Below are 57,671 nucleotides of genomic sequence, written 5' to 3'. Positions count from 1 at the left end.
TCCATCTGGAGGAGTTGGCGTAATTTTCAGAGGATTTTCTACTGGAATAAATGCGCGAAATGGAATGGAAACGGCTTCCGGTCGTTCTTCAGTCGATCTTGGAAACGTAGAGCGAATCGAAATTATGAAAGGACCGTCGGGAACTTTGTTTGGTTCTTCTGTATCTTCATTTGGAGGTGTTGTCAATTTGGTTACCAAAAAACCTTTTGAAACAACCGCTGCCGAAATATCATATACCGCCGGAAGCTACAACCTAAACCGACTTACAGCTGATGTAAATACACCGCTAAACAAAGACAAAACCGTTTTGTTTAGAATCAATATGGCGGTAAACAGAGAAAAAAGCTTCCTGAATTATGGATTCAACAATACATTGCTTTTTGCCCCAAGTTTGACTTACAAAGCATCTGAAAAATTGACTTTCAATTTTGATGCTGAACTTTACAACGTAAACAACACACGTCGTACGTATAATACTTATGCAACAACTTCTGGAATTACAAATCCAAATGATCTGAAAATTGATTACAGAAAATCAATGTTTCACGATGATAATGACGCAAAATCAACAGCAACTAAAGTTTTTGCCCAAGCCGAATATGAAATTTCTGAAAATTGGAAATCGACAACCGTTTTCTCTTTTGTAGGCGAAGATGTAGAACGCAGTTATCAGAGTTATGCCGTTTGGAGTTCTCCAACGCAAGTAGCACGAAGAGTGGGACTTTGGGGGCCTATTTATAACAACTATACCAACATTCAGGAAAACATAAACGGAAAGTTCAATACTGGAAACATCAAACATAAGTTCTTGGCAGGAGTAAACTACAGACTTTACAGCAGTGCATTTTCGGGTGGAACAACTTTTACGCTTGACAACATAGACGTAACAACCAACTTTGCCCCTATTAGAAGAAAAGCCGTTGATGCTGGACTTGTCCTAACAACATCCCCAATTGCAGACCAAAAAACTTTTAGCATTTATGCTTGTGATGTTGTCAATTTTACTGATAGACTTTCGGCTATGCTGAGTTTGCGTTTGGATAATTTTGATCGCGAAAAAGTAGGAACAGTTGAAGGTTATCATCAAACGGCATTAGCACCAAAACTTGGATTAGTTTATGAATTGGTAAAAGATCAAGTTTCAGTATTTGGAAATTATATGAACGGGTTTCAAAATATGCAACCCGTTACACAGCCAGATGCGACACAGTTAGTTTTAGATCCAATTTATGCTGTTCAATATGAAGGGGGAATTAAAGCAGAAGCATTTCATAAAAAATTGACCGGTTCTGTTAGTTACTACAATATCACAATTGATAATGCGACAAGACTCACTTCTGCTGGATTTACAATACAAGATGGAAAACAAGTTAGTAAAGGTTTTGATTTTGAATTAATTGCAAATCCTATAAATGGATTAAATATTGTTGCAGGTTACGGCTATAACGATAATAGAATCGTAAGAGCTTCTGATGCGACTATCGAAGGAAACAAAGCAACAGGATCTCCTGAAAATGTAGTCAATTTTTGGACTTCTTATACTTTTCAAAATAAATTAAAAGGTTTAGGCATTGGCGCAGGCGCAAACTATGTTGACAAAAACTATTTTACAGCCGATAATACTTTTTATATGCCATCATACACCGCTTACAATGCATCTGTTTATTATGATCAAACTTCGTGGAGAATTGGCCTGAAATTCAACAATATTACTAATGAAAGATATTGGGATTTTTGGGGAACATCGCAAGCGCCAACTAACATTCTGGCAAGCTTAACATTGAAATTCTAAAATTAAACAGAGACAGAAAGCACCTCTTTTCCAAAACATTGAGGTGCTTTTTTTTTAAATCTTAATAGCAGTTTTATTTAGATTGCTAGAGCATGAACAAAAATGGCATTTAAAAATTTTATAAAAAAAGTTCATTTATGGCTAGGACTAGCTTCTGGCTTAATTGTGATTATACTAGGCATCACGGGTTGTTTGTATGTTTTCGAAGAAGAATTGCGACCTATAGTCCACCAATATTATTTTGTGGAGCACGTCAAAACTAAAAAACTGCCTGTTAGCCAACTCATCCAAATCGCTGAAGAAGCAAATGCAAAAACACATCCTAATCAAAAACTTTCGGGTGCCCGAATTATAAATGATGATAAACGTACCGTTATTGTTTGGTTTTTTGAAGAATTAGACAAAGATGCCGTTTGGTATTGGAATCGGTATCAAAATACTTATGTTTATATAGATCCGTATACAGGAGCCGTTCAAAAATTGGAAGAATATAATTTTGAATTTTTTGTTTTTATTCGAATGTTGCACCAAACACTTTGTTTTAATAGTGAAATTGGCGACCCAATAGTGGGAACGGCAACTATTATTTTTATCATTTCATTAATTACAGGTTTGATACTTTGGTGGCCAAAAAACAAACAGGCAGCAAAACAACGTTTTTGGTTTAGATGGAAAAACACGACACAATGGAAACGGAAAAATTATGATTTACATAATATTCTAGGATATTATACGATGATTTTCGCCTTAATCATTGCTTTGACAGGATTAGTTTGGGCTTTTGAATGTTACGACAAAGGCGTTCAATGGATTTTTAACGGCGGTAAAACAATTACCAAAGAAAAACTAGTTTCTGATACCGCTGAATACAATATAAACTCAGCAACAGATAAAATATTCACCGCAACAAGAAAAGCAAATCCTAATGCAAAAAGCTATTATTTGTTTGTTCCAAAAGCGGATGATTCATTGGCAACTTTTCAAACATTTGTACGCTACAAAAATCGCTTTGATGATGTATCAATGGAATTTGATCGTTATACCGCCAAAAATCTAAGAACAACGACCTATGAAGATAAAAGCGGAGGCGAAAAATTTCGCTTCATAAATTACGATTTGCATGTGGGCAGTATTTTGGGATTTCCCGGAAAAGTGCTGGCTTTCTTTGCCAGTTTGGTTTCTGCAAGCCTGCCTATAACTGGATTTTTAATTTGGTGGGGACGAAATAACAAAAAGAAAAAAACAGCTGTCAAATCTCAAAATTAGGTTTGTAAAACATTTTTAAAAAATTATCAATATTTATTCTAAATAAGAATTGCTAAACTAATTTAAAACTTTATATTTGCAAGTAATTTCAGCAGGCCAGCAAAGTCAGCTACTCAACGATTTTTTTGCATACAACTGTAGAAGAATTTTCTAAAACAATTAATCTTAATCCTAAATTATTATGAAATCGAAAACTTTAAAAACAATTGCATTTTTATTTTTAATGTTAGTTGCTAGTCCACAAATATTTGCTCACGCTCTTTGGATCGAAACCAAAGCAACTGGAGTAAAAGGAAAAGCACAAGAAATTTCAGTTTATTTTGGAGAATTTTCAGAAAACGATATTACAAAAGCTGACAAATGGTTTTCAGACTTAAAAGATTTTTCTTTAGTATTAGTGAGTCCATCTAAAAAAGAAACCAAACTGACTTCTAAAGCTTTAGATAATAAATACCAAGCTTTTTTTACACCAGATGAAGATGGCGTTTATACCATTGTTATGCACCATAAAGTAAAAGATGTTTATGGAACAATGGTTTTAGATTATAATTCAAGCGCAACAGTAGTAGTTGGAAACAAGACTGCAGGAAACACTGCTACAGCAAATAAAAACCAAATTGGCGTATTTTCTGAAAATGCAGATGTAGCGAAGAAAGATTCAAAAATTGCTGGAATAGCAACTTACGATGGTGCAGTAGCAAAAGAAGCAAAAATTAAGGTAATCGCTCCTAATGGATGGGAAAAAGAATTATGGACCAACGAAAAAGGTGAATTTTCATTTACTCCTATTTGGTCTGGAAATTATATGGTTGAATATGCGCACACTGAAAAAGCATCGGGTGATCACAACGGAAAAAAATATGATGAAATCTGGAAAATGGCAACATACCAGATTACTGTAAAATAATAATACCCCTTCATTTTTAAATTAGTCTTAGTAAAAGCCTTGCTCTTTGAGTAAGGCTTTTCTATTTGAAAACAGCTTCTTTTAATTCAATCTAAATAAGAAAATGATTTAGTAAAAACAAAATCTTAAGCAAATCTTAAGATAATAATAATAAAACTTTAAGCGAGAAAATACCTCTATAAATTTTGTTAAACCCTTTGTGCGACCTTATATTTGTAAAAAATTATTTTTATTAAATCTAAATAAGTCACATGAAACATAGTTTACTACTTGCTTTATCTTTAATAAGTTTTGGAGCTTATAGCCAAGAATTTACAAGTGCAGAAAATACCACAACTGTTAGTGATACTGTAAAAAACAAAAAAGGGGAAATCCTAAACGAAGTAGTTGTAACAAAAGCCAAAGAGCCTAAGCCGGTAACTGCAGTACGTTCTGGTTTAAAGCCAATGGACAATCCGCAATCTATTCAAGTTATTGGTTCAGACGTTATCGAACAACAACAAGCAATTAGATTAAGTGAGGTTTTAAAAAATGCAAATGGGGTTTATGTAGGTTCAGCTCGTGGTGGTGCTCAAGAGTCATTTTTCTCAAGAGGATACGACATGTCTGCTAACAATATGTTTAAAAATGGTTTCCGTTACAATGCGGGTTCTATTCCAGATGTTTCAGGTTTAGATAAAGTAGAATTCCTAAAAGGAAGTTCGGCTTTATTATTCGGAAACGTTGCTCCAGGCGGAATCTTGAACTTAGTAACTAAAACGCCTCAATTTAAAAGCGGTGGTGAAGTTTCAATGCAATTTGGAAGTTATGCTTATTACAAACCAGCTTTCGACTTTTATGGAGGTTTGACAAAATCAATTGCTTTCAGAATCAATGGTTCTTATGAAAATTCAGAAAGCTTTAGAGATGTCGTAAAAAACGAACGTGTATATGTAAATCCGTCTTTGCTGTTTATTGTTAGTTCAAAAACTCAGATTACAGTACAAGGAGATTATTTAACTGCAGATTGGACTCCTGATTTTGGAACAGGAATTATCGGAAAAGAACTTGTTGATGTGCCACGTAACAACTTTTACGGCGCACTTTGGTCAAACGGACAAACTAAATCGGCTAGTGCTTCGGTATTAGTAAACCACGATTTCAACAAAAACTGGAAATTAAATTTCAACAGCTCTTTCCAATCTTATGACAGAGCATCAAAATCTACTGCGCAATTATCAACCGTAACACCAGCTGGAGACTGGACAAGACCATTGGTACAAAATAAAAATTTGGAAACTATATTGGGTGATCAGTTGAGTTTGCAAGGAAACTTCAATACGGGATCTGTAAAACACCAATTATTTACAGGTGTTGATTGGGAAAATTCATTTGCTACTGCAAATACTTATGTTTTCAATCCTGCAAATTACGACACGATCAATCTTTACAATTTCGATCCGTCAACACAAAGAAATGATATTCCGAATTCAACTCTTACAAGAATCACTAAAACAGAAACAAACCGTTTTGGAGTATATGCACAAGATTTGATTTCATTTACTGAAAAAATCAAAGTTTTACTTGGAATGCGTTGGTCATGGCAAGAAGCAACCGTTTACACTTATGATATGACAAAAAATCCAAGTGTAATGACAGAAACCGCTCCACGTAAAGATGATGCGTTTTCACCAAAAGTAGGATTGGTTTACCAACCATTGAAAGACATGTCTGTATTTGCAAGTTACTCGAACTCATTTACGCCAAATTCAGGAACAACAGTTGATTTAAAACCTATTGAAGCTTCAATTATTGATCAGTACGAAGCTGGAATCAAAAAAGAATTCTTCAGTGGCGCTTTAAGCACAAATGTGACAGTTTACCAAATCAAAAACAGCAATTTAGCACAAACTGCAGAATTTAGAGCTGACGGAACTCCAAACACCGATACAACTATCAAAACTTTAGGTGGCGGGACAAAAAGCAAGGGAATTGAAATTGACATTACTGCAAGACCTTTAGAAGGCTTAAGCATCATAGGAGGTTATAGCTATAATGACATGCGCTATGTAAACACATCTGGAACACAAGGAAGTTTTGTTGAAGGAGATCGCGTTGTAAGAACACCGCAAAATACTGCTAACTTAAGCTTTTTCTATACTTTGCCAACAGGAGCCTTGAAAGGTCTTTCTTTTGGAGCAATTGCTAATTACATCGGAGATCGTTTAGCGGGATGGAATGATGATTATGTTTGGACAGAAAACAAACCTTCAACAAACCCAAAAACATACACAATTACAATCAGAGACCGTGATATTCCATTGGAAGGCTATACAACAATTGATGCTTCACTTGGTTACACTTGGAAAAAATTCTCAATTCTTTGTAAATTATCAAACCTTACAAATGAGTTAAACTATACAGTTCACGAAAACTATAGTGTCAACCCTATTGCGCCTCGTCAATTTATGACAAGTCTACGATACAAATTCTAAATTTTTGAATTAGATTTTAATTTGTTAAAATTTTTTCAGTCTTTTTATTCAAAAAAACAGAAAAAAATTTGGTTTAAATTTCACCAAAAACCTCATTTAGCAATAAATGAGGTTTTTATTTTTTACAGCAAAAAGTGCTCTAATTATCTTTATTTTTGTTTTAAATTTCCATTTTCAACAAAACAAAAATCTATGTCAGATTCCAAACAAAACCAATTAAAAAAAACACTTGGATTAAGCTTTAACATAGCCGTATTAATTGGCGGAACAATCGGAGTCGGGATTTTGAGAACACCAGGTTCAATTGCTGGGCTTTTAGACAATTATTGGCTAATTCTTTTCTCTTGGATTTTTGGCGGATTATATGTTTTATTAGGCGCAAATTCGTATTCTGAATTAGCGACGATGCTTCCAAAAGCAGGAGGTTCTTATAATTACATCAAAAGAGCCTTAGGAGATTACGCCGGATTTCTTTCTGGCTGGTATGACTATATAGTCAATGCCATTCCGCCAGCCTTTTACTGCATCGTAATTAGTGAATATACTATTATTTTATTTCCCGAGTTGGCTAATTATTCAACAGTAATTTCTATTTCTTTATTAATTGCGTTTGTTTTACTGCACTTAAGTGGCGTCAAAAACGGAAGCGTAATTCAGCAAATTACTAGTTTTTTGAAAGTAATTTGTTTCGTTGCTTTGGTTGTCGCTTGTTTTATGTATTCTGGCGCTGAAGTTCCAAAGATTGAAACAAACAACTCGGTTTTTCAAATCGGACTAATTTTTGGATTTTTCAAATCACTACAACTTATTATTGGGACTTATAATGGTTGGAATGCGGTTTGCTTTTTTGCCGAAGAAAATGACGACCCAGGCAAAAATATTCCAAAATCATTATACAGCGGAGTTTTGCTGGTTGTAGCCATTTATGTTTTGGTAAATGCAGCATTTTTTCATGTTTTGCCAATTGAGTCTTTAGCAAAATCTAATTTGGCTGCCGCTGATGTTGCCAAAGTTCTTTTTGGAGAAAACGGAGCAATAATTGTAACCGTAATTTCGATATTCTCTCTAATCAGCATTTTGAATGCCTTTATGATGATCCCGCCGAGAATACTTTACGGATTAAGCCGTGACGGTTTTTTTATTGAAAAAGGAACTCAAGTAAATAAAGGTGGAACTCCAATTATAGCACTTTTGGTTTCGTCACTTTTCAGCTTATTTCTAATTTGTATCGGCTCCTTTGAAATATTGTTTTCTTTTGCCGCTTTTATCTCCATAATTGTTTGGGGACTGGCGTATTATTCGCTTTTAAAACTAAGAACTACTGAACCAGACTTACCAAGACCTTATCGTTCTTTTTGGTATCCTTGGACAACTATAATCGCTATTATATTTTCAATCGCATTGCTTGGAGGGTTTATTTACAGCGATCCTAAAAGCTTTATTATTATTGTTGGAATTACGATTGTTTCTTATCCTTTGTTTTTGGTTTTGAAGAAGAAGAAATAATACCTTGTTTGTATAAAAAAAGACCTAACAGGTTTTAAAAACCTGTTAGGTCTGGTACTTAAAAACAATATTTCTTATTTCAAACCAGCCAAACTCTGCTCGATTGTAGCAATTTTTGCCAAAGCATCTGCTTGTTTTTGTTTTTCTATATTTAAAACTTTTTCCGGAGCTCCGTTTACGAATTTCTCGTTTGAAAGTTTTGCTTCAACAGATTTCAGGAATCCTTTTGTGTAATTCAATTCTTCTGTCAGTTTTGCGATTTCAGCTTCAACATCGATATTTCCAGTAATCGGAATAAAATATTCATTTGATTTTACACGGAAAGACAATGCGCCATCTACTTTTTCAGAAACATATTCGAAAGCCGAAACGTTTCCTAATTTCGTTACAACTGAATCAAAATACGTTGAAACATTTTCGCTGTTGATTCCTTTTAATTCAATCGCGTCTTTAAACGGAATATTTTTATCTTTCCTGATCGTTCTAATTCCAGAAATTACTTCAATTGAGTTTTCAAAATCAGCAATTAATTTAGCATCAAATGATTTTAATTCCGGCCATGTCGAAACAATTAAAGCTTCTTCTGGAGTTCTCTCTGTAATTAACTGCCAAATTTCTTCTGTCAAGAAAGGCATGAAAGGATGTAATAATTTCAAGTTGCTTTCTAACATTTCGATCGCTTTCGCGAAAGTTACGCTGTCAATTGGTTGTTGGTAAGCTGGTTTAATCATTTCTAAGAACCAAGAACAGAAATCATCCCAAACCAATTTGTAAATTGCCATTAATGAATCTGAGATTCTGTATTTCTCAAAATTATCTTCAATGTCAACTAAAGTCTGCTGTAATTTTGCTTCGTACCATTCGATCGCTACTTTTGATGATTCTGGCTGTGGAATAGTTTCTGAAACTTCCCATCCTTTAATCAATTTGAAAGCATTCCAGATTTTGTTTGAGAACGCTTTTCCTTGAAGACATAATTCCTCATCAAACATAATATCATTTCCTGCAGAAGCGCTTAAAAGCAATCCTACACGAACACCATCGGCTCCAAATTTCTCAATTAAATCTAAAGGATCAGGAGAGTTTCCTAATGATTTAGACATTTTACGGCGTTGTTTATCACGAACTAAACCAGTCAAATATACGTTTGTAAATGGTTTTTCACCCGCATATTCGTAACCAGCGATGATCATTCTCGCTACCCAGAAAAATAAAATATCCGGACCAGTTACCAAGTCGTTTGTTGGATAATAATATTTAAAATCTGGACTTTCTGGATCCATAATTCCGCCAAAAACAGACATTGGCCATAACCAAGATGAAAACCACGTATCTAACGCATCAACGTCTTGTTTTAAGTTGTCGGTTGTTAGTTGTTGGTTGTTGGTTTTTTCTTTAGCTAAAGCTAATGCATCTTCAATGTTTTCTGCAACTACAAAATCTTCTTTTCCGTCTCCGTAATAGTAAGCCGGAATTTGTTGTCCCCACCATAATTGGCGAGAAATATTCCAATCACGAATGTTGTTTAACCAATGCGCATAAGTATTTTCGAAACGTTTTGGATGTAATTTAATATCTCCTGTTTCTAAAACCGATTTAATGGCTGGTTTTACCAAATCTTCCATTTTCAGGAACCATTGGTCTGATAATCTTGGTTCGATTACCGCTTTTGTTCTTTCAGAAGTTCCAACTTTATTTAAATGGATTTCGGTCTTCGCCAAAGCCCCAATTTCTTCTAATTCTTTTGCAATTTCAGTACGAACTACAAAACGATCTTTTCCTTGATAATGTAATCCGAAGCTGTTTAATGTTGCATCTTCATTAAAAATATCAACGATTTCAAGGTTGTGTTTTTCTCCTAAGGTTTTATCGTTCATGTCGTGCGCAGGCGTTACTTTCAAACATCCTGTTCCGAATTCAACATCTACATATTCGTCTTCAATAATTGGAATAACTCTTCCGCAAATTGGAACGATCGCCTTCTTACCTTTTAAGTGTGTAAAACGCTCATCATTCGGATTGATACAAATCGCAGTATCTCCAAAAATAGTTTCAGGACGAGTTGTGGCAATGGTCAAAAATTCCTCAGTTCCTTCAATTTTATATTTTAAGAAAAACAATTTTCCTTGTTGCTCTTCGTAAATTACTTCTTCATCAGAAAGAGTTGTTTTTGCTTCTGGATCCCAGTTTACCATTCGGTATCCACGGTAAATTAATCCTTTGTTATATAAATCTACAAACGATTTAATTACAGATGCAGACATATCTGGATCCATAGTAAATTTAGTGCGTTCCCAATCGCAAGAAGCTCCTAATTTCTTAAGCTGTTCTAAGATTGTTCCGCCGTATTTATCGGTCCATTCCCAAGCGTGTTTTAGGAATTCTTCACGGGTTAAGTCGTTTTTATTGATTCCTTCTGCTTTTAATTTTGCTACTACTTTTGCCTCAGTAGCAATCGATGCGTGATCCGTTCCCGGAACCCAACAAGCGTTGAATCCTTTAAGACGCGCTCTACGAATTAAAACATCCTGAATCGTATTGTTCAACATATGTCCCATGTGAAGGACTCCAGTGACGTTTGGCGGCGGGATTACAATGGTGTACGGTGTTCTATGATCTGGCTCTGAATGAAAATAGTTGTTTTTCATCCAGTAATCATACCATTTACTCTCAATCGTCTTAGCGTCAAATTGTGCTGGAATTGTCATTTATATATGTTTAATCGTTTATTTGTTTAACCGTTCAATCGGCTTTGATCATTGAAATTAAATTGACTAATTAAATGTTTTTCTGTTTAAATAAAATCATTTACAACTCAATCAAAACGATCAAACAAATAAACGATTAAACAGTTAAACAAAAAATTGGTTCAATTTTTGTAATTATAACTGACAGCAAAAGTAAATAATTAAAGACACTATAAAAAGCGAATTATTAATTTGTGTGTTAATTAAAAGAATGTATATTTACTTACAATTAAAAATAATTTCAAATGAAAAATGTTGCCTCTTTTATTGCAATCGTATTGTTTAGTGCAATCGGTTATGCGCAAAATGGCCCGAAAATTGAATTTTCGGCTCAGGACAATACAATTGATTATGGAAAAATTTCGAAAAGTGATAACGGAGTCCGCTCTTTTGAATTCACAAATACTGGAGATGCTCCGTTATTAATTATTGGTGCGGAATCTACTGTGAGTTCTATTGTGGTGACTAAACCCACAGCAGCGATTCAACCTGGAAAAAAAGGGAAAATTGATGTAAAATACAATATGGTTTCTGGCCCAATTCGTAAAACAATTACTGTTGAAACCAACGCAGTCAATTATCCTGACGGACGTGTTGCCTTAAAAATTAAAGGTGAAGTTTTATAAAATTTTTTAAATCTAAAAATAACAAAAGCCGTTTCTTTATCTAGAAACGGCTTTTTATTTTTTAGAGCAATATCTTGCTTTCTAAATCTTACTTCTTACTTGCTTTCAACACATTCAACTGAATCAAATTTATATTTTACACGCTCAAAATCAATTGGTTTATCTTTTACTAAATATGTTACTCCCATTGTTGTCTGCATTGTTCCGTTTCCTAAAATTAGCTGTTTATCACGTTTTAAAAGAGCCATCGGGTTTTTATATTTTGCATTATTATTTGTTCCGTCAACAAAAGTGTAATCAACAAACAAAGTATCACCGTGAAATTCCCCCAGAATTTCGCCTTTTTTTAGGGGTGAGGAAGCAACTTTCATTATCATATCGCCACTCAGTTTTCCGTTTTTCAGTGTATTCAACTTTAGATCTAAAGTATCGTTTTCATAAATTGCTTTATAACATTCCGTACTTACTACTTTTTCACCTTCAGCTTTAGCTGCCGCTTCTGCTTTTTGTTTTTCCTCATTTTTACAGCTTTGAAGTCCAATAAAAGACAAAAGCATACAACACAATACAATTTTTTTCATAACTGAATTTTTTAATTTCATATAAAAATAAATAAAAAAGAAGCCAAAAAAAAGGCTTCTTGATTAAAAAATATTTTTTCATAACGAGTGTCACCCCATGAATTAGACGCACAGCAGTGCGCCTCTACAGAATATTCTAATGACAATACTATCTATTACAACTTCTTGATTATAAACTCAGATCTTCTGTTCAACTCGTGATCTTCTTCTGAACAAGCATCGTCTGTTTTACATTTTATAATTGGAACAGATTCGCCATAACCTTTTGCAGAAACTCTACTTGCATTAATTCCCGACTGAATTATAAATTCTCTAGTTGAATTTGCTCTTTTTTGAGAAAGTTCTTCATTGAATTTTGCATTTCCTCGCGAATCTGTATGTGAGCCAATCTCTATAACCATTCCTGGATATTTGTTCATTAAGGCAACCACTCGTCCTAAAACAACTTTTGATTCTTTACGAATGTACCACATATTGTAGTCAAAATAAATAGGATCAGTTTTAATAATTAATCGATCTTTATCATCTTTTACAACATCTTTTTCTTGTTTTAAAATCTCGTTTACTTTTTCCTTTTTCTTTGCTTCTTCTGCTTTTATTTCATCTGCTTTTGCTTTTTTAGCTGCTTCATTTAATGCAATAATAGCCAAAGCTTCTTTTTCTTTTTTCTCAGTTTCGAGCTGAATTTCTTGTTTTCTTCTTTTCTCTGCAATTTGTTGTTCTTCCAACTTAATTGCCTCTAAAGATTTTAGTGCCAATGAACCATCATTTGTAGCATTTCTGGTTTTTCCAATTTCTAATGATTTTGATTCGTTGGTATATTTTTCTTTAAAAGCAACAATTGTGTATGAACTTTCGCAAGCAACTGTAAAACTGAATTTTCCATCGGCTGCGACTGTAATTGTATTTAGTGTTTTTTTCGACGCATCCTGAAGCATTACGGTTGCATTTTCAAGAGGCAAATTGGTGTCAACGTCTGTAATTGTTCCAGCAATAAACTGTTTGCAGTCTTCAACAATCAAATCTTTTGTCTCTTTGAATTGATAAATATCATCGCTCCCTTTACCTCCATCTCTGTTGGAAGCAAAATAACCTTCTTTTGTATCGGAATTAATAGTAAATGAAAAATCATCCAAATTAGAGTTCAAAGGCAATCCAATATTTACAGGTTCTGAATAGTCATTTCCTTTAATTTCAGAAACAAAAACATCTAACGAACCGTAACCCAAATGTCCATCTGAGGAAAAATAAAGTTTGTTATCTGCAGAAACAAAAGGGAATTGCTCTCTTTTATCGGTATTAATAATTGGACCTAAATTCTTCGGTGTATCAAATGCGCCTTTATTGATGTTTACCGAATAAATATCAAAAGAACCCACAGACCCCGGCATATCCGAAGCAAAATACAACACTTTCTCATCAACGCTAAGCGCTGGATGTTCGACTGAATAATTTGGGCTATTGAACGGAAGTGGCACAATATTAGTCCATTTTCCATCCACTAATTCGGCCTTGAAAATTTGAAGATTCGAAACTTTTTGATCGTCTGTTTTTCTAGTTTTATTCTTCGAATTATTACGCGTAAAATAAACTGTTTTGCCATCTTTAGTAAAAACAGCATTTGATTCGTGCATTCCAGTTTTCAATTCTGGTGCAAAATAAGCGATATTGGGCTCTTGCGAATTAATGTCAGTTAAGGGAACCGAAACTAAATTCAAATATGTTTCATTGTCCCATTTGAATTTTTTATCAAATATTCCAGGTTTAAGTTTTACAGCTGCAAAAACCAAATTTCCTTTATACTGAACTGCTCCAAACTCAGAATTTGGAGTGTTTATAGCCAGATTTTTAATATCAAATCGGTTTCCAATAGCCGAAACATTTTCTAGCTCTTTCAACTCATTTTTAAAATAAATCGAATCTTTTCCGCTACTTGAAGATGCATAATACTGTTTTAAAGCCATATTGGCATCATCATAACTATTTGTTGCTTTTAAGGTTTGCGCAAATCTGAAATAATAGTCCCGATTCAAATCCTTATTATAGTTTTGGAATAAAAGTCTATAATAGCGTTGGGCTTTTACTAGATTGTTAGTATAATAATACGAGTCAGCCAAGTTTTTTATCACTTCCTGCGAAGGTTTTTCTTCGGCTAATTTTTCATATAAAATGATAGCTTCGCTATAATATGTCTTATCAAAGAAACGTTTGGCTCTTGCCAATTCTTTATCTTGGGCGCTTATAAATTGTATTGAAAATACGAATATAATAACGAGTAGTTTTTTCATATTTTTCATTTTAAAAGAATCTAGGTGATTTATCATATCCTTTTCCTAATAAATCCAAATCAAAAAGCAGCATAATTTCATGTGTTCCTGAATTAAACTGACCTAAATTGGAAAGTGTATAATCATAAGCATAACCAACTCTCAATGAAGGAGTAACATTTATATTTGCTAAAACACTAAAAGAATCATTAATTCGGTATGCTCCACCAAATTCAAATTTCTCATTGTACAAAACATTTGCCGTTATATCAACTGCCACGGGAGCGCCTTTCACAAATTTTGCCATTGAAGCAGGTTTGATTTTCCACATATCATTTAATTGAAAAACATAACCTCCAGTTAAATAAGTATGAATTTCTTCAGAACCATATGCGTTCAATCCAGATTTTTCCTCAATTTGTTTTGATTTCAATAAATTTGGAGCAGATAATCCTATGTAAAAATTATCCGTAAAATAATAAGCTCCTACTCCAATATTAGGTTTTGTCACGTTAATGTCTTCTGCGAATGCAGCATCTGTGGCTGCATTTCCACTTTGCAAAACAAACCCATTAAAATTAGTTTGCAATGCTGAAAATCCTGCTTTCAATCCAAGTGAAAGTCTATTTTTACCACCTAAGTTTAACACATAAGCAAAATCAGCATACGCATTAGTTTCTTTTTTTGCTCCGTCTCCAATGTCATCTGAAACCAATGACATTCCGACTTCAACTTTTTCCGACAAAGCAGTATGTCCAAAAAATGTAAACGTTTTTGGCGCACCAACAGCCCCAACCCATTGCGTTCTGTACAATCCTCCAAAATTCATCATAAGAGGAGTTCCAGTCGCATAAGCTGGATTGATCACACTCATATTGTACATATAGTGGGTATACTCAGGATCTTGCTGAGCAGAAATTGTATTTATATAAAAGAGAAAACTTATAAAGAGTATTATTTTTTTCATTTGAAATTATATTAAATAATGTAAAACGGAATTATCGATTTAAATAAAGGCGCCCTTGTATAGGCTTCTTATCGCCTTTATTAAAATGGATAACATAAAAATAAACTCCATTTGGTGCTATTCCGTGGTTAATACCTTGTGTTTCATAGTTTATACCATCCCAACCTGGCTTGTCTTTTCCGCCGCGATACATTCCGTTTCCGTATCTATTGAAAATTTCAATAATATAATCTGGGAATAAAAAGTCGATGTTCGGAATTACAAAAACATCATTTATGCCGTCTCCATTTGGCGAAAATCCGTCAGGAATATAGAAATCAGGTGGTACGGTTTCACAATCTGTTAGCGATACTGTGACTTCAAGATTATCATATGATAGACAGTTTTCAGCTATCGAAAAATCAAATCCATAATATTTCTTTTTATCAACCAACAGCGTTGTAGGAGGCAAAAGAGCCCCACCTTTTGGAGCATCATACCAAACTACTGACAACGGAACATCTGTATTATTTGACAAACTGGCAATTGTTGGCGCATCTAAACCACAGAAATTTTGTCCATCTGCATTTAGTACAGGCGCAGGAGTATCTCTTAAAGTAACCTTGATCATAGTTGCCGCTGAAGTACATGACAAAGTAGTTTCAGCAACATAATAAGTCTCATCTTTAAGAACATAAGTATTAGCAAGGGGTGTTGTCAAAGTTGGTGAATTGTACCATTTAAATTGCGATCCGTTAGGCACCAAATTCGCAATAACAGCTCCTTCGGACTTACAAAAAGTCTGATCTGTTGCTATTGGAGCATTTGGAATTGGATTTATTGAAAACGCTGCAGAAACCGAAGTTACCGGACTGTCACAGCCGGTAATATTGTTTTTTACATTCTCAATTTTAATTGTGGTCGAACCTGTATTTGCAAGTAAAGCAGCAGGAATCACAAAACTAGCATTACCACTTACAGGAGACAATGCAACTGTTTGCACCGGAGCGACATTACTATTTGAAAGAGAATAAGACAATGTAACATCTGTTAAAGTTCCTAATCCCGAAACTGAAGCAGTTACAGCTGATCCGAAACAAACTGTTGCAACTTGAACTCTTAAATTTGTAATATTGGGCAAAGGATTTACAATTATATTGCCTTGTACATCAGCAGAATTTGTACAACCAGAAATATCATGTGTGATCTTCACTATTTTGATTGCACCACTTCCGCTTTGGGAATTCAAAATTGCAGGAATATCAAATGTAGCATTTCCTCCAACAAAAGTTGCAGTAGCTGTTTGAGAAGATGCATTATTGGCTCCAGAAATATTGTAAAGTAAAGTATAAGTTCCATCGACAATTTTTACCGCATCAGAAATTTTCGCTTCTGCAATTGTATTTTGACAAGCACTTATAGGTTCTATTTTTGCGCCTGCTAAATCGGGTATTGGATAGATATTAACAGCCTCCGAAAGATTACCAATAATGTTTTGACATGCTCTTAAACTATTGGCACCATAAATATTTGTAATTCTTACCGTATAACTACCTACTTGTTGGAAATAATCTGATTTTAAAGGAAAAACTAAAATACCATTTATAAAATTTGCCGGCAGCGTTTCGCTTCCGCCATTTGGCCCAGAAACAGTAAACGAAACATAATAATCTCCATTTGGAATCGTCGCTGGTCCTTTTGTGATAGTTGCCGTATAAGTTGCTGTAGGTATTTCTGTTTCACATATATTATTGGCATCAATTTTCACTTTGGCACCTGTAAAATCAAGTTTTTGCTCTAATGCTATTCTAACCGTCGTTTCTTCATCAGAACAAATTGGATTTGTAGATTTTACAGTATATCTATAATAATAGTTACCTGGTCCGCGATTATTATAAACTCTTTGAATATTTACAGAATGATCTCCTGCAAAAGTCAATTCGCCAGTATTACTAACCTCAGACCAAGTTCCTCCTGGATCTTGACCTGAAATTGAGTTGAACAAATCATAATCAGTATAAGCTGACAATCCATCACTAGCGCATAATTTTAAAATTTCGGCAGTCCCAGATTCTGGAGCTTTAAAAATTGTAACAACCGCAGTTGATGACATAGCAGGACAAGTTCCTATTGCAGGCATGGTATAGGTGTACTGATAAGTTCCTTGCATGTCTGTCACATTAACAACTGGTCTTACATTTTGATTTGTAGTATCATTATGCCATTGTCCGTTAGAATGTGGACTTAAGTACAATCCATTAAAAGCAGAAAAAAGATTAAACTCGCCAATTGCACTGCAGACAGATACATTTGGAGAAGTCACCCCTGAATATCCACCAATCGTAACTGTAACAACAGCAGTGTTATCTGGGCAAAGCCCTATTCCGTCAACGGTATAAGTATAACGAAAAATACCACTACGACGAATTTGCTGCGCATTCAAAATTCCGGTATCAGAATCCAACCCTCCAGAACCATCAGTATCTGTCCACGTTCCACCACTAAGAGGAGAACCTGTCAAATAATTATTTAAGTCAATTGCTTGACTACTTACATTAGGAATATCGCAAACTGTTAAAGTTCCATCTTCGCCTGCGCACTGCGAATAAATTGTATTTGGAAAAAAGGATAAAAAAACAAAAATTAAAGTAATTCGTAAGAAATTAATGTATTTTTTTGCCATAAATTTATATTTTGCGTAAACTTACTAAAATTATAGTGGGGGTCGAATAAAAAAAACAATTTAACAATTGTTTTTTCACAAAATATCAATTTCATAAAAACTCTTTAAAAAATGTTAATTCCCACTTTCACAACTCATCTTCGAGTTTAAATCTGAATTTTAAAATAACTGAATCCCTTTCGATTTCTAAAGAAATCCAAACATCATCTTCTGATTTTAAAAGGCTATTTATTTGTTGTAATGAATATTTATAGGGCAATGCATTATTAATACTGACAATAATATCTCCTTTTCTCAAACCGCACTTTTCTGCCGCCGATTTTTTTCTGATATTCACAATTTCGTAAACCGGTTTTAATGAAAACTTATACTTGAAATTATCATTTTTTTTCGCATCATAACCTACGTCAGACATAGAGTTTGCAACCTGAACAGTCTCTAAATGAACAGTCTCCTGAACCCATTGCAAGCCGTTATGCTGCACCGTGATTCCGCTTTTGTTATAGGTGAAAGGTTCTGAAAATTTGTTGTTTTTTTTCAGATACATTTTTTGGTCAGCATAATCCAAAACAAGTGTAAAGCGTTTCAAAACTTCACCTCCAATTGAGCCAATTCTCCCCGGAACCATTTTTACATTCCGTATCGAACTTGAATCAGGAAACGCAACAATTGGGTTTTTAAAATCAAATTCATCTACTGAAAACTTGGCAATTTTTGCGCGATGTCCTTCAATATCACCGCTAAAACCCTTTCCTAAAAAATCTGGAAAATTTTTCTTCGGCAATTTAATTTTGTTATTCTCAAAAATCCAAAAGGCATCACTGTTTCCAATATCAATTAATAATTTTGCAGAAATTTGGATACTGTCAACCACTGCGGTTGTAGTAATATAAGGCTTTGATCTTTCGATCGAAATTGGAACCGATTTGAATTTCTTGTCCAGTTTTTCTTTAATTTCTTCAGTATTTGGATAAATGTAGATTTTCTTCTTTGTATAATTTATTTCAACTAAATTGTTCTTAAAAAACTTATAGCCTATTATGCCGTTTACAGGAATTCCAATGTGTGACGATAAATTAAAATTCTGATCCAATATTATATAAACCAAATGGTTATTTGATTGCAAGCCATGAGTCTCCATTATATTGTTTGTTGATTTTAGGCCTTCGATCTCTTCTTCGCTTCCTAGTCCTCTAAGTTTGATTTTGACAACGTTATTAAAACTGACTTCTTTTTTCTCTTCCATGCTGAATAAAATTGTTTCTTCAACACCCGAGTCTAATAAGAAATTCAATTCCACGCCGTTTACTTTTATCGGAATAAATATGAGATTATTTATCAATTTAAATGGAATGGTAAGCTTACGACTGTGGCTATGAATCAAAAAATCGTCTTGAGGGTAGAGATTGAAAGATGCCAAAAGCCCAAAAAACAACATGAAATATTTTTTCATTGATAATATTTTAATATAAAATTAATAAAAATATTGATAATTGTTACATTTCCATAACACCTCATAATGTTTACGTTAAATTCGAAAAAAAAATGCAAATTTGCACTTCAATAATTTATACTCATGCCAACAATTTCACACAAAGGCAGAAACATGCCTGAATCACCGATACGCAAGCTGGCTCCTTTTGCTGATTTAGCAAAGAAAAAAGGACACAAAGTGTATCATTTAAACATTGGTCAACCGGATATCAAAACACCCGAAGTGGCCATCGAGGCGGTAAAAAATATTGATTTGACACTTATAGAATACAGTCCGTCTGCCGGATATGAAAGCTATAGAAAAAAATTAGCAAACTTTTACCAGCGCCAAAATGTAAACGTTAACACAGAAGACATCATTGTAACAACTGGTGGTTCTGAAGCCTTACTATTTGCGCTGGCCACAATTACAGATCCTGGAGACGAAATCATTATCCCGGAGCCTTTTTATGCTAACTACCATGCATTTGCATCATCTACGAGCGCAACTGTAGTTCCACTTGTTTCTACAATTGAAACTGCTTTTGCTTTGCCCAGTATTGAAGAAGTCGAAAAGTTAATTACACCTAAAACAAAAGCCATTCTGATTTGCAACCCTGGAAATCCGACTGGATATTTATATTCTGAAGCAGAAATTAAACAATTAGCCAGCTTAATCAAAAAGCACGATTTGTATTTAATTGCTGATGAAGTTTATCGCGAATTTTTATATGATGGCGTTGATGTACATTTTTCAGTAATGAATTTAGAAGATGTGCAACAAAACGTGATTATGGTTGATTCTGTTTCAAAACGCTACAGTATGTGTGGCGCTAGAATTGGATGTCTAGTAACCAAGAACAAAGATGTTCTGGCAACAGTAATGAAATTTGCGCAGGCTCGTTTGAGTCCTCCAACTATTGAACAAATTGCTTGTGAAGCCGCAATAGACACACCTCAAAGTTATTTTGACGAAGTAATTGCCGAATACAAAGAACGTCGAGACACTTTGATTGCTGAATTAAACAAAATTGAAGGCGTAATTGTTACTAAACCAAAAGGTGCATTTTATTGCATAGCACAATTGCCAATTGAAAATTCAGATGATTTTGCGCAATGGCTTTTAGAAAGTTATGATTTAAATGGAGAAACTGTAATGGTTGCTCCTGCAAAAGGATTTTATTCAACACCTGGAATGGGATTGAATCAAGTTCGAATTGCTTATGTTTTAAACAAAAAAGACTTGATTACAGCAGTAAATATTTTAAAAGAAGCCCTTTTAGTTTATAATAAACGATAAAAAACATACAAAATATTCAAAAAATCTGTTTTGACTTAAGTTGAAACAGATTTTTTTTTATGTTTAGTTTTCTGAAAATAACCTCAAAAATGATCGCAATATTATACAGTTGTTAGTAATTTAGCTATTGATTTAAAAGCTTTTAACATGAATAAGTTAATAGTAATATCATTTTTCATTCTACTTTTAGCATCATTTGCTCCTAATGTCTCTAGCCCGGAGACAAAAAATGCTATTAAAAACGAAGATTTTCGCAATCTTCAAAAGGAAGGCGTGCAATATTATCGAAAAGAAATCAACCATGCTTTTTCATTATTAAAAAAGCAAAAGAAAATTATAGACATCGAACTCCATAACACCGAAAAAGCGCAAATTCTTTCTATTGCTTTTCCAGAAATCTTAAGATACGACTCTTATTCTGACTATCTTGAAACCTCTTCGAACAGAATTTTATATGCAAATAAAGGAAAAGAAGCATCTGATTTTTCAACGGGTTACTTTCAGATGAAACCTTCATTCTTAGAAAATCTCGAAAATTACGTTGCCAACACTGAAAGCTTGAAGCCTTATCGTTGGATTGTTATTCAAAAGGAAAATGAAAATGAAACTGAAATTCGAAAAGAAAGAATAAACCGTCTGGAAAAATTTCAATGGCAATTGCGATATCTAAAAGTATTTTGGTTTGTTGCTGAATACAAATATCAAAATATTGATTTTAAAAGTACTGATGAAAAAATTCGATTTTACGCAACGGCATACAATTATGGCTTTACAAAACCTGAAAGCGAAATATCAAAATATCAATCTGCAAAAAAATTCCTTCCGGGAGAGAACACAGATTCGCATAAATTTGCTTTTGCCGATTTTTCAATTGATTTCATAAAGACCTACTCCACTTTTTTTAATTAATATAAAAACTCGAATCGAGCATCTGCAATTTAAACCATATCTAAAAAAGGACTAATTAAATAGTAATAACGATAGAAAAGGTTTGCTTTTTATTAATTATCTTTACCGCCTTAAAAAGATATACCCATTATAATAGTAGTTTTTAATGATAAACAACGACGATTTTTTAGACGAAATAGGTGACAGTCATTTCAGCAGTAATGCAAAAAACCCTTTAAGAGCAGATGCATTTGACTTAACTGATGACGAAAAAATAGAAAAAATTAAAAAAGATGTTGAAAACATTCTGCAGACTCTTGGAATGGATTTGACAGATGACAGCATCAAAGGAACTCCAAACCGAGTTGCTAAAATGTTTGTAAAGGAGATTTTTGGTGGTTTAAATCCTTCAAAACAACCTAAAGCCTCAACTTTTGACAATAATTACAAATATGGAGAAATGCTCGTAGAGAAAAACATCACAGTTTATTCTACTTGCGAACACCATTTGCTACCAATTATTGGGCGTGCTCACGTAGCTTACATCTCAAGTGGAAGAGTAATTGGCTTATCAAAAATGAACCGTATTGTTGAATATTATGCTAAAAGACCTCAAGTTCAAGAGCGTTTGACAATGCAGATTGTTCAAGAACTTCAAAAAGCTTTAGGAACAGAAGATGTGGCTTGTGTTATCGATGCAAAACACCTTTGCGTAAACTCACGCGGAATTAAAGATATCGAAAGCAGTACTGTAACTTCTGAATTCGGTGGAAAATTCAAAGACGCTCAAACGAAAAGAGAATTTCTTGATTATATTAAACTAGAAACTCAATTCTAAATATTTGGTTAATCGTTTATTTGTTGAATCGTTTAATCGAAAACAAATAAACGGTTAAACGATTAAACCACAAAAAACATGTATGTTTTCTCGTTTGAAAAATTAGAAGTTTGGCAAAATGCAAGAATGCTTATTTTAGAAATTTATAAATTAACTACTTCATTTCCTTCTAACGAATTGTTCGGAATGACTTCTCAAATAAAAAGAAGTTCTTCCTCAATTGCAACAAACATCGCCGAGGGAACATCAAGAAACTCAAATAAAGATAAGGCTCATTTTTTAACGATGTCATATTCATCAGCAATGGAAACATTAAATCATTTAATCCTTTCAAAAGATTTAAAATATATTTCTGAACAAGAATATGCTCATTGTCGTGAAAAACTTGAAAAAATCTGTAATCAGATTAATAATCTAAAAAAATATTATCTTTCAAAAGAATAAAGCGTTTCACACGATTAAACAAATCAACAGTTAAACGATTAAACAATAAACTTAATATGCCATTATATACAACGCAACCGCTTAAAATATACAATTCACTTTCGGGTGAAAAAGAAGATTTCAAACCAATCCATGAAGGAAATGTTGGAATGTATGTTTGTGGACCTACCGTATATAGTAATGTTCACTTAGGAAACGTAAGAACTTTTATGTCTTTTGACGTAATCTTCAGGTATTTTCTTCATTTGGATTATAAAGTTCGTTACGTTCGAAATATCACTGACGTAGGACACATTGTGGATGATGTTGATGAAGGTGAGGATAAAATTGCCAAAAAAGCACGCTTGGAGCAATTAGAGCCAATGGAAGTTGTACAGCGCTATACTGTTGATTTTCATGACATTTTAAAAGCTTTCAACTTTTTGCCACCAAGCATCGAGCCAACAGCGACTGGCCATATTATTGAACAAATCGAAATCATCAAAAAAATTATTGATAAAGGAATTGGCTATGTTGCCAACGGATCGGTTTATTTTGATGTTGTAAAATATAATGAAACTAATAATTATGGTATTTTAAGTGGGCGAAATATCGAAGATATGCTTGCCAATACCCGTGATCTTGATGGACAGTCTGACAAGAGAAATCCTCAAGATTTTGCACTTTGGAAAAAAGCAGAACCAGAGCATATCATGAGATGGCCTTCGCCATGGAGCGACGGTTTTCCTGGCTGGCATCTTGAATGTACTGCAATGAGCACAAAATACCTAGGAAATCATTTTGATATTCACGGTGGCGGAATGGATTTAAAATTCCCGCACCACGAATGCGAAATTGCACAAAATGAAGCTTGCACAGGACAATCGCCGGTAAATTACTGGATGCACGCTAACATGCTTACCTTGAATGGAAAGAAAATGGCAAAATCTACTGGAAACAACATTTTACCAGGAGAAATTTTAAGCGGAGACAACACCATTCTAAGTAAAGCTTTTTCAGCTTCAGTAACTCGTTTTTTTATGTTGCAGGCACACTACAGAAGCATTTTAGATTTTTCTGACGATGCTATTACTGCTGCTGAAAAAGGATACAAAAGATTAATGGAAGCTATTGATGCCTTGCCAACTATTGGCGCAAGCAAATCAAGTTCTATTGATTTTGGAACCTGGAAACAATTGTGTTACGATGCCATGAACGACGACTTTAACACACCAATTTTAATTGCTCAATTATTCGAAGGCGTTCGTTATATCAATTTATTAAAAGACGGAAAAGAAACCATTTCTGCCGAAGACCTACAAACATTCACAACAGCCATCAATGCATTTGTTTTTGATGTTTTAGGATTAAGCGACGAAAAAGGCTCTGACAGTAATAACGATAAGTTAGAAGGTGTTGTAAATATGCTTATCACAATGAGAAATCAAGCGAGAGCAGACAAAAACTTTGCACTTTCTGACCAAATCCGCGATCAATTAATTGCATTGGGAATTCAATTGAAAGACGGAAAAGAAGGCACTAGCTTTTCGATCTAAAAAAGTCATTTCATAAAAACCATGAAAGCTATCACTCCATTTGTTTTATTAGTGCGCTTTTATCAAAACGCCATTTCGCCGTTCACTCCAGCGTCTTGCCGATTTGAGCCAACCTGTTCAAGCTACATGATTGAAGCACTTCAAAAACATGGATTGTTTTATGGAGGATATCTCGGAATGAAACGTATTTTGAGCTGTCATCCCTGGGGAAGAACAGGCTACGACCCAGTCCCGGAAAAGAAATGTTCACACAAACATTAACTTTTTATAAAGACGAACTCTGCTTTAAATATTTATTTTTACAATTAATAAAAAACACAATATTACATGACACACGCCTTAAACATGGTTTGGAATCCTTCGGAAGGAATCAATTTAGGATTTTTTATGATTCGTTATTACAGTTTAATGTTCGTAATCGCTTTTGGCTTAGGATGGTACCTGATGAAAAAGATTTTCGAGCGCGAAAATGAGTCACTTGACAAATTAGATTCTTTATTTGTTTGGACCGTATTAGCAACTTTAGCCGGCGCACGTTTAGGTCATGTTTTCTTTTATGATTGGGAATATTTCAGGAACCACTTGCTTGAAATCATTCTTCCTTTCAGATTTGAACCAAAATTCGAGTTTACAGGATACCAAGGATTAGCAAGTCATGGCGCAGCGATTTCAATAATCGTAGCAATGTATTTTTATAGCAAAATGATTCTAAAACGCCCGTTATTATGGATTTTAGACCGTGTTGTCATTCCAGTCGCAAGCGGTGCTATTTTTGTTCGTTTAGGAAACTTTTTCAACTCTGAAATTATCGGACATGAAACAAAATCTGCTTTCGGAATTCGTTTTTTACACGATTCAATCAGCAAAAACGAAGCAGTTCAAAGCACAGGAATTGCTGACCCAAAAGAAGCTTACAACGCAATTGCCCACAACCCACAATTTGCAGATATTTTAGCAAAAGTTCCTGCAAAACATCCAACACAACTTTACGAAGCATTTTGCTACATCTTTGTATTTGCAATTTTATACTTCTTATATTGGAAAACAAACGCAAGACTTAAATCAGGCTACCTTTTTGGGTTATTCTTAGTCCTTTTGTTTGTTGTACGCTTTATAGTTGAATTTGTAAAAGAGAGCCAAGGTGGTTTTGAAAGCGAATTAGGCTATTTCTCAACCGGACAATGGCTAAGCATACCTTTTATTATAATTGGTCTTTTCTTTATCATTAGAGCACAAAGAAATCCTTTAGCAACATCATAAAAAATCAATAATTACAAAAAGCCCAATATTTTAAATATTGGGCTTTTTTTTGCTTTAAGGATTCCCATTAAAAAATCATATCATTTCTCAATTCTTTATCAATTTCTTCAACTAACCGAATTATAAGAAGCAGAAATTTATTTTTCAAAAGAAGTATTGTCCCGCTGTCCGCTATATCTTTTTCCTGCTAAAGGAGCAGGAAAAAGGATACCGCTTCCATCGGGGCTATGCTAGAAGTTTTTGTTTTCAAAAGTTTTCAGCTAAGTCATATTAAACATAACCAATATTTAAACTGAATATTTAGCGGAGAAAAAACTTTTTTTATATCTCATTCGAATCTAAATTCTTAAATATCCTCTCACTTAAAAACAAAAGCCTCAAACAACATTAGCACAAAAAAAAGATCCAGCTTTCACTGGATCTCTTCATATAATATTTAAGGTTTTAATTAAGCCTTATTGTGTTTGTCTTCAATTGTGTGTTTTTCATCACTAGAAATCGTATCAACCAATACCGGCGTAGCGATAAATAATGAAGAATAAGTACCCACGATAATACCAATCAACATCGCGAAGATAAATCCTCTAATTGACTCTCCACCAAAAATAAACATTGTCAACAATACAATGATCATCATTAATGAAGTATTCAACGTTCTTGATAATGTAGTATTAATAGAAGCGTTTACAATATCTTCAAAAGATCCTTTACGGTTTCCGATGATAAACTCTCTAACTCTGTCGAATACAATTACAGTATCGTTCATAGAGTAACCAATTACAGTAAGAATCGCAGCAATAAAGTGTTGATCCATTTCCATATGGAAAGGCATGAATTTATAGCATAAAGAGTAGATTCCTAATACAAAGATTACGTCATGCGCAACAGCAGCAATTGCACCTAATGAATATTGCCATTTACGGAAAGAAACCATTAAGTATAAGAAAATAACAGCCATTGCACCAAGAACTGCCCAGTAAGAGTTAGTTTTGATATCTTCAGAAATAGAAGCTCCAACTTTAGAAGCTTGCAATACTCCAACTTTTTTACCATCAAAAGAGTTGATGAATTTATCGTATGTAGTATTTGGGTAATATTTCTGTAAAGCTTGATATAATTTTTGGTTTACTTCCTCATCGATAGCAACACCATCTTCTTTAATTTTGTATTTAGTTGTGATTTTCAATTGATCATCATCACCTAAAACTTTAGCCTCAACCGGAGTTCCGAAAGCAGCAGATAATTCATCTGAAATAACTGTCGCATCAACTGGTTTTTCGAATTTAACTTGGAAAGTTCTTCCTCCAACAAAATCCACACCTTCATCTAATCCGTTTACAAAGAAGATAGACACTAAACTTACTACTGTTACAATAGAAGAGAAAATGTATGTGAATTTTTTGATTTTGATAAAATCAAAGTGGAAATTAGTAAACCAGTTTTTAGTAATATTTGTACAGAAAGTCAAATCAGCTTTTCCAGCAATGTTTCTGTCGATAAAAATTCTAGCAATAAAGATAGATGTAAACAATGAAGTTACGATACCAATTAATAATGTCAATGCAAAACCTTTGATTGGTCCTGTTCCGAAAATAAACAAGATTGCTCCAGTTAAAACGTGAGTCACGTTTGCATCGATGATAGAACGCATTGCACCGTGCCATCCGTAAGAAGCAATAACAGCTTCAGATAATGATTTACCTTCACGCAATTCTTCTTTCGCTCTTTCATATATAATGATGTTCGCATCTACCGCTGTACCTAATGTTAATACGATACCTGCAATACCTGGCAATGTTAATACAAAACCAAAACTTGCCATAATTCCGAATAAGAATAGTAAGTTCAATAATAAAGCAAGGTTTGCATACCAACCGGCTTTACCATAATAGAATACCATCCAAACACAAACTAACAAGAACCCTAATACAGAAGAAATTGTACCAGCATCAATAGCTGCTTGACCTAAAGATGGCCCAACAACAGTTGACTGGATAATATCTGCAGAAGCCGGTAATTTACCTGCGTTTAATACGTTTGCTAAATCTTTAGTTTCAGCAACATCAAAAGAACCAGTAATTTCAGATCTTCCTCCAGCGATTGGTCCACTTGTAACTCCAGGAGCAGAATAAACAATATCATCTAAAACAATAGCAATGTATCCTTTTTGAGAAAACGCTCTTCCTGTCAATTCTTCCCAAACTTTCGCACCTTGGCTGTTCATTTGCATAGAAACAGCTGGTTTTCCTAATTGGTCAAAAGTATCTTTTGCATCAGTTACAACTCCACCGCTCATTGCTGGAACATTGTCTCTGTTACCTTTTAAAGCATATAGTTCAACTGCTTCAACATCTTTACCTTTAACATCTTTTAAAGTAGTTGGCTTACTCCAAACAAATTTTGCATTATGCTGGTCACCACCTAATAAAATTCTGATATCTGCTCTTTTGAAATATCCATTTACAGCAGCAGTATCCTTAGGAGCAAAATATCCTAAAACTGGTCCACCACCTTGACCAATCATTTTGTCAAATAATGGATTGTTACCTTTTTTAGTGTCAACAGAATCCTTGGCATCAGTCAATAAAGCATTCAATGAATCTTTAGCAACAGCTTTTGTTTCTGTTTTTTTGATTTCAGTTTTCTTCAAAGCCTCATTAGAAGCTACTAAGAAATTTCCAATTTCTTCAATTTTAAAAGTTTCCCAAAACTCTAATTGAGCTTTTCCACCCAATAATTTTTTGATTCTATCAACATCCTTAGCACCTGGAAGCTCAACTAAAATTCTTCCTGTTTCTCCTAATTTTTGGATATTTGGTTGTGTTACACCAAATTTGTCGATACGCTCTCTTAATACTTTATAAGCACTTTCTACAGACTCATCAACTTTTCTTTTGATCACTTTTTGAGCTTGCGCATCAGTCATTTGAAAATCAATTCCGCCTTCACCTTGTAAACTTCTGTTTGCAAAAATATCCGGCGAAGCTAACTTCACAGTTCCATTTGAATTTGCTTCAAAAGCTTCAAAAAACTTATTTAAATAGGTTTTATTTCCTTCTAAATTTGCAGTCGCATCAGCTAATGATTTATTAAATACTGGATTTTTAGAATTATTTGCTAAACCTTTTAAAACATCTTTAATAGAAATTTGAAGAATTACGTTGATTCCTCCTTCTAAGTCAAGACCTTTATTTAGCTGCTTGTTTTTTACTTCATTATAAGTAAAATCAGTAAAACCAAGATCAAATACTTTCTCTTTACCAATAGAATCTAAATATTTTAGCTCTTTATCAGGGTTATCTCCTGCAAAAGCTTTAGCCTCACCTTTGACATTATTTGCCACAAAAGTGAAAGAAAGTTGGTAAATACTTACCAATGCAAATAGAATTGCGAAAAATTTAATAAGTCCTTTATTCTGCATTATTACTAAAAATTAATTAAGTTTTATTATTTGTTTTTGTTTTAAATCCTGATAAAATAAGCCCTGACATGATTTTTTAAAACAAAAATACGAGATCACGAATTACCAATTTTTTTTTAAACCGAGCAAATATATAATTAACGAAAATATTAACCAATTAATTTATTAATTAAATCTCAAAAAAAAGACTGCAAAAGTGCAGCCTTTTCTTTTTTTTATCGTTTTTATTATACTAATATAGTCTTTAAGGCATCATTCATGCTACGAACCGCATCGGCACTTTTCGAAAATAATGCTTTTTCTTGATCGTTTAAATCAATATCAACAATTTCTTCGACTCCATTTTTGCCAATTATACATGGCACGCCAATGCAAATATCATTTTGCCCATACTCGCCTTCTACAAAAACAGAGCACGCTATCATTTTTTTCTGATCGTTCAAAATACTGTCTACTAAATAAGCTACAGATGCTCCAGGAGCATACCATGCTGATGTACCCAACAAACCTGTTAGCGTTGCTCCTCCAACCATAGTATCAGCCGCAACTTTTTGAAGCACTTCTTCTGAAAGAAATTGCGAAACCGGAATTCCGTTATAAGATGCCAAGCGTGTTAACGGAATCATAGTTGTATCACCGTGCCCTCCAATTACCATTGCCGAAATATCATTTGCTGGTTTATCCAGCGCTAGAGAAAGATACGTTCTAAAACGAGAGCTATCTAATGCTCCTCCCATACCAATTATTCTATTTTTTGGCAGGCCTGTAGCTTTTAAAGCCAAATACGTCATTGTATCCATTGGGTTCGAAACAACAACAATTATAGTATTAGGTGAGTATTTAAGCACATTTTCGGCTACTGTTTTCACAATTCCGGCATTAATGCCTATTAATTCCTCTCTTGTCATTCCTGGTTTTCTTGGAATTCCTGATGTAATAACTACTACATCACTTCCAGCAGTTTTAGAATAATCGTTGGTAACGCCCGAAACCTTGGTATTAAAACCTGTATTTGTAGCACATTGCATAATATCCAACGCTTTACCTTCGGCAAAACCTTCTTTAATATCCAACAATACTACTTCGCTTGCAATTCCTCTATAAGAAATAACATCAGCACACGTAGCTCCAACATTTCCTGCTCCTACAATGGTAACTTTCATATTTTTTACTTTATCGGTTATTAATTATTTGTCTATTCCTTAAAAAGACAATTCGTTTAATTGTCTAGTAAATTTAAACAATTAAACGAATTGAAATTATTAATTTTTTATTTTATGCGTCAATATTTGCATAAACTGCATTTTTCTCAATAAACTCTCGACGTGGCGGTACCTCGTCGCCCATTAACATAGAGAAAACCTGATCAGCTTCTGCCAGACTATCGATATTTACTTGGCGCAATGTTCTAAAATTTGGATCCATTGTAGTTTCCCACAATTGCTCCGCATTCATCTCTCCAAGACCCTTATAACGTTGAATATTAGCACTTCCTCCCATTCTTTCGTTAGCTTGATCACGCTGAACATCATTCCACGCATATTCTTTTTTGTTTCCTTTTTTAACCAAGTACAAAGGCGGTGCCGCAATGTAAACGTGACCTTCCTCAATTAATTCTTTCATGAAACGGAAGAAGAATGTTAATATTAAGGTAGAAATGTGACTACCATCGACGTCGGCATCACACATGATGATTACCTTATGATATCTAAGTTTTTCTAGATTTAACGCTTTACTATCTTCTGCAGTTCCAACTGTTACCCCCAGAGCTGTAAAGATATTTCGAATCTCTTCATTTTCGAATACTTTATGATGCATCGCTTTCTCAACGTTCAAGATTTTACCACGTAAAGGCAAAATTGCTTGGAAGTTTCGATCACGCCCTTGCTTTGCTGTTCCACCAGCCGAATCTCCCTCGACAAGGTAAACCTCGCATCTTGCAGGATCTTGCTCAGAACAATCTGATAATTTCCCTGGCAATCCACCGCCCCCCATAACGGTTTTACGCTGCACCATTTCACGTGCTTTTTTCGCTGCGTGACGTGCTTGAGCCGCCAAGATTACTTTTTGGATAATTACTTTAGCATCATTAGGATTTTCTTCCAAATAATTTTCAAGCATTTCTCCAACTGCCTGTGAAACCGGAGAAACCACCTCTCTGTTTCCAAGTTTTGTTTTGGTTTGTCCTTCAAATTGAGGCTCAGCAACTTTTACCGAAATAATTGCAGTCAAACCTTCACGGAAATCATCTCCAGAAATTTCAAACTTCAATTTATCCAACATTCCAGAAGCATCCGCATATTTTTTAAGCGTTCTTGTCAAACCACTTCTAAAACCTTGCAAGTGCGTACCTCCTTCGTGCGTATTGATATTATTTACGTAAGAGAAAATATTTTCTGTATAACTTGTATTGTAGATCAAAGCTACTTCAACTGGAATTTCACCTTTTTCGTGATCCATACTGATTACGTGAGAAATAATAGGCTCACGGTTTCCATCTAAATAACGGATGTATTCTTTTAATCCTTCATCAGAATGGAAAACTTCACTTTTGAATTCACCTTTTTCATCAACCTCTCTTTTATCTGTAAATGTAATCGTGATTCCTTTATTCAAAAAGGAAAGCTCACGCATACGAGCTGAAAGCGTATCGTATGAAAACTCTGTAGTCTGCTGAAAAATAGTATCATCAGGAAAGAAAGTCTGGCGTGTTCCCCTTTTCTCTGTTTCTCCAATTTGCTTTACAGGATATAAAGCCTTTCCTCTTTCATATTCTTGTTCGTAGATTTTTCCTTCTCTAAAAACAGTAGATTTCATATGAACTGAAAGTGCATTTACAACCGAAACCCCAACTCCGTGAAGACCTCCAGAAACTTTATAAGAATCTTTATCGAATTTACCTCCAGCACCAATTTTAGTCATTACAACTTCAAGTGCCGAAACTCCTTCTTTTTTATGTAAATCAACTGGAATACCACGACCGTTATCTTCAACTGTTACTGAACCGTCTTCATTGATTGCAACACTAATTGTATCACAATGTCCGCCCATCGCCTCATCAATAGAGTTATCAACAACTTCATAAACCAAATGATGTAGCCCTCGAACACCCACATCTCCAATGTACATTGACGGACGCATTCTTACGTGCTCCATTCCCTCTAATGCCTGAATACTATCTGCTGAATAATTGTTCTTCTTGATTTCTTCGCTCATATAATTTATTCTAAAAAATGTATTTACTGTCTAACACGCAAATATATAAAAACGCAAATTATATATCCGTTAAAATCCCATTTAAAGCGCTTAAGTTATTAACACTATTGTTTGAAAAATCAAAAAATCAGTCCAAAAAATTAAATTCCAATTATTAAAATTCCAAATTCCAGACTTTATAATAAAAAAATCCAAATCCCAAGTTTTAAATTGGAATTTGGATTTTAAATTTTTAAGCTTTACTATTTTTATTTTTTATTAAAATCTCCAGCGTAAATTGAAGTCATTTTATCTAAGCTTAAGTATTTTTTCAAAACATTATTAACGTCTTCCACTTTAAGCACTTTTACTTTGCTTTCAAGATCATCATAATCTTCAAGCGGAATTCCGTATTGCAAATAAGTATTGACCAAACTCATCAAAGTATTATCACTTCCAAGTCTAGTTTTTCTTTCATTTTGCCAGCTTACCAAGTTCGATTTTAATTCCTCCGTCGTAAATCCGTCTTTCAATGCTTTTGCAATTTCTTCTTTTGCCGCCGCTTCAACAGCTCCTTTTTTTGTTGGATTTAAAAAAGCATAATAACTCCATGATGCTACATCGTTTGTAATTGGAACATCAATAAAAGATCCCGCTCCATAGCTAATACCGTCTTTTTCTCTTAATCTCATTGGAATTCTCGCACTTAAAAAACCGCCACTACCTAAAATTTCATTTGCCATAACAAATGCTGGATAGTCTGCATTTTTTGTATCCATTTTAAAGCTTACTCTTCCAACTGCAACTGCATTTTCTTTATCTGGTGTAATGATATCTTTATCCAATTTTTGCGTATCAAAGAAAGTCGGAATAGCACGCTCATATTTTGATTTAGAATTCCATTTGCCAAAAGTACTTTCCAGAATTTCTCCTGTTGATTTTGCATCCAAATCTCCAACTACGCTTCCAACGCCGTTATTTCCACCTAAAATATTTTTGTAAAAATCTACAATTTCAGATTGCTTTATTTTTTTGAAAGCATCTATTTCTTCCTGTGTAGTTGAAGTATAAAAAATACTTTCTTTTGGATATTTTGTCGTTTGTCTAGCAATTTCTGTAAAAGCAATAGACTGCGGATCATTTAAATTTGCTTCCAAATACGTGTTGTATTCTGCAATTGTTTTAGTCAATTCATTTTGTGGAAAAGTTGAATTAAGAAGCATGTCTTCTAAAATACCCATAACCTCTTTAAAATTCTCTTTATAAGTATTTACATAAACCGATAAAGTCTGGTGATTAAAATTGAAATAAACACTCGATTTTAACTGGTCTAAACGATCCTGGATTTGTTCTTTGCTTCTTGTAGCAGTACCGGTTTTTAATAGCTGCGCCATAATACCACCAACATCTGCTTTTCCAGCAAGATCTTTTTCATTACTTACAGGAAAAGTAAAATTAGCCTGAACTTTTCCGCCTTTGATTTCTTTTTTAATCACGCCGTACTTCATTCCGTTGCTCAATTTCCCTTCAGTCAAATTTTGTTTTAAATTTTTAATCGAAGCCTCAAAAGCTGCTACTTCTTTCTCTAAAGCCTTTCCTTTATAATCTTTAGTAAGCGCTACAATTTGATCATCTGTAAATTCAACAGATTTTAATCTTTGCTCGTCTTTTGTTGGAATAAAAATACCAACTGTTCTATTATTGCTTCTGAAATACTTTTCAGCAACACGTTGAATATCTTCTTTAGTTAGTTTTTCAATAGCGTCACGATACAAATAATTCAATCTGTAATCACCAGAACCAATAACTTCAGTCAAATTGATTGCGAATGAGATCGTATTGTTTTTCGTCGCTTCAATTTGTTTGATGATTTTTGCCTTAGCTCTACTTGCGTCCTCATTTGTATATTTTGTTGTACCGATTTTATCCAATTCAGTTCTTACAATATCCTGAGTTGCTTTGATGTCTTTATCATTTGCTACCGCAAATCCAAAATACATATAACTCGCGTCTCGTGTTGTAGGTTGCCAAAAATACAAACTCGAAACTTTTTGCGTTTCAACTAATGATTTGTACAAATAACCAGATGGGTCAGCAGTTAAAATTTCGCCTAATGCATCAAGCGCTGCATAATCTTTATCAGCATAAGAAGTTGTATGGTATAAAGCTCCCATGTTTTTGCTTTCACCAGCTCTTTTTAGCTCTACAAATTTCTCTCCGTCCTGAGCAGGTTCAAGTGTATAGGTTTTGTCCAAAACTCTTTTAGGTCTTGGAATTGCTCCAAAATACTGTCCAATATATTGCAATGTTTTTTGCTCGTCAAATTTTCCTGCAACGATCAATGTTGCATTATCTGGCTGATAATATCTTTCGTAAAAAACTCTAAGCGTGTTTGCTTTTACGCGCTCAATATCTTCTTTACTTCCAATAGTACTATTTCCGTAATTATGCCATAAATAAGCGGTCGACGTAATTCTCTCTTGTAAAACTCGGTCTGGACTATTTTCTCCTATTTCAAATTCGTTTCTAACAACTGAAAATTCCTTATCAAGATCGGTTTGCAGAATGGTTGCATTAATCATCCTGTCTGCTTCCATTTGAATACTCCATTTTAGATTTTCATCATTTGATGGAAAAACTTCAAAATAGTTTGTTCGATCATACCAAGTAGTCCCGTTGGCATTTCCTCCTTTATCTGAAAGCATTTTTTTAATATCTCCTAAATTTTTTGTGCTTTTAAAAAGCATATGCTCCAGTAAGTGCGCCATTCCTTTTTCACCATAACCCTCATTTCTGGAGCCTACATTGTAAACTATATTGACTATCATATTGCTTTGAGAAGCATCTGGAATCAATAAGACTTTTAATCCATTTTTTAAAGAATATTCTTTTACACCTTCAACATTGGTAATAAATTTAGGTATGTCTTTAGGCGCCTCCGTTTTTTTTTGTGCATAAACTGGGCTCAACGAAAGTAATGAGCAGCATAAAACCCCACTTAGTAATAAGTTTTTCATAGATTGTGTTTAATGGTTTAGGATTCAATTATTCTTGGTAACCAAATATAGTATTTTTCCTAAATACAAAAGATTAACATTAACTTAGTTTTAATAAATCAGTTAAAACATCTAAATTTTAGAGACATTTCATTTATATACATGATAAAAATTCAATCTTTATCTGAATTTGCCATAAAATAGAAAACCGAGATAGCAACAAAATACTATCTCGGTTCTATATCTCAAATTTTTAAAACTTATTTCAAATTGTAATTTAAGATTTCAAAAGCTCTACACCTGGTGCTTTTACGTGTGCCGCATTTGCTCTTCCGCTTGGATCAAGGTTATCCTGCCATTTCGGAATCCATTTTCTTACTGTTTGTGCAGCACTTACTTGTGGATAGAATTTATGAAAAATTGATCTGTACAGATAAGCTTCTTTTGTTGTTGGCGAATTATACGGGAACTCTGCACTTGCACTAGCCAATTGTTCATCTGTTACTTGCGAAGCACAATATTCGATTAATTCATCAACCCATTTATATCCAACTCCATCTGAAAATTGCTCTTTTTGTCGCCATAAAACTTCTGCCGGCAAATAGGGATCTTCTGGAGTATCAAATGCTTTTCTTAAAATATATTTTTCGATGCCGTCATATGTTTTTGGCTGTTTTTCTTCCGGTTTGATTCGGATTGCAACATCTAAAAATGAAGTATCCAAAAACGGAACTCTAGCTTCTAAACCATTCGCCATTGTTGTTTTATCCACACGCAATAAATCGGCAGTAAAAAGCTTTTGTACTCTTTCTATGGTCTCATCTTGAAATGCTTCTGTTGATGGAGCATTTCTAAAATATAAATGTCCACCAAAAATTTCATCGGCACCTTCACCAGACAGCAACACTTTTATTCCCTGATCTGCAATTGCTTTTGACAGCAAATACATTGGAACACTAGAACGAACAGAAATAATATCGTAAGTCTCAATATAATAAATCACCTTTTCCAGCACCTGAACGCCTTCTTCTAAAGAAAAATGAATTTCATGATGTTCTGTTCCTAAAAATGAAGCTGCTTTTCTTGCTGCAATATTATCTGGCGCATCCGCATTTAAGCCTATAGAAAATGTATGCAATTTTTCTCCTTTTTCTTTCAAAAGTTTTGAAGCAATCGAAGAAATCAAAGAAGTATCCAAACCTCCAGACAAAATAGTTCCTAACGGGACATTGCTAAGCAGACGTTTGCGAACAGATTCTATCAAACTCTCACGAATTAAGCTTAAATCTAAACTTTCAACAGCTTTTTTATGATCTTCGCACTCTGGCTGATAATATTTTACAAAACCAGTTTTCGCGGTATAATAATGTCCTGGAGGAAAAGTCGAAAATGATTTGCATTGATCTGCAATAGATTTCATTTCAGAAGAAAAATAAATTCTTCCTCTTTCGTCCAATCCATAATATAATGGTTTCACTCCAATAGGATCTCTTCCTGCGATGTAATCGTCTCCGTCGATTACCACAAAAGCAAAATCTCCATCAAGTTTGTTGCAAAAGTTATATCCAAATTCTTCATACAGATGCACAATGACCTCCGAATCTGAATTGGTTCTGAATGTGTGATCTTTTAAGACAGTGTTTTTTAATTCCTCATAATTATAAATTTCACCATCGTGAATCACCCATGCACGATTTGTTCCCTGAATAGGCTGTTTGCCTGTTTGCAAATCAACAATTGATAAACTTTCGTGGCAAAGCACGCTTCCGTTATCCATGATATGAACATCACTCTCATCAGGGCCTCGATGAGACATTCTCGCTGAAAGCTCTTGTACGAGTTTAGGATCTTTTCCTTTGCCAATAACGGCCAATAATCCAGACATATTCTAATTTTTTTTACTTAATATTTTCTTCAAACTCACTATATGAAGCCAATTAGCTGCAAAAACGATTATACCTTATAATCTGTCGCAAAACTAAATATTATTTTCTGTTTTTTCTTTACAATCTTATTATAATATCAGGCATTTAACTTTATTTCGGCAAATGCCAAATATAAAAAAGAAAGCCTAATAATTGCCAAAAACAACTCGTAACCATCTGAAAGACCACAACTTAAATTTAAGACAAGAAAAACGTCCTCTGAATTGAGAACGTTTTTCGAAAAAATATATACTAAATCTAATAAATTAACTTGTTTATGCTTTCACGTAAGCATCATCGTGAACGTTTGCAACCGCTCTTCCTGATGGATCGTTTAAGTTTTTGAAAGCTTCATCCCACTCCAAAGCGATTTTTGTACTACATGCCACACTTGCTTCCTGAGGTACACATAGCGCGGCTGCATCGCTTGGGAAATGTTCTGTAAAAATTGAACGATAGTAATACTCTTCTTTTGAAGTTGGTGTCTGCAATGGGAATTTGAATCTAGCGTTTGCCAATTGCTCATCCGAAACTTCTCTTGCTACTACTTCTTTCAAAGTATCAATCCAGCTGTACCCTACTCCATCAGAGAACTGCTCTTTTTGTCTCCAAGCAACACTTTCTGGAAGCATATCTTCGAAAGCTTTACGAACAACCCATTTTTCCATTGGATGCTCTTTGTTTATCATTTTATCTTGTGGATTGATGCGCATTGCAACATCCATAAATTCTTTATCTAAGAATGGTACACGACCTTCGATTCCCCAAGCTGCTAAACTTTTGTTTGCACGCAAACAGTCATACATATGAAGTTTCCCTAATTTACGAACGTTTTCTTCGTGGAATTCTTTAGCATTTGGCGCTTTGTGGAAATATAAATATCCTCCAAACAACTCATCTGCTCCTTCTCCTGAAAGAACCATTTTGATTCCCATAGATTTGATAACTCTCGCCATTAACCACATTGGAGTTGAAGCTCTTACAGTAGTTACATCATAAGTCTCAAGGTTGTAAATCACATCACGAACTGCATCTAAACCTTCTTGAATTGTAAATTTGATTTCGTGGTGAATTGTTCCAATGTGATCTGCCACTTTTCTTGCAGCCGCTAAATCTGGCGAACCTTCTAAACCAACTGAGAAAGAGTGCAATTGCGGATACCAAGCATCTGTAGTATCATCAGACTCAATTCTTTTTTGAGCGAATTTTTTCGCTACAGCTGAAGTAATAGAAGAATCCAAACCTCCTGAAAGCAAAACTCCGTAAGGAACGTCACTCATCAATTGTCTGTGAACCGCTGCTTCAAGCGCTTTTCTGATTTCAGGAATACTTGTTTCGTTATCTTTTACTGCATCATACTCTGTCCAATCTCTTTTGTACCATTGCACAAATTCTCCATCCTTACTTGACAAATAATGTCCTGGAGGAAATAACTCGATTTTTGTACAATATCCTTCTAAAGCTTTTAACTCAGAAGCCACGTAAAACGTTCCGTGCTGGTCCCAACCAATGTATAATGGAATAATTCCCATGTGATCACGAGCAACAAAATACTCATCTTTATCAACATCATAAATCGCAAATCCAAAGATTCCGTTTAATTCGTCAACAAAACTTACTCCTTTTTCTCTGTATAATGCTAGGATAACTTCGCAGTCACTTTCTGTTTGAAAGTTATATTTCCCTTCAAATTGCTTGCGAAGATCTCTATGATTGTAAATTTCGCCATTTGCAGCCAAAACCAATTTTTTATCTTCTGTAAATAAAGGTTGTTTTCCTGAAGCTGGATCTACAATTGCCAAACGCTCATGAGAAAGAATTGCTTTATCATTACTGTAAATTCCGCTCCAGTCTGGTCCACGGTGACGAATGATTTTAGACATTTCTAATACTTGAGGTCTTAAAGTTTCGGCTTTTTGTTTTAGATCAAAGGCACATACAATTCCGCACATAATTCTATATTTTTATTTTGTAAATTTTAATTTGATAAGGCAAAGATGCGGTAATGGTTACAATTGAAAAACACAAATAATTATTTCAGTTATGATTTTAAACCATAAACTAAATTTTACATATAAAATGTAAAATTTTAACACTAAAAAATGGCTTGAACTTGAAAATTTCAATTTTGAAGAGAAAACACGAGCAAAATTCAATGTTTTAAAAAAATGTTTGAATTAAATTTTACAATAATTCAATATTATTGAAATATTAACAACATAAAGAAGAAAAGTTGTCCAGAAATTATTTGATATATAATATAGACATACCGTTTGTATTTCGAGGAAAGAGAAATCACACTAGAAACTTTATAAGAACTAACGATTTTCTGTGCGGAGTTACTTGCGAAGATTTCTCTTTCCTCGAAATGACAAAATTGAGCAGAATGGAAGCCAAACTTTTGTCAAAGTTTAAAACTTTGACAAAAGTCATCACAATCTAAATCAGTTTATTCTACACTCTGAATGGTATAATGCGTCGTATTGATTTCAAACTGAAAGCCAGCTTTATTTCCCATTAAGTGATTCCCCAACGGAGATTGTGGAGAAAGCGCAATGACATTAATTCCATCAATTGCAATTTTTGGAAGTGCGACACTAACGTATAAATAAATCCCGTTTGCTTTTACCAGACTTCCCAAAACAATATTTTCAGTCGTTTTTGCAGGATCTATTTTATCTAAAATTTCCTTTTGAAAAATCGCTTCTTTTAGTTTATTCGTCAATTTTTCCTGTTCGATATGCATCATCGATAAAGCGGTTTCGTGCTTGTCGCCAGCAGAACCTTTTGCATCGTTTTTAGAATCTTCTGTCAAACCGGAAATCATGTCTTTAAAAACATCAATTCGATCTTGAACCATTTGTGAATAGTGGGTATATATTTTTTCTTTGAAAGTCATTTTTAAGATGCTAAGATTCTAAGTTGCAAAGATGCTAAGGTTTTTTCTTTTGAAAAAAAAATTAGCCATGAAAACACGAGCTTACTCCAAAAAACTCATGAAATCATGGCTAAAAAGTCCCAGATTTAAAGTGAGTCTGGGGCTGGGTGCCTTTACGGCAAAATCTTCCTAAAAATCGAACTTGTAATTTCCTCCTACTAAAACTTGGAATCCTTGAACAGGATAATTAAGCCATCTTTCATAAGCTTGATTTCCAATATTATTCAGTTTTAAAAAGAAAGTCAAACGTTCGTTGTATTTATATCCTAAATGTGCATTAGCATCAAAATAGCTTTTCAAAGTCACCACAGATGGCATAGTACCTAAATCTAGATTTGTTTGCATGTCTTTACGTTCTCCAACATAAAACACATTAAGGCCTGCGTACCATTGTTTTGTAATAGCAACGTCAAGATTTGAACTTAATTTCATTGAAGGCAAATTCCATGCTTCTAAACCGTCTGTTTTGTAACTGTTGAATGTTCCATTAATTCCAAAAGAAACATTTTGAGAGAAATCAGCTTTTAATTCTCCGTAGAAACGGAAAGTTCTCACATCATCATAAACTACATCAAAAGAATTTCCGAAAGCATAATTTTGGTTCGAAAAATCTTCTGTATAATCTTGGCTTTTAAACAACGCCTTATCTTTTTCATTCAAATAAGATCCTGTCAAATTATAGCTCACATTGTTTGCCAATTTTCCTTTTAACCCAGCAAAAACAGTATATTGATTGCTTGTTGGCCTCATGTTTAAAGTTGGCGACAAAAATGGGTTTTCGCTCACAAAATCGGCGTATGAATTTTGATTTAAGCTTCCGTTTGCCCCCGTATAAAAAATCATTAAATCGCCAACTAATTTATATGATGCATTAATTTTTGGATAGATAAAAAACTTATTTCCACTGTTTTCAGAATCCAATCCATAAAACAATCCTGCTCCTAATTCTAAAGTCCATTCATTTTCATGAATTACAAAACTTGGCTCAATTCCAAAATTAGTCAAACTGTATTTTAATGGCTCAGTATTATCTCTTGCATAATTATGTTCAAACGAACCGCTCACGTGATCTACAATAACATTTGTCGTTATAGCCTGATTCATTACATCCACTTTAAAAGTTGGCTTTAAATAAAAACGGTTTTCTGAAGAAGAAAAACTATCTGAAAAATGTGTAAAACGAGTTGCAATTTTGCTGAAAATTCCCTCTGTAAATTCTGCATTTCCACCAAGTGAAATCGTATTATAAGAATGATTTGGATTAATTCCTCTAATCAAATCTTCCTGTGTTTCTGGAGGCAACGTCATTCCGAAATCAGCGGGAAGACCATACCAATTATAAAGCTGATTTTGATATCCTAAATCAACTCCCCAAGACATATCGCGATTGATTACTCCATAACCTACATTTAAAGCTGTATCATAAAACTCATCATTTAAGTTTACATCCTTAATTCCGCCTTGCGATGAATGATGGCGCAACATTCCAGCCACATAATCATTATTTCCTAAATCTTGCGTTACAAACAATTCAGCATTTAAAGTTCCGTAATTTCCAACTCCAACGGTTGCATAATTATTGAATAAACGTTCTTTTTTTGATTTATCTACAGCTTGTGCATTTCCTTTAGAAGGCGTAAAAGTCGATGCAACCGGGACCGATAAGATACTGTACTTTATAGTTTCTTTGGGCTGATTTCCAGAATCGTCAAGCGAAGGAGTTTCTTTCACTTTAAAAGCATCTGATACTGTTGGCGAATACGGTTTTACTACATTAACTGTTTCAGTTCCGATGTTTTCATTTTTCTTCTGCGAAAACGAAAGCTGGACAACAAACAACAGCAGTAAAACGATGATTTTATTATGGCACTTTAATTTCATATTTCTTTTATTTTGTAAAATGTCTATTGTAAGATGTAAGTTGTAAAATGCAAGATGATCAACAACCTAACTTTCACTTGAAACATATCACATTTACATTTCACAATTATCTAATTTTCTAATTATTCAATTCTCTAATTATTATGCTTCCCACTCCCCTTTAGCAACAAACTGGGCTTTTCCTCCAATTTTAATATCGAATTGTTCTCCAGTTAATTTTCCTTTAAAATAAATTTCAGATGGACGATTAATATAATCTCCCTGATAATTTGTCAATTCAATTTCAGGTTTATGATATTTTAGTAAAAAAGCTTGAAGGCAAGTACTCGCGCTTCCTGTAGCAGCATCTTCAACTAATTGATTATGTTCTATACAAAGCATTCGGCTGAACAGTTTTTCTCCTTCTAAATAGTAGAAATACAAACCTCTGTGATCGGTTTTGCAATTATCTCTTAGCCATTTATCCGTTTTGTCTTTGTCCAAAACCAAATTTTCCAATGCTCTTTTGCTGCTTAATCCAACCATTACAAAAGCACTTCCTGTTGTCACTTCCTGAATTGGAAACTGATTTTCAAAATCGCTTAATGTCAGATTGCTAAAAGTTGAGAAATCTTCCTTTGAAAAAATATCCCAAAACTTTGGTTGTGCCGCTTTTAACCAAATCGATTCATCTGATTTGTGAATTACGATTGGTCCAATTGGAACTTCCAGTTTAATTTCATTAGGCGAATGATCAAAAACTTTATTCATCAAAACCCAAGATGTTCCAATTATTGGATGTCCAGCAAACTGCATTTCGTGTGCCGGAGTAAATATTCTTATTTCTGCTTTGTTGTTTTCTTTATCCAGTTTGGTCACAAAAGTGCTTTCGGCAAAATTAATTTCGCGCGCTATTTGTTGCATATCTTCTAAACTTAAATTTCCTGCGTCAAAAAAAACTGCCAATTGATTCCCAGCATATTTTTTATCGGCAAAAACATCAACTATATAAAATGGTAAATTCATTTCTTTATTCTTTTTAGAAAATAGAGGAAAGAATAAAGAAAATAGACTTCCAATCTTTGACTTCCAATCTAAACTCTATATTCTTTATTCTATTCTCTTTATTCTTAATTCTTATTTATTGATAGACGAATTCGTTTTTGATTCTTCTAACTTGATCGCGCTCAATTCTCTTTTTGCTTCTTCAACCACATCTGGATAATCGGTAAAATTGTTGATTACGTTATCAAGAATATAAGTTGCTTGATAACTGTCTTTTAATCCGTAGAAATTTTTCGCCATTAAAACCAACCCCTTTGCTCCATAATATTTGTAAGCCGAATAATTTTTTGCCAGTTTTTGAACTGCCACATTCGAAGCATCAAATTTTCCGTCCTTGGTTTTGAAGTAAGCATCATAATACAAAGCTTCAGCCGCTAATTCTCCTTTTGAAGTTGTCGACAATTTTGCATAAGCTGCTTTTGCTTTGTCTTCATTTCCTGTTTGCATTGCGGCGCGGGCAACAATAATCTGTGCATCAGCTTTTACGCCTACATCGGCTTTTGGATTTTCTAATACTTTTTCAGCTGCATTAACCGAATTATCATAATCCTTTTTGTCATAGTAACACTTCATTAAATTCGCTTGCGCAAAATTTTTGTTTTGAGAATTACTAGCTTCATTTTCCAAACGCACTAGCACAGGAATAGCTTTATCGCAATCTTTTGTTTTTAAATGAATTTGCGCCAATTTATTTAACGATTGTTCGCTAAACTCATTTCTTGGCTGATCAATTACATATTGATAATTTGAAATCGATTTGGTCTCTGAACCATCAGCATAATACAATTGAGCCAAGTAGAAATTCGCTTCTAAAGCATGCAATCCCGAAGGGAATTTATTTACGTAACCCGCAAAACCAGTAATCGCTGCTTTGCTGTTGCTTTGGCTATATTGTTTAAAAGCGGCATCATAAGTATCGTTATCCAATTCGGCATCTGTAACCGAAACGAAATCTAAAGTTCGTACCCATGTTGCATATTCATCTACTTTTCCAGAATCAACATAAATCAATCTAGCTGTTGAAACGGCTTCTAAAGCTTCCGGAGTTTTAGGAAACTCTGCAGCAACTTTTTTAAATTTAGCCAAAGCCAATTCATCACGATCTGAATTGTAATAAATCAAACCTTGTTTTAAGATTGATTTTGAAGTAAACAATCCATTTGGATATTCTGAAATTAACTGATCATAAGTTTTGATTGCCAAATCATTTTTCTTGTCGGCAACGTAAGTATTTCCTAATTCAAACAAAACATCATCGCGATATTCTGATTTTTTATACATTTTCAAGAAGTTGTTCAACTCATTGATTTTCTGATCATTTTTCGACATAAAACCATATGAAAGTGCTTTTTGAAATTGTGCATAATCAGCATCAACTCCTTTTGCATCAATTGCTTTACCGTATGCTTCCATTGCCTGAGAATATTTCGAATTTACAAAACGAGAATCTCCCAAACGCAAATACGAATCCGTTAAACGTGATTTATCTGAAGGCGAATTATCAATCTGTGCTTGAAATGAACTTGCTGCTGAATCGTATTCTTTCAACTTGAAATACGTGTATCCAATATTATAATTGATGTTTTTATATTCTTCTGTAGATTTTGCCGCAGGAAGTCCAGCAAATTGTTTATAGGTTAACAATGCATTTTTAAAATCATCTGAAAGATATTCTGTTTCTGCTTTCCAGAAAGTGGCGCGCGCTGTAAATTCAGGTGTTTTTTGTTCGCTCATCGCGCTTTTGAACATTTTTCCTGCTTCAGCATAATTAGATTCGTTATACAATTCTAACCCTCTGTAAAATAAGACTTTTTGATAAGCCGCTTTATTTTCAGCAGTTCTGTTTTTTTCTAATAAAGCCAACGCTTCTTTGTAGTTTTTTGTTGAAATATAAGAGTCAACTAAAAGTTTTTCAACTTCAGCTCTGCTAGAATTATTTGGATATTTTTTCAAGAAATCAAGCAAAATTCCAGGAACAGTTTGATAGGCATTTCCAATATCATAACTCAATTTTGCATAATTCAACGCTGCATCTTCTTGGATTTGAGCATTAAATTCCATTTCAGAAGCATTTTTAAACGCGTTTAAAGCTTCTTGCTTTTTGCCTGTATTCAAATAACTTAAACCTAAATGATAATAGGCATTTTGCGCAACAAAATCTTTTCCTTCAATGATTTTATTGAATTGCGAGATCGCTTTTTCGTAGTCTTTTTGCTCATAATACGCATATCCTAATTGATAAAAATCGGTATTGTTCCATTTTCCTTTTTTACCTGCGTATTGCTCTAAAAACGGAATTGCTTTTCCGTATTGTTTTAAGTTGAAATAACTTTCTCCAATGATTTTATTCAATTCTGATTTTTCAATTTCATTTGATTTCGACATCGCTTTTTGGCCCAAATCAATTGCTTTTTGGAAATTTCCTAATTTGAAATTCATGTCGGCTTGATAATACGAAAGCTTTTCTTTGTATTTTTCTTCGCCTGAAACTTCGTCAAAATATTTAGTTGCTTCTTTGTAATCATCGCCTTCATAAGCCATGAAACCTAAATAATATTTGGCTTGAGAACCATATTCAGGTGAATTTACGACTTTATTAAAATACGTTGTTGCTTCCTTTTTCTTTTTGGCATTGAAATAACTGTATCCTTTTTGAAAATTAAATTTATCCGAATCAGATTTGCTCATATAACTTTCATCCACTTTGTCAAACCATAGCAAAGCTTTTGGATAATTTCCTTGTTCGAAGAAATATTGTGCCACTTCAATATAAGCCTGATTTTGTTTGGTACTTGTTGGATAATCATCCACAAACTTTTCCATCAACGCATCAGCATTGGGCTGATTGGTTCTAATGGCGCAATTTGCAATATAATAAGCACAATCTGATTTTACTTCTTCAGTTGGTGCCGTATTATTTTTTACATATTCAAAAATATGCTGCGCCGATGCATATTGTTTGTCATTGTATAAAGCCACTGCTTTATCAAAATTCTTTAATTCGTAAGTATATATAGCTGATTTTTGTGCCGAAACCGTGGTCGAAATAAGAATAATTTGGAGTAAAAAGAACCAGGAAAGTCTACGCATTTTAGTTTTATTTAGTATTCAAATTTATCATTTTATACCGTTTATAACGAAACGTTTCCAGCTTTTATTATAAAAAAATCTTTAACAGAGCATAATTTAGAAACCAATAAAAAACGTTTTTAAACCATATAAGTCATATAAGTAATTATAAGCTAGCGGTTTTCATAATCTGTTTTTTATTTCAAATTCATATAAGCTTTAGTAAATAAAAAATGGCTTACATCATTTACCAAAATAAACTTATTATTACTTATGTGGTTAAAATTCCCATTTCGTTTTCTAGAATTTTTCTTAAGAAATGATTGAAATTTATTTTGAATCCAATCGTTATCTTATTACTTTTACCATTCAAATCAATTTTATTATGTCACAAACCGTACTATCTCTTAAAGAAGTCACTATATATCAAGAAGGAAGAAAAATTATCTCTCACATTAATTTAGATGTTCAGCATGGCGAATTCATCTATATTATTGGAAAAACGGGTTCTGGGAAAAGTAGTTTCTTAAAAACTTTATATGCTGATTTGCCTTTACTTGAGGGAGAAGGACATATTGTTGAATTTGATTTGGCAACTTTAAAAGAAAACGACATTCCGTATTTGAGACGTAAAATTGGCATTGTGTTTCAAGACTTTAAATTGCTTCCAGACCGTTCTGTAAAAGACAATATGCTTTTTGTTTTGAAAGCAACTGGATGGACAGAAAAAGAAGCAATGGAGCACAAAATCGACGAAGTTTTGAATAAAGTTGGAATGAAAGACTTCTTGAACAAAATGCCTCACCAGCTTTCTGGAGGTGAACAACAACGTGTTGCGATTGCGAGAGCGTTGCTTAACGATCCAGAATTTATCCTTGCCGATGAACCTACAGGAAACCTTGATCCGCAAACAAGTTCAGAGGTTTTAGAAGTATTGAAAAACATCAATGCTAATGGTAAAACTGTTATCATGGCGACTCACGATTATGCATTATTGATGAAATTCCCATCAAAAACATTAAAATGTGAGGACGAAAGAATCTTCGAAGTGGTGCAAAGAAGCGTGTAATGCTTTCCATATTAATTCCGGTTTATAATTATGCTGTTTTACCGCTCGTTAACGAACTTGTAAAACAGTGCAATTCGTGCGGAATTACTTTTGAAATTCTTTGTCAGGACGACGCATCTAATTCGATTGAAAACCTTCAAAACCAAGAAATTAATTCTTTCCCGAATTGTTCATTTTTTGCAAATAAAACCAATTTAGGAAGAGGAAAAAACATCAATTCGCTAGCCCAAAAAGCAAAATACAATTGGCTTTTAATTTTAGACTGCGATACATTTCCGAAAGAAAATAATTTTATTCAAGACTATATTTCTGCAATTTCAAATTCCAATGAAAAAGTAGTTTTTGGCGGGATTATTTATGAAGATAAGAAACCTCAAAAAAAACAACTTTTACGATGGATTTATGGCCGAGAAAGAGAAACTTCGGCAATTTTAAGTTCCAATTTATTAATCAAAAAAGACGTTTTTCTTCAATTCTCTTTTGATGAAGAAATTACAAAATACGGCTATGAAGATTTGCTTTTTTTCTCAGTTTTAAAAAAGAATCATTTTGAAGTATCTAAAATCGAAAACTCAACTTTTCATCTGAGTCTAGAAACTTCGGAAGTGTTTTTAAATAAGACAAAAACAGCTTTAGAAAACTTGGTTTTTCTTTATAATTCTGGAAAAATTTCTTCGGAAGAAAGCAAAATAATTAAAGCTTTTGAACTTCTTAAAAGTTTGAAATTAATTGGTTTTACAAGATTTGTTTTCAATAAAAACAGAAAAAGAATAGAACAAAATTTACTTTCTGAAAATCCTTCGTTATTCTATTTTGATCTTTATAAATTGGGCTATTTTTGTGTTCTTAATTCAACAAAATAACTCGGAATTTCCTGCAAGGTTTCCAAAACCTTGTAGGTTTAAAATGCGTTAGATTTTGAAAAAATATTATACCTACAAGGTTTTGGAAACCTTGCAGGACGGTCGAACTACAATTCTTCAAGAAAATTTTTCCATTTCCCCATTATTTTCTCAACCGAATAATTATCAGAAACTTGCTTGGCATTTTTACCCAATTTTATTCTTATATCTTCGCATTCTATCAAAATAGAAAGTTTTGCAACATATTTTTCAAAATCATGGTTCGGAATTAAAAAACCATTTTCTTCATTTTTGATTAGCGATCTCGGCCCTGTTGGGCAATCAAACGCAATACAAGGCAAACCAAAGGACATTGCTTCAAGCAAAACCATCGGAAAGCCTTCTGATCTTGATGTCATTGCATAAATCGAAGATTCTAGATATTTATCCTCAATATTTTTGACAAAACCGCAGACAAAAACAGTTGATGCAATTCCTAAATCACAAACTTTACTGTTTAGGCAATCAAAATCATCTGTATAAACATTTAAAATCCAGTCTGGGTGTTTTTTTGTAACTTCTTTCCAAATATGCAATAACTTATCTAGTCCCTTTTCATAAGAATTCCGGGCTATCGCAATCACTTTTTTATGCTTTAAATCAGAGTAAATTTCAGTTTGAACCCAGGAAGGATTTGAAATTATAATCCCATTTTCAACATTCCATTCTTTCAAATTTGCTTTAGACAAAGCCACAACTTTATTATACTTTTTGATCCCAAAATCTTTAAATCGATATTTTATTTTTGAAATAAACTTCGCTAAAAAATCAGATTTTGACGGATTTTCTTCAATAAACTTAGAACCATGGGATTCAAAAACAATCGGGCTTTTTGTCTTTATCAAAAAAGGAAAAATATAAGCTTTCAAGCCATTATCGGCAACTAAAATTACGTCTGGTTTGATTTCCTGAATAGCGCAATTTATTTGATTTTTATATGATTTTAAAAACTGAAAAGCGTTACCTTTTAAAATCATATTATGAAAAAAAATCTCTGAATTGAATTCATAAAAAGGCAAGTCATTTTCTTCATTTTGAGATAAAATATGAACTTCATAATTGAAATGTTCAACAAAATAATTCGCCTTAATCGACAAAACGCGCGCAACTCCGCCGGCATTTTTTATTTTGGGAACAATATAAAGAAGCTTCATTTTTTAGAATTCAGAAAAGTTTCATAATCCCGAATATAATCAGCCTCTTCAAAAATATCTGAAGCCAAAACAAGACAAACCGAACCCGAAGAAAAATTTTCAAGTTCGCGCCAGATTCCTTTTGGCAAATGCAAACCAACATTCGGTTTGTTGAGCAAATAGCTTTTTTTTTCTTTTCCGTCGTTTACAATCACTTCAAAACTTCCACTCAAGGCAATCAAAACTTCATGCTGATTTATGTGCGAATGCCCGCCGCGAAAAGCAGTGCTAGGAACATCAAAAAGGTAATAAACACGTTTGAATTCAAAAGGCAAAACGCCATTTTGAATAAAAGCCAAATTACCGCTCAAGTCTTCTACAACCGGAATTTTCAGCAATGAAATATCGTGAAGTGTTGTCATATATTTAATGTTCTTGCAACAAATTTAGCCATTGTTTTCCAATATTTTCCAGTAGAAAAGGTTGAATACTTTTTAAAGAATTTTCTTTGCATTTTTGCAACAAAACTTTATCTGAAACCAATAAATTCATCGCTTCGGTCAACTTTAGCCAATTTTGATTTTCGACTAAAATTCCATTTTCAAAAGAAGAAATCATGTCGCGCGGACCAAAATCGCAATCAAAAGAAACAACTGGAATTTCGCAAGCCAAAGCTTCTAAAATCACATTCGGAAAACCTTCATTTTTACTGCTCAAAACTAGAAATTTAGCTTTGTTCAAATATTTAAACGGATTATTTTGATACCCTAAGAGATGCACAAAATCATGAATTTGGCTATCTGAAATTACTTTTTGAAGTTTTGTTTCATCTCCATTTCCAAGAATGACTAAATGAATTTTCTTCGCAAATAAATCCGATTCTGCATAACTGAAAATGAGTTTGTCAAATTGCTTTATATCATTTTCATATTGTCCGACAGCAATTATAAAATCAAAATCAAATTCAATTTCCTCATCTTTTTTTCGCTGAATTTCCTCTAAATTTACCGGATTGTGAATCAGGACAACATTTTCTAAACGATGCTTTTTCTCAATCAAAACCCTCATTTCGTCTGTAATTGCAACATTTGCCAGACAATGATTGTACATCAAACGTGTCAACCAAGAATTATTAGGCATATAATGATCGATCAAAAAACTATGAACTGTAAAAACGGTTTTAGTATTATAAATAAATCGGGCAAGAATAAGTTCTTGAATGATTTTGGTTCGAAATCTAAAATCGATTATAAAGTCAAAATGATTTTCGTTTAAATACGTCCGTAAAGCCTGTAAACGCTTAATTTTATTAAAAACACCGTTACTTTCATTTTTCAACAAGCCCAAATTAACCAGTTTTCCCGAATAAGGAAAATTGACTTCGTCCAAAACAATAATAATGTCAATTTCAAAACCATGCTTCTCAAAAAAAAGCGACAAATTTGCCATCACTTTATCGCTTCCGCCTCCGCTTAGACGATAACCAATTAAAGCGATTTTCTTTTTTTTGTGAGACAATATCATTCTTGATTTCTTATTTTCGTATTCAAATATAACGCTTTAAAACAATATGCAGGATAAATCATTAGTGACGATTATTTGCTTGTGCTACAATCACGAAAAATTTGTTGTGGAGAGTTTATTGTCTGCGCTGAACCAAGATTATTCTGCCAGTGAAATTATTATTGTTGATGATTTTAGCACTGATAATTCCAGAAATGTCATCAAAAAATTCCTGATTGATTATCCTCAAATTCAGTTTATTGAAAACGAAGTAAATTTAGGAAGTACAAAATCTTTCAACAAAGCTTTAAAACTAGCGAAAGGCGATTATATAATTGATCTGGCCTGCGATGATGTTTTGCTTCCAAATTCCGTTTCATTACAAATAAAAGCTTTTCAGGAAAATACATTTAAAAACCTCGGAATTGTTTACGGAAATGCCGAATTAATTACTGAAAACAACCAACATGATTCGTATTATTTTCCAGTTGACTCAAATAAAAAAACCATTGAAAATCGAAAAACCGGAGATATTTATTTAAGCGTAATTTCAGGTGGAAACAGTATTTGCTCTGTTTCTTCAATGGTTAAAAAATCGGTTTTTGATGATTTGAATGGTTATGACGAAAATCTGGCTTACGAAGATTTAGATTTATGGATTCGGGCTTCGCGAAAATTTGATGTTGATTATATTGATGAAATTTTGATTCAAAAACGAATTTCAACAAACTCTTTGGGAACTCATTTTTTTCTTAAAAAAGATGCACGAGCAAAAAGAATAAATTACTCCACGTATTTAATCATCAAAAAAGCAATTCAATTAAATCGCACAAAGGAAGAACATAAAGCCATTTTGAAACGCATCCATTATGAAATGATTTTGGCGTACAAAACTTCCGATTATAAATTGCTTTTTAAATACATTTTACTGGAAATAAAACAACGCATCAATATTATAATAGAACGCTGATTTTACTGATTCGCTTTTGAGAAGACGCGGATTAAATCCGTTTTATGAGCGTTCAAATCATTTTTAGATTGTCAAAAAATCTTCCAATTGTTCTTTTTCTCCTTCCCAATCGCGCGAAATATTTGTTCGGATTAATTTTGCGGGAATTCCTCCAATTAAAATAGTATTTCCCAACGAAGTATAATCTTTATTGCAAAAACTATTTGTTGCAATAGTACAAAAATCAGGTGTTTTAGTGTTTTTCATAATCGAAATTCTGCTTCCGCTAAAATTATAGTTTCCTATAAAAATTGGCCCTGTTTTTTGCTGTTTTTCACCAGTAACAGTATCAATCATATCATGAAAATTGGTATCAATAATTTGGCTCTCAGCGCCTAAGCGAACATAATTTCCTAAAATAACTTTTTCCAGACAAATCAATTTGGCGTTTGAAGCCATTGAGGACATATTTCCCAATTCGCAAACGGCATTTTCGCCAACAAAAAGAAAATAATCTTTCCCGAATTGAAATTTTCCTTTAAAAATTAATTTCCCCTGAATATTGATTTCTGCAATTCCGCGATGAACTGTGTTTAATTCATAAGGCTGACCGAAACCAATCATTCCTTTTTGGATTTTTCCGTCGATTTGAATTTCACCTGAAATTGAAGTAAACTTTACTCTTTTATAAAAGAAAATTGGAAGTTTTTTTGCCGTTTGAAAAGGAAATTTCTTAAAATTAAAATACAAGGTTTTAGTCCAGTTTACCGAACAGTAAAACTTGAGTTTGTGATAAAAAGTACGGCATTTTCTGTAACTGCTTTTAATCATTTTTATCTTTTTTTCTTTCAGCAAATGACGTAAATATTTCTTTTAAATCTATTTTTTTATTGATTTGGTATAAACTAAAAGCAAACGAAATCAAAACAGCGAGAGTCATCAGACTATACTTCAAAATTGAAATTTCGATATATTTGATTAAAAATGCTGAAATACAAATTAGAAAACAAACAAAATATATTTTGTAAAAATCATTTTCAAAGTAGAAATTATATCTGTTTTTAGTGATGATTTTCAATCCGATAAAATGGAAAAAAAAGTAAAGGCAAAAACTGAAACCTAAACCCTCTAAACTGTAAAAATAATAACCCGCAATATTCATTATCAGAAACAAAACATTAAAACCAATTGCAGTTTTTACAAACATTTTCGAATCGCCTTTTGCAATCAATATAAATCCAATGGACCACGAAACGGCGCGAAAAAGCATTCCCAAAATCCCGATTGCAATCATAGGCAAAATGGCATCGAATTTATCAGTATAAATTACTTTGACAATTATTGGGCTTAACGCCAAAAATAAAGCAATAATGGGCGTAATGATCAAAATTGAAATAAAAGCTTGTTGTTCAACGCTTTCTCTAACTTTTTTATTATCAGAATTAATTGAAGCTAGTTTTGGAAAATAATCCGTACTCATGACCGTAAAAATAATTCCGACATAAGAATTCAGCAAAGTAAATCCGGCGTTGTAAAAACCAACTTGTTCCAGTCCTCCAGTTTTTCCAATATAAATTTGAAGCAAGTATGTCGACAAAAGCGTTAAAACACTGCTAATTGTAAGCATAAAACCTAACTTAACAATCAGTTTCCCTTCTGAAAACAAGACTGAATTATTTACTTTTTCCTTTTCAATTTTTACTTTATTTGAATAATAAAATGAAAAAACTAAAGCTGAGAATGAAGCGATTATAATCGTTGGAAGAATAGCATCGATTCCTAAAAAATAGTAAAGCGGAATTGAAAAAAGCAATCCAAATAAGTTTCCGAATAAATTGGCTTTTGCCAAAAAACGAAAAGACCGCAAACCTTGCAAAACCGCCAATTGCCCAGAACTTAATTGCTTGAACAAAATCGTAACCGAAAGAATCGCAAAAGAAAAAGTCTGACTTGAATCTCCAAAAGTTATGATGCTCAGCATTTTTGAAAAAGCTAAAGTCAAAAACATTCCAAAAATTCCAGTAAAAAACACTATTTTTTTGACAATTTGAATGGTTTTGGAAACCGTGCTTAAATCGTCATTTTTATAATTTTCAGAAATATTCTTTATCGAGCTCGTTTCGATTCCAAATCCAGAAATACTGCTCAAAACACCCAAAGTCGAATGCAGCAAAGCAATAATTCCCATTCCTGCAGGCCCGATAAAAACGGCAATTAATTTCGTTCGAATTACAGAAATTAGAATAGAAAAAAACTGAACGCCACCAAAAAGTGAAGTCATTTTTAAAATTTGCTGATATGATTTTTTATCAGACACGATTTTAATACTGATTTAAAATTTCAATAATAAAATCGATTTCAGTTTTTGCCAAAACAGGATTACAAGGCAAACTTAAAACCTCGTTATGGATTTTTTCAGTAATTGGAAATGACAAATTATTCCACTCCAAAAATGCTTTTTGTTTATGTGGCGGAATTGGGTAATGAATAACCGTCTGAATATTATTTTGAGCTAAATAATTTTGTAATTTTTCTCTGTTTTTGGTTCGAATAACAAACAAATGAAAAACATGATTTTCAGATAAATCCCAAGAAGGCAAAATTATTTTTTCGTTTTTAATTTCAGATAAATATCGTTTTGCAATTTCTTTTCGTTTTTCATTATCCGAATCCAAATTCGGTAATTTCAAGTTTAAAAAACCAGCTTGCAATTCGTCTAATCTGGAATTTACCCCAATATATTCGTTGTGATATTTTTTCTCTGAACCATAATTCCGAAGCGAAAAAAGCACTTTTGCCAATTCCGAATCATTTGTAGTTATTGCCCCGCCGTCGCCAAGACAACCCAGATTTTTTCCAGGATAAAAGCTGAAAGCTTGCGTCAATTTTAAATTATTAATTATTAATTGTTGATTGTTAATTGCTCCATGTGATTGCGCGCAATCTTCTACAACAATCAAATTATGCTTTCCTGCAATTTCATTTATTTTGTCCATCTCGCACAATTGTCCGTATAAATGAACCGCTAAAATGGCTTTTGTTTTTGAAGTGATTTTTTCTTCAATCAAATCCGTATTTATGTTGTAGGTTTCTAATCTTGGTTCAACCAAAACCGGAACCAAATCAGCTTGCAAAATGGCCAAAATACTAGCAATATACGTATTAGCAGGAACTATTACTTCGTCGCCTTTTTTGAGTTTCCTGAGTTTGATATATCCTTTAAAAATCAAAACCAAGGCATCGAAACCATTCCCTACTCCAATGCAATATTTTTTTTGGCAATATTCGGCGAAAACCTTTTCAAAAATTTCGACTTCTTTCCCTAAAATATACCAGCCGTTTTCTAAAACTTCTTTCAGTTTTTCCTGAAATGCAGTTTCATACGGTTCGTTAATTTTTTTTAGGTCTAGAAATGGTATCATAATTATTTTGTTCTATAAAAAACTAATAGGTTTTTAAAACCTATTAGTTTTAGTATTATAAATCGATTTTATAAAAATCTTGATTATACACCGTGCAACCTAATTCTTCTTTTTGTTGCAAAAGCCCAGCATTATAGTCTTTTTCATCAACTGAATTTACGATTCCCATATCAAAAAAGTGTTTCCCTTTTCGTTTGTATTTATGAATCAAGTTGATAAAAAGAAAATCCAAAGCTCTTACTTTTTCACCTTTTTCAGAAGTAGCTCCATATTGTGATTTCACAACATTATCCGTTTCAAAAATAGTTATTCCGGCGATAATTTCGTCGTTTTGATAAACGGAGTATTGTTTGATTCTTTCGGGAAATCGTTGTTTTAAAAAAGTAATTTCTTCGCAAGTATGAACGGGTTTTGTTTTGAATTTTTCCTGCAATCTAGGTTCTAAAACATTTTGCCAAAAAGGCTGAAATTCTTGCTCTTCGATAATATCCAAATCAAGATTTTCAATTCTTCTGAAATGCTTCATTTTGCTTTTCGAAATATGAAAAGGCGATTTTAAATCAACTGCCAAATTCATTTCTTTTTTTTCTAAAATGGCATTTCTTTTAAACAAAAAAAAGTCCATTTCCTGATTTCCTTCTAAAAAATAAAAAGACGGAATTGGCTTATAATGAAAGGTTTTAATTTTGTTTTCTTTCAAAAAAAACAAAACAGCATCTATAATTTCTTCTGCTTTTTTTGCTTTCAATTTGGAAGAAAAAACCAAACCTCCATAAGTAAGTCCTTGATGTGAATAAACTGAATTTCCTTTGAAATTTGCTGGCAGAATTGCCTTAAGTTTTTCATTTTCAAAAACTAAAAGCGAAAAATCCGCAAATCGATCTTTGTGATATTCCATAAAATCGCGATGAAACAAAAAAGTTGCATTTTTGGCTTTTGCAACAAAATCGTTCCATGTGCTGTAATCATTTTGATTGTATTTTTTAATGAAATATGGCATAGATTTATTTATGATCAAATGCTTTTAAATGCCATTTGTATTTTACCGCCATTAACCTTACAACGATTATAACCATTGAAGTTACGAGATACAAAACATCATCGTTCAGATTTAATTTTCGTAAACCAAAGAAAACGATTCCTCCTAAAATACAGATTGTTGCGTAGATTTCTTCTCTAAAAACATTCGGAATTTCGTTGCACAGAATATCTCTAATAACACCTCCAAAACAAGCCGTCATAGTTCCTAAGGCGATACAAATTGTAGGATGAAGTCCTGTCAAAAGCCCTCTTTCCAAACCTATTAAAGTAAATACACCAAGACCAATCGTATCAAAAAGAAACAATGAAGTTCGAAGTTTGTCAAAACTTTTTCTGAAAATTATAGCTAAAAAATAACCTATAATTATCACATAAACATATTGCATGTCTCGCATCCATCCCACAGGAGTTCTTCCTATCAAAACATCGCGAAGTGTTCCGCCGCCAACTGCCGTTACAAACGCAATAATAAAAACCCCAAACGGATCCAGTTTTTTATGCATTGCCGTTAAAGCCCCAGACATGGCAAAAGCCATCGTACCGATAAGATCTAATATGTGGAACATTTCTTTTTAAGGTGCAGAGTTACAAAGTAGCAAAGTTACAAAGGTTTTATTTGCAAAGACTACAATTAATTTTTCTTCTTTTTTAATACTATTTCTACTTCAGGATTTATGCTTTTTATTGCTTCAAAAAATCCGCTTTTGTCTTTTGGAGAAATTAATATCGAATTGTTTTTTCCATAAAAAATTTCTATTCGGTCCAACGAAAGTGCTGGCGAACTCATAACATTAAAAGTTTCAGAAATCTTTTTTATGTTTTTAATTTCAATCAAAGAGTTAACCAAAAAACCAGATTTAATTCTAAGTTTATCGTTCTCGATCTCATAAAACGTATTTGCAAACAAGTGAACAATAAAAGCACATACTGAAAGTGTAAAAATAAAAGTTGCCCACTTTTGACCAGATGCTAACTGTGTCAATTGGAATCCGAAAATTAAAACTAAGAGCACTACCAGCCACAGGTCAATTTTAGATTTAAATTTTTCCATTCTAACCATTATTTTTTCATGTAAATTGGGCTTCTTTTCAGCAAATATTGAACAGATTCCATCCAGCTGTCTTTAACGGCCAAAAATGGTTTACGCGTTTGCGAATAAATTTTAGATCCGTTTTTATACATATCAAAATAAACCGTATAGTAATAATATTGCTGATTATTTGCTGTCGTAGTTGAATAATCGTTTGTGGTCACTTTTTTATTATTGTTACTGACTTTTGCATTTCCACTGTTGTAAGTTGTTGCCGTTGTTCCCGTACCAATTGTAAAAGAAACTTTTGCGGCTATAATATTGTCAACGCCCAGTATTTTCTGCAAATCTTCAATTGGTGTTTCGTCGACATTATTATGGTCGATTCCAGCTTTGTGCAATAAACTGTTTGTAACTCTTAAATCTTGAACGGTCAGCGGCAAAATGTTTGCCGATTTATCGAGTAATTTATTATACAAATCGTTTTGCGCAAACTTTGCCATATCTTCAGATCCTTGCTGATTGTCTGCATTGACATATGGAACCGGCAAAACAGCAATGGTATTGGGTTTAATTTCGCCAGAAACAACACTTTGCCCTGAATTGTCTGGTGCCGAACT

At 33.4% G+C, this 57,671-nt stretch carries 42 protein-coding genes (2 of these 42 cut by a window edge); 16 read left to right on the top strand and 26 right to left on the bottom strand.

What is annotated here, in order from left to right; genetic code table 11:
- The 5 genes from H600_RS0112245 to H600_RS0112225 form a co-directional block, all read left to right on the top strand.
- Window positions 1-1,792, top strand: the 3' portion of a protein-coding gene (locus tag H600_RS0112245) for a TonB-dependent receptor (protein WP_026729053.1). 533 nt of this gene lie to the left of the window's left edge; the window shows 1,792 of its 2,325 coding nt (coding positions 534-2,325); its start codon lies beyond the left edge, outside the window; the stop codon is at window positions 1,790-1,792.
- Window positions 1,793-1,894: 102 nt separating this feature from the next.
- Window positions 1,895-3,058 (top strand): PepSY-associated TM helix domain-containing protein, encoded by a 1,164-nt coding sequence (locus tag H600_RS0112240; RefSeq protein ID WP_026729052.1) that lies wholly within the window; start codon window positions 1,895-1,897, stop codon window positions 3,056-3,058.
- A 181-nt stretch (window positions 3,059-3,239) separates the two neighbouring features.
- Window positions 3,240-3,965, top strand: a complete 726-nt coding sequence (locus H600_RS0112235) for a DUF4198 domain-containing protein (protein WP_026729051.1) — start codon at window positions 3,240-3,242, stop codon at window positions 3,963-3,965.
- Window positions 3,966-4,216: 251 nt separating this feature from the next.
- The gene (locus H600_RS0112230) at window positions 4,217-6,439 is read left to right on the top strand and encodes a TonB-dependent siderophore receptor (RefSeq protein ID WP_026729050.1); all 2,223 of its coding nucleotides are present in this window, start codon (window positions 4,217-4,219) and stop codon (window positions 6,437-6,439) included.
- A gap of 192 nt (window positions 6,440-6,631) precedes the next feature.
- On the top strand, window positions 6,632-7,945 hold the full coding sequence (locus H600_RS0112225) for an APC family permease (RefSeq protein WP_026729049.1): 1,314 nt from the start codon (window positions 6,632-6,634) through the stop codon (window positions 7,943-7,945).
- Window positions 7,946-8,019: 74 nt separating this feature from the next.
- Here the strand turns inward: H600_RS0112225 and H600_RS0112220 are convergent, their stop codons facing one another.
- A complete protein-coding gene (locus H600_RS0112220; protein ID WP_026729048.1) occupies window positions 8,020-10,653 on the bottom strand; it encodes a valine--tRNA ligase in 2,634 nt (877 codons plus the stop codon).
- Window positions 10,654-10,937: 284 nt separating this feature from the next.
- Between H600_RS0112220 and H600_RS0112215 the strand changes: the two genes are divergently transcribed.
- Window positions 10,938-11,318: a DUF1573 domain-containing protein gene (locus H600_RS0112215; RefSeq protein ID WP_026729047.1), complete on the top strand. Its 381-nt coding sequence runs from the start codon at window positions 10,938-10,940 to the stop codon at window positions 11,316-11,318.
- A gap of 95 nt (window positions 11,319-11,413) precedes the next feature.
- Here H600_RS0112215 and H600_RS0112210 read toward each other — a convergent pair whose 3' ends face one another.
- The 5 genes from H600_RS0112210 to H600_RS0112190 form a co-directional block, all read right to left on the bottom strand.
- Window positions 11,414-11,899, bottom strand: coding sequence for a hypothetical protein (locus H600_RS0112210; RefSeq protein ID WP_026729046.1), 486 nt, complete (start codon window positions 11,897-11,899; stop codon window positions 11,414-11,416).
- Between the two features lie 155 nt (window positions 11,900-12,054).
- Window positions 12,055-14,187 carry an OmpA family protein gene (locus H600_RS0112205; protein WP_051234447.1) on the bottom strand — a complete coding sequence of 711 codons (2,133 nt, stop codon included), beginning with the start codon at window positions 14,185-14,187 and terminating at the stop codon, window positions 12,055-12,057.
- 10 nt (window positions 14,188-14,197) lie between these two features.
- Window positions 14,198-15,133, bottom strand: a complete 936-nt coding sequence (locus H600_RS0112200) for a PorP/SprF family type IX secretion system membrane protein (RefSeq protein WP_026729044.1) — start codon at window positions 15,131-15,133, stop codon at window positions 14,198-14,200.
- A gap of 31 nt (window positions 15,134-15,164) precedes the next feature.
- Entirely contained in the window at window positions 15,165-17,795 is a 2,631-nt protein-coding gene (locus H600_RS0112195) for a gliding motility-associated C-terminal domain-containing protein (protein WP_026729043.1), read from the bottom strand.
- Between the two features lie 127 nt (window positions 17,796-17,922).
- Window positions 17,923-19,248 (bottom strand): PDZ domain-containing protein, encoded by a 1,326-nt coding sequence (locus H600_RS0112190; RefSeq protein WP_026729042.1) that lies wholly within the window; start codon window positions 19,246-19,248, stop codon window positions 17,923-17,925.
- A 123-nt stretch (window positions 19,249-19,371) separates the two neighbouring features.
- On the opposite strand from H600_RS0112190, the gene H600_RS0112185 reads away from it, so the two are divergent.
- The 7 genes from H600_RS0112185 (at window position 19,372) to lgt (ending at window position 25,533) form a co-directional block, all read left to right on the top strand.
- On the top strand, window positions 19,372-20,568 hold the full coding sequence (locus H600_RS0112185; protein ID WP_026729041.1) for a pyridoxal phosphate-dependent aminotransferase: 1,197 nt from the start codon (window positions 19,372-19,374) through the stop codon (window positions 20,566-20,568).
- 147 nt (window positions 20,569-20,715) lie between these two features.
- On the top strand, window positions 20,716-21,477 hold the full coding sequence (locus tag H600_RS0112180; RefSeq protein WP_026729040.1) for a hypothetical protein: 762 nt from the start codon (window positions 20,716-20,718) through the stop codon (window positions 21,475-21,477).
- A 145-nt stretch (window positions 21,478-21,622) separates the two neighbouring features.
- Window positions 21,623-22,294 carry a GTP cyclohydrolase I FolE gene (folE, locus tag H600_RS0112175; protein ID WP_026729039.1) on the top strand — a complete coding sequence of 224 codons (672 nt, stop codon included), beginning with the start codon at window positions 21,623-21,625 and terminating at the stop codon, window positions 22,292-22,294.
- Between the two features lie 78 nt (window positions 22,295-22,372).
- On the top strand, window positions 22,373-22,738 hold the full coding sequence (locus tag H600_RS0112170) for a four helix bundle protein (RefSeq protein WP_026729038.1): 366 nt from the start codon (window positions 22,373-22,375) through the stop codon (window positions 22,736-22,738).
- 56 nt (window positions 22,739-22,794) lie between these two features.
- Window positions 22,795-24,273, top strand: coding sequence for a cysteine--tRNA ligase (cysS, locus tag H600_RS0112165; RefSeq protein ID WP_026729037.1), 1,479 nt, complete (start codon window positions 22,795-22,797; stop codon window positions 24,271-24,273).
- A gap of 21 nt (window positions 24,274-24,294) precedes the next feature.
- A complete protein-coding gene (gene yidD, locus H600_RS0112160) occupies window positions 24,295-24,534 on the top strand; it encodes a membrane protein insertion efficiency factor YidD (protein WP_026729036.1) in 240 nt (79 codons plus the stop codon).
- A 66-nt stretch (window positions 24,535-24,600) separates the two neighbouring features.
- Window positions 24,601-25,533, top strand: coding sequence for a prolipoprotein diacylglyceryl transferase (gene lgt, locus H600_RS0112155; protein WP_026729035.1), 933 nt, complete (start codon window positions 24,601-24,603; stop codon window positions 25,531-25,533).
- A gap of 448 nt (window positions 25,534-25,981) precedes the next feature.
- On the opposite strand, the gene secDF is transcribed toward lgt, so the two are convergent.
- From secDF to H600_RS0112100, 10 genes are all read right to left on the bottom strand, one after another.
- Window positions 25,982-28,954, bottom strand: coding sequence for a protein translocase subunit SecDF (gene secDF / locus H600_RS0112150; protein ID WP_026729034.1), 2,973 nt, complete (start codon window positions 28,952-28,954; stop codon window positions 25,982-25,984).
- Window positions 28,955-29,181: 227 nt separating this feature from the next.
- A complete protein-coding gene (gene mdh, locus H600_RS0112145) occupies window positions 29,182-30,117 on the bottom strand; it encodes a malate dehydrogenase (protein WP_026729033.1) in 936 nt (311 codons plus the stop codon).
- A gap of 112 nt (window positions 30,118-30,229) precedes the next feature.
- Window positions 30,230-32,170 (bottom strand): DNA topoisomerase (ATP-hydrolyzing) subunit B, encoded by a 1,941-nt coding sequence (gene gyrB, locus H600_RS0112140; RefSeq protein ID WP_026729032.1) that lies wholly within the window; start codon window positions 32,168-32,170, stop codon window positions 30,230-30,232.
- Between the two features lie 248 nt (window positions 32,171-32,418).
- Window positions 32,419-35,166 carry a M16 family metallopeptidase gene (locus H600_RS0112135; protein WP_026729031.1) on the bottom strand — a complete coding sequence of 916 codons (2,748 nt, stop codon included), beginning with the start codon at window positions 35,164-35,166 and terminating at the stop codon, window positions 32,419-32,421.
- A gap of 256 nt (window positions 35,167-35,422) precedes the next feature.
- Window positions 35,423-37,030, bottom strand: a complete 1,608-nt coding sequence (asnB, locus tag H600_RS0112130; RefSeq protein ID WP_026729030.1) for an asparagine synthase B — start codon at window positions 37,028-37,030, stop codon at window positions 35,423-35,425.
- A gap of 315 nt (window positions 37,031-37,345) precedes the next feature.
- On the bottom strand, window positions 37,346-39,022 hold the full coding sequence (asnB, locus tag H600_RS0112125) for an asparagine synthase B (RefSeq protein WP_026729029.1): 1,677 nt from the start codon (window positions 39,020-39,022) through the stop codon (window positions 37,346-37,348).
- 497 nt (window positions 39,023-39,519) lie between these two features.
- A complete protein-coding gene (locus H600_RS0112120) occupies window positions 39,520-39,969 on the bottom strand; it encodes a hypothetical protein (RefSeq protein WP_026729028.1) in 450 nt (149 codons plus the stop codon).
- A 168-nt stretch (window positions 39,970-40,137) separates the two neighbouring features.
- Window positions 40,138-41,889 (bottom strand): TonB-dependent receptor, encoded by a 1,752-nt coding sequence (locus H600_RS0112110; RefSeq protein ID WP_026729027.1) that lies wholly within the window; start codon window positions 41,887-41,889, stop codon window positions 40,138-40,140.
- 141 nt (window positions 41,890-42,030) lie between these two features.
- On the bottom strand, window positions 42,031-42,894 hold the full coding sequence (locus tag H600_RS0112105) for a PhzF family phenazine biosynthesis protein (protein WP_026729026.1): 864 nt from the start codon (window positions 42,892-42,894) through the stop codon (window positions 42,031-42,033).
- Between the two features lie 111 nt (window positions 42,895-43,005).
- Window positions 43,006-46,023 carry a tetratricopeptide repeat protein gene (locus tag H600_RS0112100; protein ID WP_026729025.1) on the bottom strand — a complete coding sequence of 1,006 codons (3,018 nt, stop codon included), beginning with the start codon at window positions 46,021-46,023 and terminating at the stop codon, window positions 43,006-43,008.
- A 364-nt stretch (window positions 46,024-46,387) separates the two neighbouring features.
- Between H600_RS0112100 and H600_RS0112095 the strand changes: the two genes are divergently transcribed.
- Window positions 46,388-47,071, top strand: coding sequence for a cell division ATP-binding protein FtsE (locus H600_RS0112095; protein ID WP_026729024.1), 684 nt, complete (start codon window positions 46,388-46,390; stop codon window positions 47,069-47,071).
- Complete coding sequence (locus tag H600_RS0112090; RefSeq protein ID WP_026729023.1) at window positions 47,071-47,934, top strand: glycosyltransferase family 2 protein; 864 nt, start codon at window positions 47,071-47,073, stop codon at window positions 47,932-47,934. Before H600_RS0112095 ends, H600_RS0112090 begins: the two co-directional genes overlap by 1 nt.
- A 107-nt stretch (window positions 47,935-48,041) precedes the next feature.
- Here H600_RS0112090 and H600_RS0112085 read toward each other — a convergent pair whose 3' ends face one another.
- From H600_RS0112085 to H600_RS0112075, 3 genes are read right to left on the bottom strand one after another with little or no spacing between them, the layout of a single operon-like run.
- Window positions 48,042-49,127, bottom strand: a complete 1,086-nt coding sequence (locus tag H600_RS0112085) for a glycosyltransferase family 4 protein (RefSeq protein ID WP_026729022.1) — start codon at window positions 49,125-49,127, stop codon at window positions 48,042-48,044.
- Window positions 49,124-49,528, bottom strand: coding sequence for a sugar 3,4-ketoisomerase (locus tag H600_RS0112080; protein ID WP_026729021.1), 405 nt, complete (start codon window positions 49,526-49,528; stop codon window positions 49,124-49,126). Before H600_RS0112080 ends, H600_RS0112085 begins: the two co-directional genes overlap by 4 nt.
- Before the next feature lie 4 nt (window positions 49,529-49,532).
- Window positions 49,533-50,630, bottom strand: a complete 1,098-nt coding sequence (locus tag H600_RS0112075; protein WP_026729020.1) for a glycosyltransferase — start codon at window positions 50,628-50,630, stop codon at window positions 49,533-49,535.
- A 46-nt stretch (window positions 50,631-50,676) separates the two neighbouring features.
- On the opposite strand from H600_RS0112075, the gene H600_RS0112070 reads away from it, so the two are divergent.
- Window positions 50,677-51,579 (top strand): glycosyltransferase family 2 protein, encoded by a 903-nt coding sequence (locus tag H600_RS0112070; RefSeq protein WP_026729019.1) that lies wholly within the window; start codon window positions 50,677-50,679, stop codon window positions 51,577-51,579.
- A gap of 63 nt (window positions 51,580-51,642) precedes the next feature.
- Here the strand turns inward: H600_RS0112070 and H600_RS22045 are convergent, their stop codons facing one another.
- The 7 genes from H600_RS22045 to H600_RS0112035 all read right to left on the bottom strand — a co-directional run.
- Window positions 51,643-52,389 carry an acyltransferase gene (locus H600_RS22045; RefSeq protein ID WP_245176560.1) on the bottom strand — a complete coding sequence of 249 codons (747 nt, stop codon included), beginning with the start codon at window positions 52,387-52,389 and terminating at the stop codon, window positions 51,643-51,645.
- On the bottom strand, window positions 52,382-53,839 hold the full coding sequence (locus tag H600_RS0112060; protein ID WP_157509915.1) for an oligosaccharide flippase family protein: 1,458 nt from the start codon (window positions 53,837-53,839) through the stop codon (window positions 52,382-52,384). Before H600_RS0112060 ends, H600_RS22045 begins: the two co-directional genes overlap by 8 nt.
- A 40-nt stretch (window positions 53,840-53,879) precedes the next feature.
- Window positions 53,880-54,980: a DegT/DnrJ/EryC1/StrS family aminotransferase gene (locus H600_RS0112055; protein ID WP_026729017.1), complete on the bottom strand. Its 1,101-nt coding sequence runs from the start codon at window positions 54,978-54,980 to the stop codon at window positions 53,880-53,882.
- A 55-nt stretch (window positions 54,981-55,035) separates the two neighbouring features.
- Window positions 55,036-55,980, bottom strand: coding sequence for a GNAT family N-acetyltransferase (locus H600_RS0112050; RefSeq protein WP_035108622.1), 945 nt, complete (start codon window positions 55,978-55,980; stop codon window positions 55,036-55,038).
- A gap of 4 nt (window positions 55,981-55,984) precedes the next feature.
- Entirely contained in the window at window positions 55,985-56,587 is a 603-nt protein-coding gene (locus tag H600_RS0112045) for a trimeric intracellular cation channel family protein (RefSeq protein WP_026729015.1), read from the bottom strand.
- 65 nt (window positions 56,588-56,652) lie between these two features.
- A complete protein-coding gene (locus tag H600_RS0112040) occupies window positions 56,653-57,072 on the bottom strand; it encodes a PH domain-containing protein (RefSeq protein WP_026729014.1) in 420 nt (139 codons plus the stop codon).
- Window positions 57,073-57,080: 8 nt separating this feature from the next.
- A protein-coding gene (locus tag H600_RS0112035; protein ID WP_026729013.1) for a hypothetical protein crosses the window boundary here: on the bottom strand, window positions 57,081-57,671 show its 3' portion. It continues 258 nt past the right edge of the window; only the last 591 of its 849 coding nucleotides appear in the window; its start codon lies beyond the right edge, outside the window; it ends in the stop codon at window positions 57,081-57,083.

The sequence above is a fragment of the Flavobacterium denitrificans DSM 15936 genome (assembly GCF_000425445.1).
GTDB lineage: Bacteria > Bacteroidota > Bacteroidia > Flavobacteriales > Flavobacteriaceae > Flavobacterium > Flavobacterium denitrificans.
This window is presented reverse-complemented; position numbering and strand designations above follow the sequence as displayed.

Coding starts and splice junctions, on each gene's coding strand:
- H600_RS0112240 (WP_026729052.1), top strand. CDS start 1,895: ATGGCATTTAAAAATTTTATAAAAAAAGTTCATTTATGGCTAGGACTA.
- H600_RS0112235 (WP_026729051.1), top strand. CDS start 3,240: ATGAAATCGAAAACTTTAAAAACAATTGCATTTTTATTTTTAATGTTA.
- H600_RS0112230 (WP_026729050.1), top strand. CDS start 4,217: ATGAAACATAGTTTACTACTTGCTTTATCTTTAATAAGTTTTGGAGCT.
- H600_RS0112225 (WP_026729049.1), top strand. CDS start 6,632: ATGTCAGATTCCAAACAAAACCAATTAAAAAAAACACTTGGATTAAGC.
- H600_RS0112220 (WP_026729048.1), bottom strand. CDS start 10,653: ATGACAATTCCAGCACAATTTGACGCTAAGACGATTGAGAGTAAATGG.
- H600_RS0112215 (WP_026729047.1), top strand. CDS start 10,938: ATGAAAAATGTTGCCTCTTTTATTGCAATCGTATTGTTTAGTGCAATC.
- H600_RS0112210 (WP_026729046.1), bottom strand. CDS start 11,899: ATGAAAAAAATTGTATTGTGTTGTATGCTTTTGTCTTTTATTGGACTT.
- H600_RS0112205 (WP_051234447.1), bottom strand. CDS start 14,187: ATGAAAAAACTACTCGTTATTATATTCGTATTTTCAATACAATTTATA.
- H600_RS0112200 (WP_026729044.1), bottom strand. CDS start 15,133: ATGAAAAAAATAATACTCTTTATAAGTTTTCTCTTTTATATAAATACA.
- H600_RS0112195 (WP_026729043.1), bottom strand. CDS start 17,795: ATGGCAAAAAAATACATTAATTTCTTACGAATTACTTTAATTTTTGTT.
- H600_RS0112190 (WP_026729042.1), bottom strand. CDS start 19,248: ATGAAAAAATATTTCATGTTGTTTTTTGGGCTTTTGGCATCTTTCAAT.
- H600_RS0112185 (WP_026729041.1), top strand. CDS start 19,372: ATGCCAACAATTTCACACAAAGGCAGAAACATGCCTGAATCACCGATA.
- H600_RS0112180 (WP_026729040.1), top strand. CDS start 20,716: ATGAATAAGTTAATAGTAATATCATTTTTCATTCTACTTTTAGCATCA.
- folE (WP_026729039.1), top strand. CDS start 21,623: ATGATAAACAACGACGATTTTTTAGACGAAATAGGTGACAGTCATTTC.
- H600_RS0112170 (WP_026729038.1), top strand. CDS start 22,373: ATGTATGTTTTCTCGTTTGAAAAATTAGAAGTTTGGCAAAATGCAAGA.
- cysS (WP_026729037.1), top strand. CDS start 22,795: ATGCCATTATATACAACGCAACCGCTTAAAATATACAATTCACTTTCG.
- yidD (WP_026729036.1), top strand. CDS start 24,295: ATGAAAGCTATCACTCCATTTGTTTTATTAGTGCGCTTTTATCAAAAC.
- lgt (WP_026729035.1), top strand. CDS start 24,601: ATGACACACGCCTTAAACATGGTTTGGAATCCTTCGGAAGGAATCAAT.
- secDF (WP_026729034.1), bottom strand. CDS start 28,954: ATGCAGAATAAAGGACTTATTAAATTTTTCGCAATTCTATTTGCATTG.
- mdh (WP_026729033.1), bottom strand. CDS start 30,117: ATGAAAGTTACCATTGTAGGAGCAGGAAATGTTGGAGCTACGTGTGCT.
- gyrB (WP_026729032.1), bottom strand. CDS start 32,170: ATGAGCGAAGAAATCAAGAAGAACAATTATTCAGCAGATAGTATTCAG.
- H600_RS0112135 (WP_026729031.1), bottom strand. CDS start 35,166: ATGAAAAACTTATTACTAAGTGGGGTTTTATGCTGCTCATTACTTTCG.
- asnB (WP_026729030.1), bottom strand. CDS start 37,030: ATGTCTGGATTATTGGCCGTTATTGGCAAAGGAAAAGATCCTAAACTC.
- asnB (WP_026729029.1), bottom strand. CDS start 39,022: ATGTGCGGAATTGTATGTGCCTTTGATCTAAAACAAAAAGCCGAAACT.
- H600_RS0112120 (WP_026729028.1), bottom strand. CDS start 39,969: ATGACTTTCAAAGAAAAAATATATACCCACTATTCACAAATGGTTCAA.
- H600_RS0112110 (WP_026729027.1), bottom strand. CDS start 41,889: ATGAAATTAAAGTGCCATAATAAAATCATCGTTTTACTGCTGTTGTTT.
- H600_RS0112105 (WP_026729026.1), bottom strand. CDS start 42,894: ATGAATTTACCATTTTATATAGTTGATGTTTTTGCCGATAAAAAATAT.
- H600_RS0112100 (WP_026729025.1), bottom strand. CDS start 46,023: ATGCGTAGACTTTCCTGGTTCTTTTTACTCCAAATTATTCTTATTTCG.
- H600_RS0112095 (WP_026729024.1), top strand. CDS start 46,388: ATGTCACAAACCGTACTATCTCTTAAAGAAGTCACTATATATCAAGAA.
- H600_RS0112090 (WP_026729023.1), top strand. CDS start 47,071: ATGCTTTCCATATTAATTCCGGTTTATAATTATGCTGTTTTACCGCTC.
- H600_RS0112085 (WP_026729022.1), bottom strand. CDS start 49,127: ATGAAGCTTCTTTATATTGTTCCCAAAATAAAAAATGCCGGCGGAGTT.
- H600_RS0112080 (WP_026729021.1), bottom strand. CDS start 49,528: ATGACAACACTTCACGATATTTCATTGCTGAAAATTCCGGTTGTAGAA.
- H600_RS0112075 (WP_026729020.1), bottom strand. CDS start 50,630: ATGATATTGTCTCACAAAAAAAAGAAAATCGCTTTAATTGGTTATCGT.
- H600_RS0112070 (WP_026729019.1), top strand. CDS start 50,677: ATGCAGGATAAATCATTAGTGACGATTATTTGCTTGTGCTACAATCAC.
- H600_RS22045 (WP_245176560.1), bottom strand. CDS start 52,389: ATGATTAAAAGCAGTTACAGAAAATGCCGTACTTTTTATCACAAACTC.
- H600_RS0112060 (WP_157509915.1), bottom strand. CDS start 53,839: ATGACTTCACTTTTTGGTGGCGTTCAGTTTTTTTCTATTCTAATTTCT.
- H600_RS0112055 (WP_026729017.1), bottom strand. CDS start 54,980: ATGATACCATTTCTAGACCTAAAAAAAATTAACGAACCGTATGAAACT.
- H600_RS0112050 (WP_035108622.1), bottom strand. CDS start 55,980: ATGCCATATTTCATTAAAAAATACAATCAAAATGATTACAGCACATGG.
- H600_RS0112045 (WP_026729015.1), bottom strand. CDS start 56,587: ATGTTCCACATATTAGATCTTATCGGTACGATGGCTTTTGCCATGTCT.
- H600_RS0112040 (WP_026729014.1), bottom strand. CDS start 57,072: ATGGAAAAATTTAAATCTAAAATTGACCTGTGGCTGGTAGTGCTCTTA.